We start from the raw sequence: 57,671 nt of genomic DNA, 5'->3' as shown, positions 1-57,671 counted from the left end.
CACCTATTACGAAGGCGGGCGTTTCGATGCCGCGCTGAAGCGTGTGCTGGAGGTGCATGACGAGATCGTGGCCGTCATCGCCCCCACGCTGGGTGCGGAACGGCGCGCCACCTATTCCCCCGTCCTGCCGATCCATCCGCGCACGGGGCAGGTGATGCAGGTGCGCATGGATGCGATCGACCCGGTCGCAGGCACCGTGCGCTGGACCGATGAGGAAGGGGAGACGTTCGAGACCCCCGTCACGGGTGGCCATGCCAAGATGCAGTGGAAGGCCGACTGGGCCATGCGGTGGTATGCGCTGGGTGTTGATTACGAAATGTCGGGCAAGGACCTGATCGACAGTGTGCGCCTGTCGGGCAGGATCTGCCGCATCCTTGGTGGTCGCGCGCCGGCGGGCCTGACCTATGAACTGTTCCTTGATGAAAACGGGCAGAAGATTTCCAAGTCCAAGGGCAATGGTATCTCGGTGGAGGAATGGTTGCGCTATGCCCCGCCCGAAAGCCTGGGGCAGTATATGTTCAATGCCCCGCAGCGTGCAAAGCGGCTGTTTTTTGATGTGATCCCCAAGGCGACGGACGAATACCTCGCCAACGTCACGCGCGCCCGCACGGCGCAGCAGGCGCAGGACCCGGCCCTGTGGACCAACCCGGCCTGGTTCATCCATGCCGGGCATATTCCCGATGACGCGGGCAGCCCGATCACGTTCGGCATGCTGCTCAACCTCGCCAGCGTGGCCAATGCCGAAACGCCGGATGTGTTGTGGAAGTTCATCCAGCGTTACGATGCCGACGCCACGCCCGCGCGCGATCCCATGCTGGCCCGGCTGGTGGATCACGCCATCGTCTATTACGCGGATTTCGTCCGGCCGACGAAGCAGTACCGCGCGCCCGAAGGCAAGGAACGCGCTGCCCTGTCGGATCTGGCGGAAGCCCTGCGCGGGATGGATGCGGCCACCGCCACGCCCGACGATTACCAGAACCTGGTGTTCGAAATCGGCAAGCGCCATGGGTTCGAGCCGCTGCGGAGCTGGTTCGGCTGCCTTTACGAAGTGCTTCTTGGACAGAAGGAAGGGCCGCGTTTCGGGATTTTCATCGCACTTTACGGTGGCGGCGAAACCGTCGCCCTGATCGAGGCCGCCCTGACCCGCAGCGTGCCGCAGGCCGCCCAATCGTAGGCATGCCGGGGGTATCGCGTCCCATGGGACCATATTTTCCGTGACGCCGGGCTTTCCCCCGTCACATCCGCCCAGGCCATGCCCCTGTGCTGAAGGAAAAGAGGTAACGGGCTGGCGCAAATGGGTGCGGCACCTTCCCCATGCCATGGGGCTGGTGCTGATGGTCGCCGCAATCATCGTGGTGCAGCGTGAAATGCGCCACCTGCACTGGGCTGATATCCGTCACGCGCTGGTGGGGATTCCGGCGGCGACCCTGTGGGCGGGGGCGGGCATGACCGTCCTGTCCTATGTCGTGCTGTCGTTCTACGACTGGCTGGCGGTGCGCCAGATCGGGCGCACGATGCCGTTCCGGCGCACCGCCTTTGCCGCATTCTGTTCGTATGTCCTGTCGCACAACCTTGGCTTTTCAGCCATTTCGGGGGCTGCCGTAAGGTTCCGCCTGTATGGCAACTGGGGCCTGCGCCCGCTGGAGGTCGCGCAGATCATTGCGTTCTGCTCCGCGACTTATTTACTGGGGGCGGCGGTCCTGATCGGTGGTGTCCTGCTGTGGGAACCGGAAATGGTGCCGGTGGTGGGTGCCCACGTGCCCCATCTGCTGCTGGAGGCGGTGGGCCTGCTGCTGTGGGGGGGCGTGGGGGGGTATATCCTGCTGGGCCGATGCCTGAACGAGGTCACGTTGTGGCGGTGGACCATCACGTTTCCATCCTCTGCCATGGCGGTGGCGCAGACGGTGGTTTCCGCGGCCGAGGTGGCGGCGACGGCGGGCATTGCCTACATCTTCCTTCCCGATGCGCCGGGGCTGGGTTATGGCGTTTTCCTTGCGATCTATATCGCGTCCTATACGGCGGGGCTGGTGGCCAGTGTCCCCGGGGGGCTGGGTGTCTTTGACGGGGCAATGATGCTGGCGCTGGGGGGGTATATGCCCGAACCGCGCATCATTACCGCCATCCTGATTTTTCGCCTTTTCTACTATATCATTCCGCTGTTCCTTGCTGGTGTGATGTTTGCGGGGCACGAACTGTTCCTGCGTGGCGATGCGGTGCTGCTGTCGCGCAAGGCCGGTGGCGACAGCCCCGCGCGCGGGCCGCGTACCACACGTCCAAGTGTCGTTATCCGGGAGAGCGAGGCAGATTTTTCCGTCGCCGTGGCTACCGGGGCGGTCTCGCTGTGTGGCGGGGTGCTGATCGCGCTGACGATCCTTGATCCCGAAACATGGGACAATGCCGCCGGGTGGCTGCATACGCTGTTCGGCATGGCGGGGGATTACCTGCTGTCGCTGATTGGCGTTGCGCTGATCGGGCTGGCCATTGGCCTGTCACAGCGCGTGACATTGGCATGGAAGGTCACGCTGGGCCTGCTGGCGGCGGCGGCGGGATTGACGCTGTTACGGGGGTCGCCACTGCTGATCCCGGCCCTGATGGCGCTGGTTGCGATCCTGATCGCACCGTTTCGCAATTCCTATTACCGTCATGCCCGCGTGCTGAGTGAGCCTTTGTCCTTTCCCACGGTCATGTCACTGCTGCTGCTGATCGCATGCGTGGTCGTGCTGGCCTGTGCCGGGCCGCATGACGCGCTGGGCGGAAGCTGGTGGGAAATCATGCTGTTCGCGTCTTCGTCCGGGGTTGGGCGCTGGACAATGGGGCTGGCGGTCATGTTGGGATTGTTGATGATCATGCGCCTGATCCGGCCGGGACGTATTGCCATCGTCCCATGGGATGCGCAGGGTCAGGCCCGTTATCACATGCTGGACCATGCGATCGACGCGGTGGGCGCGGCGTGGCGGCCATCGGGCCTGATCGTCGGCGCGCGGGGGCAGGCGTTGCTGCCGTTCGTGCGGCGCGGGACATTCCTGATCGGGCTGGGCGATCCCGCAGGTAATGCAGAAGATTGCGTCTCCGCCATATGGTGGTTGCGCGACCTGGCGGTGCAGGAGGGGCGCCAGCCTGCCTTTTGGTGTGTGGGGGCGATGTTCCTGCCGGTTTATAACGATTTGGGACTGACGGCCTGGCCATTGCCGGTTTCGGCGCAGAAGGCCCATTCTCCGGGAATGGAGACTTTCTACCTGTGCGCACGCCCGAATGATGCGCGTCTGCTGCAATCGCTCATGCATAACTAGGGGTAGATATGGCATGTATCAGCGGATAAGCCCTGTCTGCGCAAAGGAATCCATTTCGTTCCTTCTCCCCCGGGGATAAGTGCAGGCAACGTCTGCCTGGCATGTTGACAACCAGTGCAAGCCGAAAGAAGGCATGAAGCGTGGCCGTTTCCCATGATGTCCTGAGCCATCTGAGCGTTCCTATCGGCTTGACCAGTGCATCCGGGGCGTTCCTGATGGCGTTCCCGGCGCTGTTTTCCATCGTCAACCCGTTGGGGGCGGCGCTGATTTTCGCGCAGGTCACGGACGGGCGCAGCCGGGCGGAATGTCTGGCGCTGGCGCGGACCGTGGCGTTCTATTCCGCCATGCTGATGATTGCTTCCATCTGGATGGGGGGGGACAATCCTGTCCTTCTTCGGCATTACGATCAATGCGTTGCGCATTGCGGGTGGCCTGGTGGTGGCGGTGCGGGCATGGGCGTTGTTACAGGCCCCCGAAACCGAAGAAGCACGCAAGCAGGCGCAGGCCAGTCAGGGCGGGATGAGTGCCGCGCGTTCGAATGGCATGGAACTGGCGTTCTTTCCGCTGACGATGCCCTTTACCGTCGGGCCGGGCACCATTGCTGTGGCCATCGCGCTGAGTTCCGAAGGCTCGGCAGGTGTCAGCACGGTCATGTTCTATGGCATCCTGTCCGCTGCGGCCCTGGCCGTTGCATGCATCATCTGGGTTGCCTACGCCTATGCCGAGCAGTTGATGGGCCTGCTGGGGACAACCGGGACGCGTATTGTCTCGCGCCTTGTGGCATTGATCCTGCTGTCGATCGGGGTACAGATCCTGATTTCAGGCGTGCAGGGCGTGGTCCTTTCAATGGCGCATAACATCGTGCAACTGATGCACTGATCCCCACAGGGGAAATGGTCGCGTGCAACCATGATATCTGTTGCCAGACCCTTGTTCATTTTCAGATTGTCGCCCTTACAGGAACGCATGCACCTCCCTGCGCAGGGCAGGCAGGACATCCGTGCCAAACCATGGGCTGCGGCGTTCCCACGCGCCTGTCCGCCACGAAGGATGTGGAAGGGGAAAAAAACGGGGCAGGTAATCACGGTAATGGCGCACGCGATCTTCTACCTTGCCCGGCCCCAGAACATGGTTCTGCGCATAGGATCCGACCAGCAGCGTCAGGCGGATATCGGGCATCAGGGCCAGTACCCGCTCACGCCATAAGGGGGCGCATTCGCGACGTGGCGGGCAATCGCCCCCCTTTGGCAGGCGGCCGGGATAGCACATGCCCATGGGCATGATGGCGATGCGTGCTGAGTCGTAAAAGGTCGCCCGATCAATGCCCAGCCATCCCCGCAACCGGTCGCCAGATGCATCGTTAAAGGACTGTCCCGTTTCATGAACACGGGTGCCGGGCGCCTGGCTTGCGATCAGGATGCGCGCGGTTGGGGAGACGTGCAGGATGGGGCGTGGCCCCAATGGCAGGACGTTGGCACAGGCGGTGCAGGCCCGGATTTCCGTTACCAGACGTTCCAGCGCCCCGTCATCCGTGGGGGGTGTCATATGTTCTGTCATGTTCCGGTCACGTCGCGCACCCATCGTGACACCGTTTTTGTGGCGGGGCCAAGCACCGTTTGATCGAACAGGTCCGTCCCCGCAGAAGGCTGAAGATTGAATTCCATGGTGTCGGCATGGGGACTGGCCTGCTGCACAAATCCTGCGGCAGGATAGACCACGCCCGACGTGCCGATGGCCACGAACAGGTCACATGCCTGCAATGCCGCCGCGATCCGGTCCATGTGATAGGGGATTTCCCCGAACCAGACGATATCGGGACGTAATTGGGGCCGATGGCAGGCCGGGCAGGGCGTCTGTGGCAGGCAGTCGGCATGCCATGATGGGGTGGCCCCGCAGGCGGTGCAGCGTACCCGCATCAGTTCCCCATGCATATGCACGACATCCCGGCTGCCCGCGCGTTCATGCAGGTCGTCGATATTTTGTGTGACGATCAGGATTTCGCCGTCCCACCTGCCGGTGGCGGCGCATTCCTCCATATGGGCAAGTGCCCTGTGGGCCGCATTTGGCTGCACATCAGCCAGCCCGGCCCGCAAACCATTATAGAATCGATCCACCCGCATGGGGTCACGCGCGAACCCTTCGGGTGTGCAGATATCGGCAATCCGTTCATGATTCCACAATCCGTCTTCGCCGCGAAAGGTCTGAAGACCGGACTCCTGGCTGATCCCGGCGCCCGTCAGGACGACAATGCGTTGCATGGGGCCTCCCATCTTCATGGTGATCCGTGTCGGTGCAGTGTGGACGATCAGCACGCATAAGAAAACCGCCGCAGACATGGTCTGCGGCGGTCCCTGGTAGTCATGATCGGTATGGGGCCGATCAGTTTTACTGTGCGTTGTCCACACCCGTGTGCGTCTGCGGCGCAAACGTCCAGCCATGGCCGTAAGGCTGCGGCTGGAAAACAAGCCATCCGCTGCTGGTGGAGTTCCAGCCTGCGCTGGAGACCGGAGCCCCCGTATCGCGCAGCTTGGTAACGTCGGCGGCAGTGACGGTGCCCTGCGCCTTGTTGCCCCAGCTGGTGCGGATGAAGTTGACGACGTCCGCGATCTGCTGTGCCGACAGCGACTTGCTGTAGCCCGGCATCGCCACGGCGGACGGTGCCCAGTTGCTCGGCGGCAGGACGCCACCATGCGTGATCACGTTCACCAGCGACGTCGGGTCGTCGGTCACGACAACCGGGTTCCCAGCCAGCGGCGGGAACATACGCGGCACGCCACCACCATCGTTACGGTGACAGATGGCGCATTCCTTGACGTAGGTATCTGCGCCCGGGATGCTGGAAATGTTGCCCGAAGCCAGCGTGTTCGCCGTGGTCGCGTCATAGCTGTAGGGGGCCTGTGACGGCGGAACCGGCGGCAGGCTCTTCAGGTATTTGGCGATGGCATGCAGGTCGTCATCGGTGAAGTACTGCGTGCTCCATGCCACGACATCGCCCATTCCGCCAAAGACGGCCGAATGGTCGATACGACCGGACTTCAGGAACAGATAGATGTCATCCTCAGACCAGCGGCCCAGACCCACGTTCGGGTCGTTGCGCAGGCTGGGGGCGACCCAGTTGTCGATCGGTGCGCCACCGGACAGGAAGTCGGGACCACCCGACGCATCCAGCGCCTTTTCCTGCATGGCAAAGCCACGCGGGGTATGACACGCACCGCAATGCCCGGCACCCGTCACAAGATATTCGCCCCGTGCAACCTCGGGATCCGTACCGGGGGCCGGCGTGAAATCCTTGGGCGAGGGGGAGAACATCATACGCCAGATCGACAGCGGCCAGCGCATGGACATCGGCCACGAAATCTCGGGCTGCTTGTCCGGCTGCGCCACCGGCTGCACGCCATGCATGAAATATGCATACAGCGCGCGGGTATCGTCCTTCGTCATGCGGGAGAAGGAAGGATAGGGCATCGCCGGATACAGCGTGGAACCATCCTTGCGGATGCCATGACGAACGGCTTCGTCAAATTCCTCGTAGGTGTAGCGGCCGATACCATATGTGGGATCGGGGGTGATGTTGGTCGAATAAATCGTCCCGATCGGGCTCTTGATTTCAAGCCCGCCGGCATACGCCGTTCCATGCAGGGCCGTGTGACATGCCACGCAGTCACCCAGCCTTGCGACATATGCCCCTTTCTGGACCAGCTCGGCATCGGGCGTCTGCGCCAATGCCGTGCCAGCCAGCAGACTAAGCGCTGCCGCGCCGAAAGTCACCTTAAGCCTGTTGATCATTATGTTCACCATCATGCGTCGCGTTGATGCGAAAAATTAAAAAAAGCGGGTTTACGGCAGCTGCTCGGGGATACCGGCTGCGTTCTTCCGCGCATCAACTTCCCGCTGGTAGGTTTCATTCGCACGCTTGATCAGGAACTGGCGAATATCCTCGATCTCGTTCGGGTTCATGTTGCCGTCAAAGCGATCCATGCCGTATGCGGTCAGCGCACCGCGACCAACAACATTGTAGAACGCATCGGTGTGGCGGATGGAACCGGACCAGCGCAGATCAGGCAGCACACCACCACCTTCGGCGTTATCGCCATGGCAGGCCGCGCAATAGGTCTGGAACTGGAAGTAGCCGTTATCGGTGCGGCTTGCATCGAACTTCTCAGGCGGCTTGACCGGCACGAAGCCCTGGTCGTTCTGCTTCGGCAGCGGACCACCCTTGCCGTCGAGCGAGAATGCAATCACGTGGGAGTGGTTGACCGTCCAGCCGCTGGTGCGCGCAAGGCCACCAAGGAAGAACGGATAGATGCCGCCCCAGCCCACTTCAACCGCAACATACTGCTTGCCCTTGGCAAGGTAGGTCACAGGCGGTGCGATGATGCCGCTATCCGCTGCAAAGTGGAACAGGTCCGTGCCGTTCGTGGCGTCATACGCATGGAATTCACCATTCGCCAGCCCCTGGAACAGCAGATCGCCACCAGTCGCCAGGATACCACCGTTCCACGGGCCCTTGTGGTCAACGCGCCACGCTTCGGCCTGCTTCTGCGGATCCCATGCCAGGATATAGCCCTTCAGATCCTTGACGAAGGCAGCCTTCGCTTCGGGAGAGTCGGGGATACCGACCTTGTTCATGTCAAGGCCAAGGTTCCAACTGTCGGGATGGGCCAGGAAGCCGCCCTTCTGGTTGGTGTACAGGAACGGAACCTGCTGCGCGGGGATATAGACCAGGCCCGTCTTGGGGCTGAAGGCCATCGCTGCGAAGTTGTGTCCGCCCAGATCGCCCGGAATGCCGTACCAGTCCTTGCCCGTAAGCGTATACAGCGCGTCGGGGTTATAGATCGGACGACCCGTCTTCGGATCAAGGCCGCTGGCCCAGTTCACATAGACGTAGTTCTTGCCGGAGATGAACTCGCCGGTCTTGGCGTCGATGATATAGAAGAAGCCATTCTTCGGCGCATGCACGATGACATGGCGGGTTTCACCATTGATCGGCAGGTCAAGCGTCATGATCTGCTGAACCGAGGTGAAGTCCCACTGGTCCATCGGCGTTTCCTGGAAATGCCAGACATATTCGCCGGTTTCAGGCTTCAGCGCGACGATGCTGCCCAGGAACAGGTTGTCGCCCTTGCCTTCGGAACGGTACTTGTAGTTCCAAGGAGAGCCGTTACCCACGCCAAGGTAGACCAGGTCGGTCACGGGATCATAGACGATGGAATCCCATACGGTGCCGCCGCCGCCCTGACGGGTCCAGGCGCCGGTCGGGCTCCAGGTCTGGTAGGCCTTGTTCATCAGCACGCTGTCGGATGCTGCGTGATCGGGCTCGTTCTTGGGGTTGGGAACCGTAAAGAAGCGCCAGTCAACCTTGCCGGTTTCCGCGTCGAACGCGGTGACAAAGCCACGGGCACCGAATTCGGAACCACCGTTACCGATGATCACGCGGCCCTTGGCGATGCGCGGGGCGCCATCAACCGTATAGGAACGCTGCTTGCCGAGTTCGGCTTCGGGGGGGATGGTGTTCACGCTCCAGACCAGCTTGCCGGTCTTGGCGTCCAGGGCGATCAGGCGACCGTCGAACGTGCCGAAATAGACCTTGCCATTCCAGTACGCCGCACCGCGGTTGACGGTGTCGCAGCAGCCCTTGTCGGCGATGTTGCCTGGCACGCGCGGGTCATACGACCACAGCAGCTTGCCAGTGGCGGCGTCGATCGCCTTCATCATGCTCCAGTTGGTGGTGGCATACATGACGCCATCAACAACCAGGGGCGTGCCTTCCTGGCCACGGTTGGTATCGAGATCCAGATACCAGGCCAGCTTGAGGTTTCCGACATTGGAACGGTTGATCTGATCCAGCGGGCTGTAACGCTGTTCAGAATATGTGCGACCATAGGTCATCCAGTTACCGGGATGATCATCCGCATGGATGATCGCTTCGCCCGTCTGGCCCTGACCCTCATCAGCGGAAAATGCCATGTTGGCGTAGCCGGAGACGAGAGCCGCACATATCGTTCCGGCTGTAAGCGTTCTGCTCAGAGAACGTCTTTTTCCGAAAACGGCAGAAATCATATGTGATGTCCTCAGAAAACTAACGGTTTCGAATTCGGGACGCCGCCGCTGCAACTTTCCGCCGGAGGGCGCTTTTCATATCCAGGGGCAGAAGCGGGGCCATAAATCCGGCCCCAGTCACTACACGTCCCCAAGGGATTGAAAAACCGGCCTTCGACAGGGAGAACAAGCAGGTAGTCCGTTTCATCCGAACATACCGGCGGGATTACATACGTCTTCTGACATTTTAGTGTTCGAGTTCACTAAGTTGTGAACAAGCTGTCGCATAAGCAATGATTCATACAAGATGAACCGTATGTAATATTTTGACATCTCACTGTTTTAAAAGGATATTTTTGATATTCGTCGCAGGTGGCATGTCATGTGTCGGCAACTTTATATGCCAATATCGTATTTCATATATTCGTATAAAATGTGACCACGCGGTATCGCGCGGTCATCTGTTTCGAAAGTGATGCAACTTTGCGTCAGGGACTCAGGTCGTAATCCTCAAGCACTTCATAGGCGGGGGATTCCTTTCCCCGCAGTGACCTGTAGAGGGAGAAGGTGCGGATGGCGGCCGCATCGCCCCCAACCATTGCATGACGCCCCAGCCATGTCGCCAGACGGGTCGCATCGGGGTAGGGGATCGACCCCAGGGTAATATGTGGAACGAACCGTCGGTGCCGTTCACCCAACCCGACACGCCGCATCGCGGTATCCACCTTGCGCTGGAGATGGAGGAGGGAGGCGTTGCGTACGATTCCCATCCACAGGGTCGCCGGTGCGCCGGGACGTTCAAACAGGCCGGGCGCATCGGCAAGGAGGTCGAACGCAGGGGCATGGATGGCCGACAATGCATGATGGATGTCCTCCATCATATGGCGGTCCGTAACCTCCCCGATGAAGCGCAGCGTCAGGTGGTAGGTTTCGGGGGGCACCCAGTTCACCTCGGCCAGGCTGCCGCGCAGTGTTGCAAGCCGGGTGGAAAGTGGATGGGGAATCCCCAGGGCAATGAAAAGTCTCATCAGGCGGCCCCATCAGGTCAGGTGGAATGGAAATGCCAGCCATATCGGGCCATGGGGGATTATTGTCCCGCATCCCGGGCCAGATGATGCTAGGTTGTACAATATACTACTGTACGTATCTATGGCGCTGTGACCTTTACCGGCTATCATGCCCGGACAAGGGGCATGTGTTGCCATCTTTTAATGTGTTGGCCACGCGAACGTTCTTGAAGCCTCTATAGGATGCCCCAACATTCAGGGATGACACGTTCGCATGACGTGGATGAAGGAAACTTGAAATGGCTTTTGGCCCGGATTCGCGAACTTTTGCCAGACCCACGGCAAATGGTGCTGCCAGTTCCATTGATATGGGACTGCGCGCCTATATGTTGCGCGTTTATAACTGGATGACTTCGGGGCTGGTGCTGACAGGTCTGGTGGCTTACCTGATCGCCCATAATGCCGCGTTGCAGACCCTGTTCTATCAGGTGGTGGAAACACCGGCGGGCAACGCCGTGCGCCCCACCGGGCTGGGTATGCTGGCGATGATTGCCCCGTTGGGATTCGTGCTGGTGATGTCGTTCGGTGTGAACCGGCTGTCGTTGCAGGCGGTGCAGGGGCTGTTCTGGCTGTTCTGTGGCGTGATGGGGTGCAGCCTGGCCAATATCTTCCTGGTGTTCACCGGGGTTTCGATCACCCGCGTGTTCTTCATTACGGCGGCAACCTTCGCCACGATGTCGATCTGGGGATATACGACACGTTCCGACCTTACCCGTTTCGGGTCGTTCCTGATGATGGGGCTGTTCGGGCTGGTGATCGCCGGACTCGTGAACATGTTCCTGCACAGCCCGGCCGTTTATTTCCTCTACAGCGTTGTTGGTGTCCTGCTGTTTGTCGGGCTGACCATGTTCGATACGCAGCGCATCAAGTTCACCTATCAGCAGTACGCAGCCTATGAGGGGCCGGAGATGGCCGCCCGTCGTTCGGTTTATGATGCGCTGGCGCTGTATCTGAACTTTATCAACCTGTTCCAGTTCATGTTGCAGTTCATGGGTGTGCGTAGCAACAATAACGACTGAGGTTCCTTCGCACGATCATTGTCCGCCCCCTGATTATGTATGCGGGGATGCCGGGCGCGAAAGACTCAGGCATGGGCCCGTCACGAAAGTGGCGGGCTTTTTTCGTGTTATGGCCCCCGATATGGAAGAGTCATGAACGTGACGGGAACATTTCAGGGCATTTCGGAACAAACGATGTTCGAAATAAGACTTATTCATTATAAGAAACAGTTAGTTGACAAGAGTGTGATGGACAAGAAAAACAGTTAATGCGTTGTTTTTAGGCGATAAAAAAATATATCTACCCGACATTGAAATCTATTGAAATATTATGTGAAGGCTTGCTTATGAAGGGGTTCAGGTCGGATAACCCTTGAATAGAGAAAACATGTGAAAGGGAATACGGCACGAAAAAGGTACGCTTCAAGACACAGGACGGCATCGCGATTACCGGTCCGATCTGCCCTGACAGAAAACAGGATTGATATCTGATGGGCTGGATTGATCGAAATCATGGTCAGCCGGTCGGCAACCAACTCATGACAGATGCAAACCGAAAAAAACCATATGTTTGATTTTCGGGAGTTGACGAAGGTGCGATGTCGCTGTTGTGGGACGTTGTTGCCTGCATGAATGCAGATGCAGGGCCCGTGGCGTGCGTATAACGTGACCGTTGTTGTTAGTGCCCGTGGATGAAGCGAGGATGTGAGCGAAATAGGGTGATGTCGAAACCAACGAGGCGTGAGATGAAGAAAAAAATCTTGCCAAGATTATCGAAATTAATGTGCTTGTCCTCCGCAGCCCTCCTGGCAGGATGCGACTGGGATACGCTGAACCCCAAGGGTGTGATCGGGCTTCAGGAAAAGAACCTGATCCTGACGTCCACCATTGCGATGCTGCTGGTTGTCATTCCGGTGTGTATCCTGACCCTGGTGTTTGCCTGGCATTACCGTCAGTCCAATACCTCGGCCGAGTACCTGCCGAAATGGTCGCATTCCAACAAGATCGAAGTGATTATCTGGGCCGTTCCCAGCCTGATCATTCTGTTCCTGGCTGTGCTGACCTACCAGACCTGCCATTCGCTGGACCCGTACAAGCCGCTTGAGGCTGATGCGAACACCAAGCCGATCCATGTCGAAGTGGTGGCTCTGGACTGGAAGTGGCTCTTTATCTATCCGGATGAAGGGATCGCCACGGTCAACCAGATGGCGATGCCGGTAAATACGCCGGTTGATTTCCGGATTACCTCTGATTCCGTGATGAACTCGTTCTTCATCCCGCAGCTTGGCACCATGATCTATGCCATGGCGGGCATGCAGACACAGCTTCACCTGATTGCGAACGAAGCTGGCGATTTCCAGGGGGAATCCTCCAACTTTAGTGGTCGCGGCTTCTCCGACATGCGTTTCCGTGCGCTGGCAATGCCGGCGGACCAGTACAGCGCGTGGGTGGAAAAGGTGAAGGCTTCGTCCGAGCAGCTGGACAGCGCAAGCTATCCCAAGCTGGCCGCCCCGAGCGAGGCGAACCCGGTCGAGTACTTCTCGCATGTCGATGCAACTCTGTTTGACGATATCGTTGCCAAGTACAACAACGGCATGGTCATGGATAAGAGCACCGGCAAGATGCTGCACATGCAGCAGTCCGCAATGTCCGACATGAATATGAAGGAATAGGACAGATGTTAGGAAAATTAACCTGGTCGGCCATTCCTATTGATGTGCCGATCCTTGTAGGGACCTTCATCGGTGCCGCGATTGCGGGACTGGCCGTTCTGGGTCTGATCACCTATTACGGCAAATGGGGCTACCTGTGGCGTGAGTGGCTGACCTCGGTCGATCACAAGCGTATTGGTGTCATGTATATCGTGGTTGCGCTGGTTGCGCTGTTCCGCGGTTTTGCCGACGCCATCATGATGCGTACGCAGCTTGCGCTGGCCTATGCCGGGAATCCCGGTTATCTGCCGCCGCACCATTATGACCAGATCTTCTCCGCCCACGGCACGATCATGATCTTCTTCATGGCCATGGCGTTCATGCAGGGTCTGATGAACATTGTGGTCCCGCTGCAGATCGGTGCGCGCGACGTTGCCTTCCCGTTCGTGAACACACTGAGCTTCTGGATGACGACCATCAGCTTCCTGCTGGTCAACGTCTCGCTGTTCATTGGTGAGTTCTCGCAGTGCGGCTGGCTTGCGTATCCCCCCCTGTCCGAACAGCAGTTCAGCCCCGGCGTCGGTGTTGATTACTATATCTGGGCGGTGCAGCTGTCGGGTGTCGGCACGCTTCTGACGGGTGTGAACTTCTTTGCGACGATCGTGAAGATGCGCGCGCCTGGCATGGATTACATGCGGATGCCGGTGTTCACCTGGACCATCTTCTGCACGACCGTGCTGATCATGGTGGCCTTCCCGATCCTGACCGTTGCGATGGGTCTGCTGGGTCTTGACCGTTACCTGGGCATGCACTTCTTCACCAATGATGGTGGCGGCAACCAGATGCTCTATCTGAGCGTGATCTGGGGCTGGGGCCATCCCGAAGTGTACATCCTGGTGCTGCCTGCTTTTGGCGCCTTCTCTGAAATTACCCAGACCTTCTCCCGCAAGCCGCTGTTCGGCTACAAGACGATGGTGTATGCCACGGCCTCCATCATGGTCCTGTCGCTGGTTGTGTGGGTTCACCACTTCTTCACCATGGGTGCCGGCCCGAACGTCAACGCGTTCTTTGGCATCATGACGATGGTCATCGCGGTCCCGACGGGCGTGAAGATCTTCAACTGGCTGTTCACCATGTATAAGGGCCGCGTCGAATTCCACGCGACCATGTACTGGGTCATCGGCTTCATGATCACCTTCTCCATCGGTGGCATGACCGGCGTTATGCTTGCGATCCCGGCTTCGGACTTCGTGCTGCATAACAGTCTGTTCGTTATCGCCCACTTCCATAACGTGATTATCGGTGGTGTGTATTTCGGCTACGTCGCGGCGATGAACTTCTGGTTCCCCAAGGCTTTCGGCTTCAAGCTGAATGAAGCATGGGGCAAGCGGGCGTTCTGGTTCTGGTTCGTTGGCTTCTACTTTGCGTTCATGCCGCTGTATGTGCTGGGCTTCGACGGCATGACCCGTCGTATGAATCACTACGACAACCCCGCATGGCATCCGTGGCTGCTGATCGCGGAATTCGGTGCGGTCCTGATCGCCCTGGGTATCGTGTGCCAGCTGACGCAGCTGTATGTTTCGATCCGTGATCGTAACCTGGCTGAAAACCGTGACATGACGGGCGATCCCTGGAACGCTCGTACCCTGGAATGGTCCACGTCTTCGCCGCCGCCGTTCTACAACTTCGCGGTTCTGCCGGTTGTTCATGAACTCGATGCGTTTGCCCATGACAAGGAAGCCGGTATCGACACGCGCTCTGCGGGTGCTGATTACCAGCCCATCCATATGCCGAAGAACACGGCCTGTGGTTTCCTGATCGGTGCGTTCAGCTTCATCCTTGGCTTTGCAGCTATCTGGTGGATCTGGTGGCTGGCTGCTGTTGGTCTGATTGGTGTCATCGCTACGGTGATCGCCCGTTCGTCTGACAACGATGTCGACTACTATGTGCCGGTTTCCGAGGTTGCCCGCATTGAAAACGAGCATACCCACAACCTTATGGCAGCACAGGCAGCAGAATAATGGCGCATAATATTACTGCTGATGCGGCCCACGCCCACGAAGAACACCACGAATCTCCCGTGGTGTTTGGGTTCTGGCTGTATCTGATGACGGACTGCATCATCTTCGGCACGCTGTTTGCTGTGTTCGCGGTGCTGCGGACCCAGTTTAACGGCGGACCGAACGGTCATGAGGTCTTTGAACTGTCTGGTGTCGGAATTGAAACGGCGATCCTGCTGTTCAGCTCCATCACCTACGGTTTCGGCATGATCGCCGCACACGCGAACAAGATCAGCACGATGCGGGTCTGGCTGGGGGTTACCTTCCTGCTGGGCCTGGGCTTCCTGTTCATGGAAATCCGTGAGTTCTCTCACATGATTGCCGAAGGCAACGGCCCGGATCGCAGTGCGTTCCTGTCGTCGTTCTTCACGCTGGTTGGCACGCATGGTCTGCATGTCACCTGCGGCCTGCTGTGGATGGCGGTCCTGCTGTTCCAGACGGCTGGCAAGACCGAGCTGAACGAGCGCATGATCGGCAAGCTTACCTGCCTCAGCCTGTTCTGGCACTTTCTGGACATTGTCTGGATCTGTGTTTTCACCTTTGTCTATCTGATGAGTGTGGTCTGATGGCTGATGCACATACATCCTCTGCGGGTGAGAGCCACGGGAGTGTAGGGTCTTACCTCACCGGGTTCGTAATTTCTGTTCTGCTGACGGCTGCGGCCTTCGGTCTGGTGATGGCGCATACGTTCTCACCGTCCGGGACCATGGGGGCGATCACGCTCCTTGCCGTGGTGCAGATCGTTGTTCACCTGATTTTCTTCCTGCATATGAACGGTTCTTCCGAACAGCGCTGGAACATCATGGCCTTTGCTTTTACGGTCGTGACGGTTCTGATCCTGGTTGGCGGCACGATCTTCATCATGCATGACACCTCGATCAACATGATGTCGCGCTAAGCGATATCAGCCCGGTCCGGATATCCCCTGGGGTATCCGGGCAATGGTCAAAAAAAGGGCCGGCGAGGATTTTCCTCGCCGGCCCTTTTTGATGGGACGATGTTGCCGGGATCAGTTTTTGTGCGGTTCGGGCGACAGCAGTTCGGCCTTGTTGGGCTTGTCCTTCCATTCTTCCGCATCGGCGGGGGCATCGCCCTTGCGGGTAATGTTGGGCCATACACCTGCGTATTTGGCATTGATTTCCGCCCATGCGGTGGCACGGTCATCACTGTCGGGAAAGATTGCCTCGGCCGGGCATTCCGGTTCGCACACGCCGCAGTCGATGCATTCGTCCGGGCTGATCACCAGGAAGTTCTCACCTGCATAGAAGCAGTCGACGGGGCAAACCTCGACGCAATCCATGAATTTGCAGCGAATGCAGTTTTCGGTGACCACATAGGTCATCGCCTATCTCCGATCATTATTTACAGGCCAAAGCAGTATATCTTCAGCCAGGGACATGAGATGAGGGCGCCAGCAATGGGCAGAAAACCTCATCCGGAATGGGCGAAGATATGAGAGGGTTTTGCCATTGTGGCAAGTCAAAGACGCCCACAAATGAATAATCCCTGATCGCGTGGGTTACTTGCGCTGCATTTCGTCAATTTCTGGAATAACGTCATATAGCATCCGTGCAGCCGATGCGCCTTCGCGGCGGCGGGCAAAGCCTGCCACCCGGATGACCATGACGCTGCGTCGATCCGGCGCTGGCAATGTCAGGATATCGCCGGGATGCACCTGTGCATGGGCCTTTACGGTGCGTTGGCGGTTGATGCGCACCTGTCCCGCCGCGATGAATTCCGCGCAATCATTACGACTCCGCGCAAAACGGGCATGAAACAGCCACAGGTCAAGGCGCTGGGCCTGTGGGGCCGTCGTTTGCGTCGTTTCCTCCCGCCCACCATTGTCCCGTGCGGCCTTGCGGCTCATGACCGTCGTTCCCTTAGTACCGCCAGCACGGCAAAGGGATGGTCCGCCTGATCCTGTCTGTGCTGCGTGGCGGCCATGGACGCATGTTTGCGTGCGCCTGTGGCCGTGCGGCCCCGTGTGGGGCGGCGGGACTGACCCGGGATGTCGGTGGCCGCCGCCGCATGGGTCGGGGTATGGGCCGGGGCACGGCGCAGGCGTCCCACCAGCATGGCGGGGGCAGGGGGGCCGAATTGCGCCGGGTGCAATGGGCGTGTGGGCCGGACATGGATTTCCAGTCCCTTGAGCACGGCCAGGATGGCGTCGCGCCGGATGCTCAGGCGGGATGCAAGGGCATTCGACAGTGGCACCGGATGATGTCGCGTCTGGCGTGTCAGTTCCGTCACCAGCCTGTCGGCGATATCGGCGCGGATACGCACCGGCCCGGCCCGCATCCAGCCCATGCGGTCCATGAATGTCGCAGGCAGCATGTCGTGAGGGACGGACACGACACTGGCGGCAGGCAGTTCGGGGATATCCGTCTCCATATGCGCGCAGGTCAGGATCGCACGCAGCCGCATGCAGCGTGGCTTCATCAGGGCGGGCATGAACAGGGCGAGATGCCCCATACGGATGCCCAGACGCCCCAGATGCCCATGCAGGACACGTGAACGCGCCTCGTCGCGTGCCAGCATGGTGACGCCGCCATCCTCCATCAGGCGATGGAGGATGCCACGCAGCATCGGGTCGTCAGGCACTGCCGCCTGTGCCGCGAACAGGGGGGCCAGCACCTCGCGCACGTGGCGGTCGAGCCATTCATGCAGGCGTTCGCGGATGCGTTCACGCTGCACATTGTCCAGCAGCGGGTTGTCCAGCACCTCGATACGTGGGTGCAGCAGGTCATGGCCATGGCGCAGGCGGGCAACATTCTCGCCTTCCCACATCAGGTGCCGCCCATCCTGCGCAAAGCCGAAGCAGGAGTCGGGCGCATGGGCCAGCACATGCACGCGCCGCGGGATTTCGGTGCGCACCGCCCGTCGCGCCGCGCGCATCAGCAACCGTCGATCCGGCTCGTCAAAGCCTTCGGCCTTCAGCTCCAGGCCGGCGATACGTCCGACGGGATGTCCCTCCACCAGCACGTCGCCCTGTGCGGTGACGGCGGAAAGCAGGTCCTCTGCACTGCCCTCGTCCAATCGCCGGATCAGGGTGGCGGCCCGGCGGTCCACGAAGCGGGCGGTCAGTTGCGCATGCAGCGCGTCGGAGAGCTGGTTTTCCGCATCGCGCGTGCGCTCCTGCCAATATTCGGCATTGCGCAGCCAGTCGGGGCGTGCGGCGATATAGGCGCACACGCGAATGCCCGACAGGCGATGCATCAGCGAATCGATCGTGCCCTCCGGCCGCAGGAAGGCGGCAATCTGCCCGTCCATCCATGCGGGGGGGACGCGGCCGTCACGTATGACGTGGGAAAAGATGCGCGCGCATAAACGGATATGGCTGTCATCGCCAAGCTTGCGGAAATCCGGGATCTGGCAGCTTTCCCACAGCAGGCGCGTTGCCGCGCGCGACCGCGCCATGGTGCGGATTTCGGGGCTTGCGGCAAGGCTGGCGAGTGCCAGCACATCCGACGCCTCATGCCCTGCCGTCAGTTCGGGGCGCGGCGGCGAGCGCCCCAGACTTGAGAGCAGGGCGTCGGGTGAGGAAAAATCAAGGTCGCTGTTACGCCATGACAGGCGCGCCAGCGGGTCGAAGCGATGCTCTTCCACGGCTTCGGCGACGTCTTCCGACAGGGGGCGGCACATTGCGGTGGTGCCGAATGTGCCATCGCGCAGGCCCCGCCCGGCGCGTCCCGCCACCTGTGCGATTTCCGCGGGTGTCAGCGGGCGCATGCGCGTGCCGTCGAATTTGGACAGGCTGGCGAAGGCGACATGGTTGACATCCATGTTCAGCCCCATCCCGATCGCGTCTGTCGCGACAAGGTAATCCACCTCCTTGTTCTGGTACAGCGCGACCTGCGCATTGCGCGTGCGCGGCGAGAGCTGGCCCATCACGATCGCGCACCCGCCACGACGGCGGCGTATCAGTTCGGCAATGGCGTAGACCTCGGCTGCGGAAAACGCGACGATGGCCGAACGTGGCGGCAGGCGTGTCAGCTTGCTTGCCCCTGTATAGGCCAGGTGTGACAGGCGGGGACGGTGTTCGATCTCGATCCCCGGCACCAACCGCCGCAACAGGGGGCCGATGGTGTCGGCGCCCAGGAACATCGTCTCCACCTGTCCGCGCGCATGCAGCAGCCTGTCGGTGAAGATGTGTCCACGATCTGGATCCGCGCAGAGCTGGATTTCATCGACCGCGACGAACGCCACCCGCCGGTCGAGGGGCATGGCCTCCACCGTGCAGGAAAACCAGCGTGCGTTGGGGGGGACGATTTTTTCTTCGCCCGTGATGAGGGCCACGGCCCCCACGCCCTTGCGTGCGACCATGCGGTCATAATTTTCGCGTGCGAGCAGACGCAGCGGAAAGCCGATGATGCCACTGGCATGCGCCAGCATCCGTTCGATGGCCAGATGCGTCTTTCCGGTGTTGGTGGGGCCGAGTACGGCGCGCACCTGCGCGGAGGACGAAATGCCGGTCGCGCGTCCGGCGGCGGAATGAAGGGGGCCAGCCCCCGTGGGTACACCCGTCATACCCGTATGCTCTGGCGAGTGGCGGGTAAATGCAAGCAAAACCAGCATATCGCGTGCGACAGGTTGCATGGCGTGCGTGGCGGACGCACGCTGGGGTGGCAAACGACCTGAAAGGGTAACGCCATGACACTTGATGATTTTCCCTGCCTGTTGCGCCAATCCGCGGCAGATGACCTGCCGGTGCGCGTGGTCCATGCGGTGCGCCCCGCGCAGGTGCCGCACCTTGCCGCACTGATCGGTGCGCCTGCGGCGGCCTTTGCGCATGATGCCGGTTTCGGTGCAACCCATGGCCAGGTGCTGCTGCTGCCGGGGGAAAAGGGCGTGGATTCGGCGCTGCTGGGATTGGGCGACGGGCAGGAAGGGGGGGCGTGCGATCCCTTCGTATCCGGTGTGCTGCCCGCGCGCCTGCCGGCCGGGGCGTGGCGTGTGCTGGCGCCGGCGGACGTGGCGGCGGATGATATTGTCCTTGGGTTCTGCCTTGGGGCCTATCGCATGCCTGCCTTCGGGCGCGCACGCTCCGAAGGTACGGCGGCGGCGCGTCTGGTCGTGACGGAACAGGCGATCGGCGTGGCACAGGTGGCGGCCTGCATGTGTCAGGCGCGTGACCTGATCAACACGCCACCCAACCTGATGGGGCCTGCCGACCTTGCGCACGTGGCGCAGGACACCCTGCTTCCGCTTGGCGCGCAGGTGCGCGTCATCACCGGGGATGCGTTGCAGGCCGCGTATCCGACCGTGGCGCATGTCGGGATGGGATCGGATCGCCCCGCCTGCGTTGTCGTGGCCGAATGGCGCGGCAGCACGGCGGACGCGAATGCGCCGTTGCTGTCGCTGGCGGGAAAGGGGGTGTGTTTTGATACCGGCGGGTATGACATCAAGCCCGCCTCCTCCATGTTGCGGATGAAGAAGGATATGGGCGGTGCGGCGCTGATGCTGGCCCTGGCGCGTCTGGTCATGCTGCGTGATCTGCCGCTGCGGCTGGAACTGCGGCTGGGCTGTGTTGAAAACAGCGTGTCGGGTCATGCCATGCGGCCGTCCGACGTGATTGTCACGCGGTCGGGTCAGACGGTGGAGGTCGGAAATACCGACGCCGAAGGGCGGCTGGTGCTGTGCGATCTGCTGAGTGAAGCCTGCGACTCCGCCCCCGACCTGCTGCTGGATGCCGCGACCCTGACGGGGGCGGCCCGGGTTGCGCTGGGGCCGGACCTGCCCGCGCTGTTCAGCAATGATGATGCCGTGGCGGCGCACCTGCTGGCGGCGGGGGATATGTGTGCCGACCCGATGTGGCGTCTGCCCCTGTGGGATGGGTATCGCGAATGGCTGCGCAGTTCGGTGGCGGATATGAACAATATTTCATCCCGACCCATGGCGGGGGCGGTCACAGCCGCCCTGTTTTTGCGGAATTTTGTCAAAACTGATGTGCGCTGGGCTCATATCGATACGTATGGGTGGAATGATTCTGCACGGCCCGGTCGACCAGAGGGTGGAGAAAGTCTTTGTTTAAGAGCGGCTTACGGAGGAATATTAAAAATATTTAATTTCGAGGACAGAATAGGACACTGATGTAACGATCCGATCCGGAAACTAATTTGCATTATGCGACTTATATATGCCGTAATTGCCAATTATATGTGCAACACCATCTTATCCCATGTCGGCGGGGCGCAGAGTCTTCGTGCCGGGGTCGGTCATGGATAGCAAAACAAGGATTGAAATGATGGCACAGTCATCAGGTTCGGATTCGATGATTAACACCCTGCGCGATACCATTGTCTCCATGGTGCGCCGCGATGGCCCGGACCTGTCCGCGCGCCAGCTTGGGGTCTATCTCACCTGCTATCTGCAGGACGGGCCGCATACGGTGCGTGGCCTTGCGGCGGACCTCAACGTCTCCAAGCCCGCGATTACCCGTGCGCTCGACCGGCTTGAGGACCTGCGTCTGGTCAAGCGTGTGCGTGACCCGATGGATGGCCGTTCGGTCCTGATCTGCCGCACCCCCGATGGCAAGACCTCGCTGCGTGAACTGGCCGCCATCGTGAACGAGGTCGGCGCCCCGCAGGACCGCGAGGCCGAAGCCCCCGTGCGCAAGGCACGTGTGCGCCGCATGGACGAACGCCTGCGTCGCGCGGGCTGATAGCGGGTCGTGTCATGGCCGTGGGGGTGTGGAACCTGAACCCCCGTGGCGCATTATGTCATGGCTATGGTCCTTATGACGGCAACGGAAGCAGGAGAATTCAATGATTCGTATGGTAACCCGCGCGGCGGCTGTCGCCCTGATGTCGATGCCCCTTCTTGGTGCCGCCGCGTATGCTGACGATGCACTCGGGACGCCTGCGGGACGTGTCACGATCAAGGTCCAGTCCGCCGATATCGGGATTGGCCGGACATGGGGGTCGGGGCGCCTGACGTTCCAGCACCATACCTATCGCTTCCGTATTGATGGGGGGTCCATCGCGGCTGTCGGATATTCCAAGGTCACTGGCAGTGGCGAGGTCTATAACCTTCATGAGGTGAAGGATTTTGAAGGCAGTTATGCCGCAGTCAATGGTGAGGCGACGGCCGGCACGGGTGTTGGTGGCATCGTGTTAAGCAACCCCAACGGCGTGAAGATCAAGCTGGTGACGCAGAGCAAGGGCGGACGCCTTGCCGCGGCGGCACAGGGCATGAAGATCACGCTTGTCAAATAACCTTAAGGCCACCAAGGGCAGGATGCTTCCATAACCTGCTGGAACAATGACGTTCCGGGGGGCGCGTCGTTGAAACAGGCGGTGGTTCAAAGACGCCGTCTGGATCTGAAAAAGCCGCGTGTGGCAACCGTGTCGCGATGCATGTAACAGGGACCAGCCATCCGGGCCGGTCCCTGTTTTTGTATCGGGCCTGTATGTCGGTGCAGGTTGTCTTACGAGACTGTTTGAAAAGTCAGTCTCGATAACATACTGAAATTATAAATGTTTTTGGTGAAGCTTTTTCCAAAAAGCTTCGAAAGACGCCGCCTTTCTGAAAAAAGGCAGCACCCAGAAACTTTTCTTGTTTTTTATCAACGGCGTGTTTTCAAATGGTCTCCTGCCAAGGTTGCCTTACCACCGGCCCACATGATGGGTGCGGGCACGGTGCCGGACATATCCCATCCAGACGGCCTGCGCCGCCCCGGCAAGGGTGAAGGCAGCCCAGAGGGGGAGGGCCCCCTGCCGCAGCAGCCATGCCAGCAGTCCCCCCCACAGGCACATTGCCCATGCCAGCGGCGCCAGCACTGTGCAGGGCAGGCCGCTGCGATGGGCCACCTGATACAGGTGGCCCCGGTGGGCCGTAACAATCGACTCGCCCGCGCGCCAGCGCCGCACAAGCGTGAAGATCACATCACATAACAGCCCGGACATCAGCAGTGGCACGATCGCCCATGCCGTGCCGCCATCGTGCGCCAGCATAAGCCCCAGCGTCCCCAGCACCATTCCGCATCCCTGGCTGCCGACATCACCCATGAAAATCCGGGCATTGGGAAAATTGAACGGGATGAATCCGGCGGTTGCGGCGGCCATGCTCCCGGTGATCGGCGTCATGGCGGTGGCCATCGCGGCGGGTGCCAGCCATGGCAGCATCAGGCACGCGCACAGCGACGTGCCGGAAACAAGGCCATTGAGGCCATCCATGAAATTCACGCAATTCGCCATGAAAACCAGCCATGCGACACCGCCCACGGTTGTCAGTGGGGATGTGTAGGCAGGCAGGCAGGCGACGATCATCATGGCGGCGGCGAACTGTGCGACAAGTTTCAGCGCAATGGGGCGCGTGTGCAGGTCATCATACCACGACACCAGGCAGAGCAGCGCCAGCGCGCCAATAAAACCCCCCGTGGCGGGACGCGCTGATGCCGGTCCCCATATCGTGCAGGCAGGGGCGAACCCGGCCATGAATGCGGTCATGATGCCGATACCGCCGCCGGTCGGGATGGGGGTGTCATGGGCGCTGCGCGCGACAGGATGATCCAGTACCCGCACATGGATCATGATGCGTACCAGCAGCACGGAAAATGCCCAGACCACCACGAACAGGAATGATTTCTGCATCATGGGGCCGACTTTACGCTTTGGGACATGATCTTTCCTTTGGGCGCTTTCGTTGCTGGGCTATAGGGGGAGGGGCAATGGTTGTGCAATCCCTCAGGCCTGACGCGTTGGTCCATCGGCTTCTTACGGTCCGGGCGATCGTGGTGAACGTTGTGCTCGATTTCTGTATCGGGGCCTGCGCCGTGCCGTGCGCACAATGGCTGGACCGTCCAGGTGTCGGCATGGCTTCGTGGGGGTGGCATACGATGCTTTCCGGTGGCATCGCGCTGCTGGCGGCGGGCCTGCCCTTTCGCATTGCGCAGCAGCACTGGCGGTTTTCCGGGGCCGCGGATTTCTGGCGGCTGGCGTGGGCTGCTGCACTTGCCGCCCTTTTTCATGCAACGGCAATGGCGCTTGTCGGGCACGGGACGGGGGCGCCGGCCTTTCCCGTCATCCATGCGCTTGTGCTGCTGGTCATGTTGGTGGGCAGCCGCCTGACATACCAACGCTGGCGGCTGTGGCGGCAGCAACGCCGCGCGCGCGCGGGACAGGTCGGGCAATGCCGGGTCGTGCTGGTGGCTGACGGCCGCAGTGCAGACCTGTTCATGCATGCGGCATCGTCAGCCATGGCCGTGGCGGGCATGGTGGTCAATGGCGCGCACCGCCGGGGGCGGCGTATCCACGGTGTGCCCGTGCTGGGCACTGTGGATGAACTTGATGCGGTGCTGGCGCGGTTGTGCCAGGGCGGGCATGTGCCGTCACCGATGTTGATCGTGGACCCGCGTTGCACGGGCGCGGCACTGGCCGCCGTGTTGCGCACCGCGCAGGCGCATGGCGTGCAGGTCCGTCGCATGCCCGATATCGCCGCGATCACCGCCCCGGAATGGAGCGAGCTTTATCCGGTCGAAATTGAAGAACTGCTTAACCGTCCCCCCGTCACCCCCGATTTCGGGCGGCTGGCGGGGATGTTGCAGGGGCGGCGTGTGCTGGTGACAGGGGCCGGGGGGTCCATCGGCACGGAACTCGTGCGGCAGATCGCCCGCTATGCGCCCTCCAGCCTGATCCTGCTTGATAACGGGGAATATGCGTTATGGCGCATTGATGTGGACCTGTCCGAACAGGCCCCCCGGGTGGAGCGCCATATCGTGATCGCCGATGTGCGTGACCCACGGCGGATCGAACAGGTATTTGCGCAGTACCGGCCCGAACTGGTCTTTCACGCCGCCGCCCTGAAACATGTCCCGATGGTGGAGGACAACCCGTGCGAGGGGTTGCTGACCAATATAGAGGGCAGCCGTGTGGTGGCGGATGCGGCACGGCGGCACGGCGCGCGTGCGATGGTGCAGATTTCAACCGACAAGGCGGTCAATCCCTCCAGCATCATGGGCGCGTCCAAGCGTGTGGCGGAAATGTACTGTCAGGCACTCGACATCATGGCGCGTCGTGATGCGACGGACATGCGCTGCATCACGGTGCGTTTTGGCAACGTACTGGGGTCGGCGGGTTCGGTCGTTTCCCTGTTCCGCCACCAGATCGAACGTGGCGGACCGCTGACGATTACCGACCCGGACATGGAACGTTATTTCATGACCGTGGCCGAGGCCGTGGCCCTTGTGCTGCAGGCCAGCGCCTGCGGGCTGGACTCTCGGCCCGGCGAAGGGGAGATCGACGACATGTTGCGCATGGGGGGGATATTCGTCCTCGACATGGGACAGCCGGTGCGCATTGTCGATCTTGCGCATCAGATGATCGTGCTGGCGGGCCTGCGCCCGGGACAGGATATCGACATCCGCTTTACCGGTGCGCGGCGGGGGGAAAAACTGTCGGAAGACCTGTTTCACCAGCGCGAGGTGCCGCGTCCCACCGGCTATCGCGGATTGCGCATGGCAACGCCGCGCACGGTGGACCTTGCGCTGGCGACCTCTATCATGGATGCGATTGTAAGGGCGTGCAGGGCAGGTGATGATTGCACCGCGCTTGCGCTGCTCAAGGAGCTTGTGCCTGAATTCGTCCATATGGGACATCATGGCGCCCCCATGGCGTCAGCCCGACAGACCGACTGCGAAAGGAATGCGTCATGACCTCCCCGGCTGAAAAACCGATTGGTTTTCTGGACCTGGCCCGACAGCAGGACGAAATCGGCCCCAACCTGCGCGCCCGTATTGATGCGGTGATGACGCATTGCCGTTTTGTCATGGGGCCGGAGGTGTCCGAACTGGAGGAACGGCTGGCCGCCTATGCCGGGGCCGCCGCGTGCGTGGGCGTGTCGTCGGGCACGGATGCGATCCAGATCGTCCTGATGGCCGAAGGTGTCGGTGCGGGTGACGCCGTGTTCCTGCCCGCCTTTACCTATACCGCCACGGCGGAGGTGCCGCTTGTGCTGGGGGCGACGCCGGTTTTTGTCGATGTGGACCCCCACACGTTCCAGATCGACCCTGCCAGCCTGCGTGCGCGCATTGCCGATGTCCGCGCGCAGGGCAGGTTGCGCCCACGTGCGATCATCGGCGTGGACCTGTTCGGGCAGCCCGCGCCATGGCCGGAACTGCGTGCCATCGCGGCGGAACAGGATATGTATCTGATGGCCGACTGTGCGCAGTCCTTTGGCGCCAGCCTGTCAGGCCGCAAGCTGGGACGGGAGGCCGCGGCGACAACATTGTCTTTTTTCCCGTCAAAGCCGCTGGGTGCGTATGGCGACGCGGGTGCGATCCTGACCGATGACCCCGAGCGCGCGGAACTCTACCGCTCCCTGCGCAGTCATGGGGAAGGCAAGACCCGTTATGAGGTCCTGCGCACGGGCATGAACGCGCGCCTTGATACCTTGCAGGCAGCGGTGCTGCTGGCAAAGATGGAGTGTTTCGACGCGGACCTGCGCCGCCGTCGCGAAATTGCAAGCGCCTATGACGCCGGCATTGCGCAACGGGTCGTGCCGCCCGCGCGCGTGCCCGACAGCGAATCGGCATGGGCGATCTATTCCGTGCTGACGCGCGATGCGCAGGACCGCGCGGCCCTGCAGGAACAGATGAAGGCGCGCAATGTGGCGTCCGCCGTCTATTACCCCCTGCCGTTGCATCTGCAGCCTGCATACCAGCCGCACCATGATGGCGTGTCCCTGCCTGTGGCGGAGGATCTGTCACGCCGTATCCTCGCCCTGCCATTACATCCGCAGTTGACGGATCATGATGTGGGCCGGGTTGTGGCCGCCATATGCGGGGCTGCGGGCGGCTGATGCGGGCATTGTCGCGTGTCTGTCCTGACATCGGCAGGCTGGTCGCGGGCGGGGCATTTGCGGTATTGGATCACGGTATCGCGGAATACCGCGTGATCCGGCAGTGATGATGGGGCGTGCGTCCGCGCGTCCCGTGGCACACGGCGCATACCCACGCGCCAGGGAGAACAGACACATATGAGACGCGAGACAGCCCTGCTGATCGGGTTCCTGGTCATCACGATTGGTACGGCCGCGGGGCTGTGGTCGTTGGCCATGCCCAATTTCCATCCGCTGACATTCCCGCAGTTACAGTCAGGGACCATGTCGGTCGGCCCGATGCGCAAGGACCGTGTGCTGACCACGGCGCAGGTCAAGATGCTCAATGACTGGCTGGCGGGACACAGGGCCGGCTGGGGTCCACTGGGTCAGACCCCGCCGTCGAGTGGGGATGCCGTCATGGAAATGCAGGTGGCGCATGTTGACAATGCGTCGGGCGCACCTGCGGATTCCGGGCCGTTCCGCATCACCCTGTGGACAGGGATCAGCGCGGCGGACTGGAACAACACCGTCTTCATCGAGGAAAAGCCCGGCGCGGTCATCCGTATCCATCATTTCAATGACAAGGATTTTGGCCCGCTGCGTGAACTGGCGAACCAGTTCGACTATCCCCGGTCTGCATTTCCATGAGTGTCGTGCCGCCGGGAACCCGGGCACTGATCTTCGATTGTGACGGCACGCTGGTTGATACACTGCCGCTTTACCTGCGGGCATGGATGACAACGCTGGAGCAGGTGACGCGGCGGCCCATTTCGCGTGAATGGTTCCGTGGGCAGGGCGGCATGTCCGAACACATGGTGCTTGATATCGTCGAAGACAGGCTTGGCGGTGCGGTGGACCGGGAGCTTATTATCGCGACCGCCCGGCGCAGCCTGCATGAGATGCTGGTGGACCTTGAGGAAATCTCCGCCGTGGCGGCCATTGCGCGGGAATATCATCGCCGCCTGCCGATGGCTGTGGCCTCCAACGGGTCACGCCAGATCGTGCAGGCGTCTTTGGTGCGGGTGGGGCTGGATCACCTGTTTGATGCCATGCTGACCATTGATGACGTGGATAAGGGCAAGCCCGCGCCCGACCTGTTTCTGGCCGCGGCGCGCAGACTTGGTGTCGCGCCAGCGCATTGTTTCGTATTTGAGGACAGCCGTGAAGGCATGACCGCCGCACGCAATGCGGGCATGGCCTTCGTCGATGTCGCGACACTGGCCTAAGGTGCTGATAAAAGTAGCTTTATGAAGCTACCTGATAAAATGGCCCTATAAAAACGGACCTTATTGGGCGTCGTCTCCTTGTCCGTGAAGGCGACGCCCCTGTCTTCGTGTATCCCTGTGTCCTCAGACCCGTTCATCATCCGACAGTTGCGGCGTGGCCCGGTCCATCATCGCCAGCAGCGCCGCCGTCAGCGGGGAGGCAAGGATAAGCCCCGGAATGCCAAGGATCGTGCCGAAGATCGTCTGGGACAGGATGGTCAGGCCCGGCGGCATCTTTACCGCGTGACGCTGGATCAGGGGGGCCATGACATTTCCTTCGAAAAACTGGATGGCCGCATACAGGCCCAGCACGGTCAGCCCTTCGCGCGTGCCCTGTGACAGTCCGATCAGCACGGCGGGCACCGCCCCGACAAAGGCCCCGATATAGGGGATGAAGTTCGCCAGTCCCGCCACGACGCCCAGCGCCAGTGCAAGCGGGACGCCAATGATCCACAGCCCGATGAATGACAGCAGCCCCACGACCGTCATGTCCAGCGCCTGTCCCGCCGTCCATGCCCACAATGTCTGTCCGGCCGTCAGCAGCAGGTCGCGCGTGCGCATGCGGTATTCACGTGGCACCAGACGCAGCATGCCATTGACATAGATTTCGGGCGAGATCGCGAAATAAAGTCCGGCAATCAGGATGACCGCCAGAGTGCCGGCCGCGCCAAAGGCGGAGGTCACGAACCCCGTCATGGACCCTGCGATGGACCCGAACCCGCTGCCGCCGGAGGAATGTTCGTTACCGCCAAATGAAGAGGGCAGGTTGTCGAGGATCATGCGTCCGGGTGTGCTGTCGTCCATGCGATCGCGCAATGTGCGGGCCTGTTCGCTCAATGCGGCACGCAGGCGCAGCGCCTGTTCCGAAATTTCCGGCCCACTGCTCCAGATCAGGGCCGTCAGGGCGGATATGATGATCAGCACGACGATACTCAGTGCGACCCAGTAAGGCAGGCGCGTGCGTCGTTCCAGATGCCCGGCAAGGTTGTGCAGGATGACAGCCACCAGCGTCGCGGCGAACAGTACCATCAACACATCGCCCACCAGCCAGATCGACACCACCAGCACCGTGACCGTCAGTGCAAGGCGCAGGAGGTGGTGTATGCGGGCAAGCTGTTCCGCCTGCGGGTCGGCAGGGGGGGCATTGTCCGTCACGTCAGCGGGGGCCTGCTGCTCTGACCCGGTATCATGATCGGCGTCCTGATCGGTATCAGGGCAGGCGGCGTGCTCTGTCGTGGAAGGGGCCATAAGATATCCATGGGCTGGTGAATGAAAGGATGGGGGATCGGAACCTGATTGCCCCGTGATGCGCAAGGGGCTTCAGGTCAAACGCACAAGCCTGCCGGATGCCGTAAGGGGCCATGATTTTTTTTGCATGGTGTTGAAGATCACAAAAAGAGCATGGCGTGCATATGTCGTCGGGACACACATGCAGCCCTGGAATGAAGGAAGCGTATAGGAAACCGCCGGAAAAGCCCGCACATGGGAAAAATCATGAAAAGGTTTTCCGCTCTCGTCTTGTGTGCGGCGGTAACCTGCCCCGGCGCGTTAAAAAAAGCGCCATCAGACAGTTGTGTGGTGTGGGGCATGGTCCAGTGCCAGTGCCAGTGCCAGTGCCAGTGCCAGTGCCGGGGCCATGGTGTTTCGGTATCGCATGGTCCCTGCATGTTGCGGTGCGGTTATTCCGTCCCGGCTTCCTCCAGTTCCGTTTCCGCCGCCAGCCAGTCTTCCTCCGCCGCTTCATGGTCACGGCGCAGGGCGGCAAGGCGGGTATTGAGCTTTGTCACCTCATCCGCGCTGTTCGCGGCTTCGTACAGGGTGGGATCGGCAAGGCGCGCCTCGACCTTTGCCTGCTCGGCCGCCAGTTTCGTCATGCGGGCTTCCGCATCGCGGATGCGGCGGCGCAGCGGGGCCAGCGCCTTGCGTGCCTCGGCACGTTCGCGTCGGTCCTCGCGCCGGGGGGCCGCGACGGGACGCGCACTTTCCCCACCAGAGGTCACGGCGCGGGCGCGTTCGATCAGCCATGTGCGATATTCCGCCATATCGCCCTCGAACGTGCGCACCGCGCCATCGCCCACCAGCCACAGCCGGTCGGCCACCAGTTCGACAAGATGGGGATCATGGCTGATCAGCAGCACCGCGCCCTCGAATTCCGCAAGCGCGCGGATCAGCGCATCGCGTGCATCAAGGTCGAGATGGTTTGTCGGTTCGTCAAGGATCAGCAGATGCGGCGCATCGCGCGTGGCCAGCGCCAGCAGAAGGCGCGCCTTCTCCCCCCCCGACAGGTCGCGCGTCACCGTTTCGGCGCGCGCCGCATCCAGCCCGAAACGTGCCAGTTGCGACCGTACCGCCACCGGGGTCGCATCGGGCAGGGCGCGGGCCATGTGATCGACCGGGGTTTCGTCGGGACGCAGCTCTTCCGCCTGGTGCTGCGCGAAATAGCCAACGCGCAGGCGCGGGCTGTGTGACATCGTGCCCGATTGTGGCGCCAGCCGCCCGGCCACCAGCTTGGCAAAGGTGGATTTGCCATTGCCGTTCGCGCCAAGCAGCGCGATGCGGTCTTCCATGTCGATGCGCAATGTCAGGTGCGACAGGATGGTGGTATCGCCATACCCCACCGATACCCGGTCCATCGTCAGCATCGGCGGCGGCAGGGGGGAGGGTTCGGGAAAGGAGAACTGACTGGGCGCATCCTCCACCACCGACTCGATAACCGGCAGCTTTTCCAGCGCCTTCAGCCGTGCCTGCGCCTGTTTTGCCTTGGTCGCCTTGGCGCGGAACCGGTCCACAAAGGATTGCATGTGCGCACGGCGCGCATTGATGCGTTCGGCCATGCGGGCCTGTTGCAGGGCCTGTTCGGTGCGGATGCGCACAAACTCCTCATACCCCCCGGGGGTCAGCGTCAGCTTGCCGCGGTCAAGGTGGGCGATGGCGTCCACCGCCCGGTCCAGCAATCCGCGATCATGGCTGACGATCAGGGCCGCACCGCCGAACCGCGCCAGCCACCCCTCCAGCCACAATGTCGCTTCGAGGTCGAGATGGTTGGTCGGTTCATCCAGCAGGAGCAGGTCGGGGTTGAGGAACAGCGCCGTCGCCAGCGCCACGCGCATGCGCCACCCGCCCGAAAAGTCAGACACCGGCCGTGCCTGTGCCGCCATGTCGAATCCCAGCCCGGACAGGATACCCGCCGCGCGTGCAGGTGCGCTGTGGGCGTCAATGGCGCGCAGGCGTTCATGGATGTCGGCAATGCGCATCGGGTCGGTCGCGCTGTCGGCCTCTGCCAGCAGGGATGTGCGTTCTGTATCCCCCGCCAGCACCGTGTCGAGCAGTGATCCATGCCCGGTGGGCGCTTCCTGCCGGATGCGCGCCATGCGCGCGCGCGATGACAGGCGTATATCCCCGCCATCGGGTGCGATATCCCCCGCAATCGCCGCCAGCAGCGTCGATTTTCCCGCCCCGTTATGCCCGACCAGCCCCACCTTGCGGCCAGGATCAATGGTCAGGCTGGCCCCGTTCAGAAGGGTGCGTCCAGCAATACGCAGGGTCAGGTCGGTTATGACAAGCAGGCTCACGAAACGCGGTACTCCGGGAATATGTGGCGCGGATGGCAGGATTCGTCACGGTAGTACCTACCAGTCCTGACCGATATGCTCTAGATGGCGTGAGGCAGGGACACTTGCCCTTCGACGGGCATCCTGTCCTGTCGAACCAACGTATTTGAGTTAAGGAGCCAGTTCCATGGCCGTCGAACGTACCCTTTCGATCATCAAGCCCGACGCGACCCGCCGCAACCTGACCGGCAAGATCAACGCCGTGTTCGAGGACGCGGGCCTGCGCATCGTGGCGCAGAAGCGCATCCAGTTGACGCCCGCCACCGCTGGCGCGTTTTACGAAGTCCACAAGGAACGTCCGTTCTATAACGATCTGGTGTCCTTCATGGTCTCCGGCCCGGTTGTCGTGCAGGTGCTGCAGGGCGAAAATGCGGTGGCCAAGAACCGCGAAGTGATGGGTGCCACTGACCCGAAGAAGGCCGAAGCCCACACCATCCGCGCGCAGTTCGCCGAAAGCATCGAAGCAAACTCCGTCCATGGTTCCGACAGCCTGGAAAACGCGAAGAACGAAATCTCGTTCTTCTTTGCAGGCACCGAAATCCTGGCCTGATTGTCCATTTGGACATCAGTGGGAAAAGCCGGCAGGAATGCCGGCTTTTTTTATGCCTGCGGGGATCGGGACACTATTTTGAAAGCAACTCATTGATAAGGAATGGGATAAATTCAGGTGTGACCTTGCCCTGCCGGAAAGGTGATATCTCTCAAAGCTCTTTGAAAAAAGCTTCACCAAGAGCGTGTTTGAAAACAAATCATTGATAAAAAAGAAAAGTTTTTGGGTGCCGCCTTTTGATCGAAAAAGGCGGCGTCTTCTGAAGCTTTTTGGAAACAGATTCGCCAAAAAACATTTGTAATGTCAGGATGTTATTAAGCCTGACGTTTCAAACAGCTTCTGAAAACTTTATACCCATTCCAGCAGGTTGCTGGCCCTTACGCTTCAAACCGTCTCTTGGGCCATATTTTCCATGGCCTCCTTGAGGTGGTTTTTTACACGCACAGCAGCGCATCGGCCGTCGCTTCGGGGTGGGTGTCAGGCCTCAGCACACGATGCAGTGCCGCCGGATACAGCAGGTGTTCCTGTGTCAGGATGCGTGCGGCCAGGCTGTCTGGCGTATCGCCGGACAGGACCGGTACCGCGGCCTGGCCTATGATCGGGCCTTCATCCATCACTTCCGTAACCAGATGCACGGTGCAGCCATGCAGCCGCACCCCCGCCTGCAGGGCGCGTTCATGCGTGTGCAGCCCCGGGAACGATGGCAGCAGGCTGGGATGGATGTTGAGCATCCGTCCCGCCCATGCCTGTGTCAGGAACGGCGTCAGCAGGCGCATGTATCCGGCAAGGCATACGACCTCCACCCCCGCATCGCGCAGGGCGGCGTCGATTACACGTTCGTGCGCCGCGCGTTCACGACCAAAGGTGCGGTGGTCGATCGCCTTGGTCGCAAGCCCTGCGGCCCGCGCGGTCTCCAGCCCTGGCGCATCGGGGTTGTTGCTGATGACGATGGCGATGCGTGCGGGATAATCCGGTGCCGCACACGCCGCGATCAATGCACCCATGTTGCTGCCACGCCCGCTGATCAGGATACCGATCGGGCGTTTCGTCATGGCCGTCATCCTCAGGCGCCCGCGCCTGCCGTGCCGAAAGCAGGGTCTACCTTCATTTCCAGCGATGCCGCGGCTTCCGCGTCCTCGGCGGCATCGATCCGGCCGATGATGTGGGCGCTCTCCCCGGCATCAAGCAGATGCTTCATCACCGCTTTGGGCTCGCGTGTCACCAGTATCATGCCAAGGCCACAGTTGAAGACACGCAGCATCTCTTGCGTTGAGACCTGTCCCACCTGCGCCAGCCAGTCGAACACGGGCGGCACAGGCCATGTGGCGTCAATCACGGCGCGCAGGCCATGGGGCAGGATGCGCGGCAGGTTGCCGGGCAGGCCGCCGCCGGTAATGTGCGCCGCCGCCTGCAACAGGCCCGCATGGTGCAGGTTCAGGACCTGATGGACATACAGCTTCGTCGGCGTCATCAGTGCCTGCGCCAGCGTCTGCCCGTCCGCGAAGGGACATGGCGCGTCCCAGGCCAGGCCAGAACGTTTCACGATGGCGCGCACCAGCGAAAACCCATTGGAATGCACCCCCGCCGATGGCAGGCCGATCAATGTATCCCCCGCGCGGATATCACGCGGCAGCAGGGCGTCGCGCTCGGCCGCCCCGACGGAGAACCCGGCAAGGTCATAATGCCCGGCGGCGTACATGCCCGGCATTTCCGCCGTCTCCCCCCCCACGAGGGCACAGCCGGAGCCGGAGCAGCCAGCGGCGATCCCACGCACCACCTTGGCCGCATCCTCCACCGACAGGTGCCCCGTTGCGAAGTAGTCGAGGAAGAAAAGTGGTGTCGCCCCCTGTACCACAAGGTCGTTCACGCACATCGCCACCAGGTCGATGCCCACGGTTTCATGCAGTCCGCTTTCAATCGCGATCATCAGCTTCGTGCCGACGCCATCGGTGCATGACACCAGCACCGGGTCGGTAAAGCCCGCCGCCTTCAGATCGAACAGGGCGCCGAATCCACCCAACCCGCCCATCGTGCCGGGGCGGTCGGTCGCGCGGGCCGCGGGCTTGATCACCTCCACCAGTGCGTCGCCCGCGGCGATGTCCACGCCCGCATCGCGATAGGTCGCGCCCGCGGCTGCATCCGCGGCGCCGGTGGACGGAGGGGTGGGGGAGGAAGAAGCAGCGGAGGTCATGCGCAAGGGCCTTCATCGTCAAACTATCGCTTCCCCGGACTCCCGCACGCAGGCTATGGAGGACGCAATGGATGCGACAGCATTGGGGTCAATACGGTCTTTGCGCTTCTTTACGTCAAGCCGGGGCCGGGCTCCAAGCGGTGGTTGGGCGCACGGGCCTGAAAACGGAGAAAATGCCGATCCGCGACACGATCGGGCAGCTTGTGTTGCCCTTTGCGCACATGCAGCACTTCACGCGCGCGGATTTCGTGGCCGCGCCGTCCAATGCGGTTGCGCGCGCATGGCTGCTTGGCCGCACGGCATGGCCGGACCGGCGGCTGGCGCTGTGGGGCGCACGGGGATGTGGCAAGACACATCTGCTTGAAATCTGGGCGGCGGAACATGATGCCGTGCTGCTGTCGGGGGCGGATCTGACGTGCGGGGATGTCGCGCGCCTGTTCGGTGCGGGGCGCGGGTCCGGGGTGGTGGCGATTGCGGTGGATGATGCCGAATGCTGCGCGGATGAACGTGCCGTTCTGCATCTGCTTAACGGTGCGCGCGAACATGGCATGGCCCTTGCCCTGAGTGGCCGCCGCCCGCCCGCGCGCTGGCCCGTGACGTTGCCTGACCTTGCCAGCAGGTTGCGTGCGACCATGGCGGTGGAGGTGCGCCAGCCAGAGGATATGTTGCTGCGTGTCGTGTTGCTGCGCCTTCTGGCGGAACGCCAGATCGTCGTCGCCCCTGCCATCGTGGACTGGCTGCTGCCCCGCCTGCCACGCACCGCCGCGACCATGCTGGAGGTTGCGCGGCGGCTTGACCATGCCACCCTTGCCACGGGACGGGCGGTGACACGTGCGATGGCGGTTGGGGAACTGCATGACCTGCTGACGCATGATTCACTGGCGCACGATCCGGTCATTACGGACCCGGCTGTAACGGGCGGCATGGAATAGCCCGTCCCCTCTGGTCAAGGTTCGAAGTGCTGTCCTAGTGTGGGCGGACCTGTTTTCCGGCCATGCCTGTCCCCCTGCGGTGGCCCCCAATCGGGAGATCGAGTTCCTTGTCCAGACCTCCGCGTAAGTCAGCCACCACCACCCCGGCTGCAAAGGACGCCAAGGCCGCGCCGCGTCGTCCCGCCACGCGCCGCACGCCGCGCGCCCGGACAACGCGCAAGGAGCCCCCGGCCGCACAGGCGCTTGTGGTGCATGACGCCGTGCCGGAACCGCCATGCCCGGACCTGAACTCCCCCGAACGTTTCATCAATCGTGAACTGTCATGGCTCGACTTCAACCAGCGCGTGGTGGACGAGGCGGATAACCCGCGCAATCCCCTGCTGGAGCGGGTGCGTTTCCTGTCCATCAGCGCCAGCAACCTTGACGAATTCTATTCCGTGCGCGTCGCGGGCCTCGTGGGGCAGGTGCGCGAGGGACTGATTACGCCTTCGCCCGACGGGATGACCCCCGCGCAGCAATTGCTGGCGGTGCGTGACCGTACCGCCCGCCTGCTGCATGAACAGCAGCGGATCTGGCGCGACCTCCTGCATGAACTCTCTGGCGCGGGCATCGTCTTGTGTGACGAGGACCAGCTTGATACGGCGGAGCGTGAGTGGCTGGACACATGTTTCATGGAACGTGTGTTCCCGGTGCTGACGCCGCTTGCGATCGACCCGGCCCATCCGCTGCCGTTCATTCCCAACATGGGGATCGCGCAGGCCCTGCGCCTGATGAATGCCCGCACCGGGCAGTTCGTGATGGAGGCGCTGATCCTCCTGCCCGCGCGCATCGAACGTTTCATCCGCATGCCCGATTCCCTGTCGCCACCGGGACAGACGCGCTTCATCCTGCTCGAACGTCTGATCGTGATGTGCATCGGCCGCCTGTTCCCCGGTCTTATCGCCGGGGAATGGGGCGTGATGCGTGTCGTGCGCGACACGGACGTGGAGTTCGAGGACGAGGCGGAGGATCTGGTCCGTTCGTATGAAAGCGCGCTCAAGCGCCGTCGTCGCGGGGTGGTCATCCACCTTGATATCGAGGCGCGCATGCCCGAGGACCTTGCCCGTTCGATGGCGGCATCACTCGACGCCCCCCCTGATGAGGTGCTGGTGCAATCCGGGCTGATCGGGGTGGTCGATCTGAAGCAGATGATCGTCGATGACCGGCCCGACCTTCTGTTTCCGCCCTATACGCCGCGTTTCCCTGAACGGATCATTGATTGCGGGGGCGACTGCTTTGCCGCCATCCGTGCGCGCGATATGATCGTGCATCACCCGTTCGAAAGTTTCGATGTGGTGGTGCAGTTCCTGCGCCAGGCGGCGCTGGACCCGGCGGTGGTGGCGATCAAGCAGACACTGTACCGCACGTCGCGCGACAGCCCGATCGTCAAGGCCCTGATCGAGGCGGCGGAGGCAGGCAAGTCCGTTACGGCAATGGTCGAACTGCGCGCGCGTTTTGACGAGGAGGCGAATATCCGCCTTGCCCGCGCGCTGGAGGCGGCGGGCGTGCAGGTGGTCTTTGGCTTCTCCGACCTCAAGACCCACGCCAAGCTCAGCCTCGTCGTCCGGCGCGAGGGCGGCACGTTGCGGTCTTATGCGCATTTCGGCACCGGCAATTACCATCCGATCACCGCGCGTATCTATACCGACCTGTCGTTCTTTACCTGTGATCCCGAACTGGTGCGCGATTCGGCGCGGCTGTTCAATTACATGACCGGCTATGCCATGCCCGCGCGGATGGAGGCGATCGCGTTTTCGCCTGTCACCATCCGCTCCACCCTCAATGACCTGATCGAGGCGGAAATCGCGCATGTGAAGGCCGGGCGGCCGGGGCGCATCTGGCTCAAGATGAACTCCCTTGTCGATCCGGGACTGATCGACAGGCTGTATGCGGCGTCATGCGCGGGGGTGCATGTCATGGCGGTGGTGCGCGGCATCTGCTGCCTGCGTCCCGGGGTGCCGGGGCTTTCGGAAAATATCCGGGTGAAGTCGATCGTGGGGCGTTTTCTTGAACATGCGCGCATCTATGCCTTTGGCAACGGGCATCGGCTGCCGTCGCGCAATGCGAAACTTTACATCTCATCGGCGGACTGGATGGTGCGCAACATGGACTGGCGTGTCGAAAGCATGGTGCCCATGCGCGACCCGGCGGTGCATGCGCGCGTGCTGAACCAGATCATGATGGCGGACCTGAAGGACAACCTGCAGTCATGGATATTGCAGCGCAATGGGGTATGGAGACGGCTGGAACCGGGACGCACGCCGTTTTCGGCGCACGAATATTTCATGGAACATCCCTCTGGCGGTGGACGTGCCCCCGGTGATGGCGGTATCCGCGTCAGCGCATCCCAGCCGTGGCATACGGAGCAGAGTATTGAGGATTGAGGACACAGCGTCATGGTCGGCATGAACATCATCCCTGACGTGCCCACCCCCGCCACCATGGCCGGGGCCCCGGCGTGAGCGGCGCATCGGGGCAGGACCGTTCCGCCGTCATCGACCTGGGTTCGAATTCCGTGCGTCTGGTGGTGTTTGACGGGATTTCGCGTAACCCCATCCCGATCTTCAATGAAAAGGTGGTCCTGCGCCTTGGCCGTGGGCTGAACGCGACGGGCCTGCTGAATGAGGAGGCGGTGCCCATGGCGATGGAGGTCATGGCCCGTTTCAACGCCATTGCGCGCGGCATGGATGCCAGCCCGTTTGAGGTACTGGCCACTGCGGCGGTGCGTGACGCCACCAACGGGCCGGAATTCGTCGCGGGCCTGCGGTCGCGCCTGCCGGGTGTGCCCATCCATATCCTGTCGGGGGAGGAAGAGGCCGATTATTCCGCGACAGGTGTTTTGTGCGGGATTCCCGATGCTGACGGGCTGGTGGCTGATATTGGTGGGGGGTCGCTTGAACTGATCCGCCTGGTGGCGGGGCAGAAGCTGAATGCCTGCACGCTGCCGCTTGGGGTTATCCGGCTTAATGACCGGGCGCAGGGCGACCTTGCACAGGCACGGCAGGTTGTGGACACCGACCTGTCACAGATCGGCTGGCTTGATGATGTGCGCGGGCGTTCGCTGTATCTTGTGGGGGGCGGGTTCCGTGCGCTTGCGCGGTTGCAGATCGCGCGTACGTCCTATCCGCTTAATATCGTGCATCTGTATGAACTGGGTTCGGATCCAGCGCGGGAGATGGCGGACTGGATCATCGGGTCATCGCGCCGGACGCTGGAACGCCTGCCCGGTGTCCCGCGCAAACGGCTGGAGGATGCACCGTTCGCGGCGACGGTGCTGCGTCGGCTGATCCGCCGGTTACAGCCCACGCGCCTCGTCTTTTGCGTCGATGGCCTGCGAGAGGGGTGGTACATGCGCAAGGTCGCAGCCGCCGTGGCGGATATGGACCCGCAGGAAGCCGTCGCGCGTGAAATGTGCGCAAGGTTGGGCCGCAGCATGACGCTGCCGATGCGTCTTGCGACATGGACGGCCCCACTTTTCCCAGGGGAGGGGGATGTGGCGCGCCGCCTGCGCCATGCCGCGTGCTGGATGTCGGATGTCGGTTCGTATGACCATCCCGAATACCGGGCGGAGCAGACATATCTGCGGATACTGCGCATGCAGGGGGTGGGCTTCACGCATGAGGCCCGCGCCTTCCTCGCCCTGACGCTGGCGATCCGGTACGGTGTTGACATGACGACCCCCTGCCTCGAACCGTCGCGCCTTTTGCTTGATGAAACGCAGTTCGCGCGGGCGCAGGTGCTGGGTCAGGCGCTGCGTCTGGCCTACAGCGTCAGTGGCGGGACGGATGCGTTGCTGCGCGGGACGGAACTTGTGCTGGATGATGGTGGCCTTGTCCTGCGCTTTGCATCGGGGCGGGCCGTGGTGCAGGGGGAAAGCGTGCGGCGCCGCCTTGAACGGCTGGGCGCCAGCCTGTCCATTGCCACACGGATCGAGGAAAGCGCCTGATTACGGCGGCCTTGCAGGCGTAAGGGATTGTTTGAAAACAGATCATTGATAAAAACAAGCAAAGTTTCTGGGGGCCGCCTTTTTTCAGAAATGCGGCGTCTTCTGAAGCTTTTTGGAAACAGATTCTCCAAAAAACTTTATAATTTCAGTATGTTATCGAGACTTACTTTTCAAGAAGTCTCTAAGTAAATGGCAAAGGTTCGTGGGACTCCTGCTGAAACCTGTGCCATTGCGATCAATCAGTCATGCATGGCGGAGGGATGATGCTGCTGGTGCGCGGTGGAACGGTGGTCACGGCCGAGGCGTCATTCAGGATCGACATCCTGTGTGGCGATGATGGGGAGATCGCCGCGATTGGTCCCGCGCTTGACATCCCCACCGGATGCGATGTGCTGGATGCGGGTGGTCTGCTGGTGATGCCCGGCGGCGTGGACCCGCACACCCGCATCGGGCCGGATGAGCAACGTATCGCGGCATTGGCGCCTGTCCTGCTGGCGGCGGGGACGACCACGGTGATCGAATGTGTCGGCGGGCCGCGTGGACGTGGCATGCGTGCGGCATGGCAGGACTGGCGGCGTGGCTGGCGGCATGCGGTGCGCGGTGGTGGCGTCGATTTTTCGGCGCATATGGTGATCGGACAGTATGACGGTGATGTCGCGTGCGGCATGGCGGAGGTGACGCAGGCATGTGGCGTGAACTCCTTTCGCCTGTCCTGTGGCGGGGAAATGGATGACACGCAGGTCATGGGCGTGATCGACCATGCCATGGAACTTGGCGCGTTATGTGCGCTCGACGCGCATGGGGGGCTGGTTGCGGCCTACCTGCGCGCGGGTCTGGACCGGGCCGGAATCGACAGTGCGGAGGCACAGGCCCTGTCCTGCGCCGCACCGGTCGAGGGCAGCGGTATCGCCCGTGCCATCATGATGGCAGGCATGCTGGGCGCGCCGGTCCATGTCGGGCCGGTTTCCACGCGCGACGCGGTTGACGCCATTACGGCTGCCCGCCTGCGCGGGCAGCGTGTCAGTGCGGAGGTGCTGCCCCGGCATCTTGTGCTGGATGGGGAGGGGGATGAGGTCTTCCCCGGCTGTGACGCACTGCCACCCCTGCGTGACGGCGCACAGCATGCCGCATTATGGGGTGGGCTGGCGTCGGGTATGCTGGGCATGAGTGCGAGTGGCGCCGGGGCTGACGGGGGCCTGGCGGGGGAGGCATGCATGCCCGACCTTGTGGGACGCATGGGGCTGCTGTGGCATCATGGTGTTCGTGCCGGTCGCCTGTCAGCGGAGGATTTTGTCGCCATGACCTCCGCCAATGCGGCGCGTACATTTAACATCTATCCCCGCAAGGGGGCGATCATGGTGGGGGCGGATGCTGACCTGCTGCTGTGGGATGCGCACGGTGCTGCGCATGTGCTGTCGTCATGTTACGGCGCGCCGGTTGTCTCTGGCGCGGTCGTGCATGTGGTGCGCGGTGGCGTTGTGGCGTACTCGGCAACGCAGGCGTGCGTTGCGGGTGGGGGACGGCATGTCGATCGCCCCTGTTTCGGGCGTGACCTTGCGCCGCGCGTCCGGCGCAGGGCGCATCTGGCGGCGCAGGGATGATGGTGCGCCTCATCTTTCGCGTATCATACTTCCGCTCGCTGTCCCTTTGGTCGTGGTGGGGGATGCGGTCATCATTCGCAGGGTCCGTGTCATGTCGTGGGGCCGGGGGCGCGCCACATGCGGCGCTGTCCGATGGGGGGATGCGCGTGATGGTGGTGCGGCCTTCGGGATGGTGGGATGGCGTGTGATGCGTGATGGTGGAACGATAAGGCCATGTCGTCATGCGTCATGGGTGGTTTCGGATATGGTCGTACCGTCTGTCGCGGTCGGGTGAAGGAAATGCCGTCATGAATGAACCCGTACTGCGCACCCCGCGCATGATGCGCCTGCACGCCCGGGGAATTTCCTATTTCAACGCCGTGCGCGAATGCCGCTCCATCCGCGAGGCGGCGCGTCGGCTGAACGTCACCCCGTCCGCCCTGACCCGGCAGCTTGCGCAGATGGAGGCGGAAGTCGGCGCGCCGCTGTTCGATCGCCTGCCCGAAGGCATGGTCCTGACGGAGGTGGGGCGCATCATGGCGCGGCACATCGTCACCGTCATGCAGGATGCCGCCCGGACGGAGGAACAGATCAACGCCCTGTCAGGTCGGCAGGACGGGCGGCTGCGCATTATGGCGGTGGAGGGGGTGACGGGGCAGCTTCTGCCGCCGCTGCTGGAACGGATCACGCGGATGTATCCGGCGGTGGACCTGAATGTGGAAATCGGATCACCAAAAAACATCGTCTCCGCCCTGCAGGATGGCAGCGTGGATCTGGGCATTGCGTTTTCACTGGCCCTGTATCCCGACCTGCGGCGTGTCGCGGTGGCGCATTTCCCGGTGGGCGCGGTGGTGCGCCCCGACCATCCCGTCGCCCACCTGCGTACTGTCACGATCGAGGAATGCGTCCGCCATCGCCTGATCCTGCCAACGCGCACCCTGTCGCTGTACCGTGTCATGGAACCGATGCTGCGCCCATGGCATGAACATCTGCATGTCGTGCTGCATACCGGGTCGATCGAACTGACCAACCGCATGGTTGCCGCGGGCAGCGGGCTTGCGTTCCAGTCGCCGCTTGCGGTGGAGATGCAGGCCGGGCACGAAAGCCTGTGCCATGTGCCGTTGCGGGATACACGCGCGGTGACGGACCTTGGGGTCTATGTGCGTGAATCACGCTGGCTGCCGCCATTGCTGGAAACGGTGATCGAGGAATTGCGTCAGGAACTGCGCCGTATCCAGGGCGTGGGCGATGAGAAGGTCCTCTAGCCCGGGGCCTGCGTTCCCGGCCTGCTGTTCTGTTTTTGGAAACAGAATGGTCAGATCATTCTACTGGACGAAACACCTGCCCCCCTGATTACACTGTCCCATCAACGGTGCGGTTGGGGGGACAGCCTATCATGGCGTCGGGGGACGCCATGTCCGCTGCATCGGTAACGACGCGAATGCCAATGGGCGCGAATACCAGTGGGCGCGAATGACAGTGGGACAGGCAGATGACGATGCACGGACATGACGGCGCGGATGCACGCGATGGGCTTGATGCGCTGCGCAGGGCCGTGCGGCGTGACCTTGGGGTTATTGGCTATCCACGGCGCGAATGGGTGCCGCCGCGCCATCATGACGGGCGACGCGTGCTGGATGTCGCGATCATTGGCGCGGGACAGGGCGGCCTGGCCACGGCTTTCGCCCTGAAACGTGGCAGCATCGACAATGTGCAGGTCTTTGATCGCGCCCCACGCGGGGGCGAAGGGCCGTGGGTCACGTTCGCCCGCATGATTACCCTGCGCACGCCCAAATATGTCACCGGCCCCGACCTTGGCGTGCCCAGCCTGACGCCGCGTGCGTGGTTCGAGGCACGTTATGGGGCGCAGGCGTGGGAAAAGCTCGACAAGATCCCGCGTCAGGACTGGCAGGCCTATCTGGACTGGTATCGCGATGTCCTCGACCTGCCGGTGGCCAATGACCACATGTTCGAAGGGGTGACGTGGGAAGACGGCTTGCTGCGCCTGTCATTTTGCACCTCAGCGGGCGAGAGGCGGGTCCATTACGCGCGCAAGCTGGTGCTTGCGACCGGGATCGAGGGGGGCGGCGAATGGCATGTCCCTGCCTTCATCCGTGAAAACCTGCCGCGCGCGCGTTTCGCCCACACATCGGAAACGATTGATTTCACGGCCCTGAAGGGCAAGCGCGTGGGCGTGCTGGGGGCGGGGGCTTCGGCATTCGACAACGCGGCCACCGCGCTGGAGGCGGGGGCCGGGTCGGTCACGCTGTGCCTGCGCCGTCGCGCCATCCCCTCGGTCAACCCGTATCGCTGGATGGAAAATACCGGTTTCCTCGCCTATTTCTACGCGCTGGAGGATCGGCTGCGCTGGGGCTTCATGCAGCGCATCTTTGAACTGAACCAGCCGCCGCCGCAGGACACGTTCTGGCGGTGCCGCCGGCATGCGAATTTCGCCTATCATACCGGCTGTCCATGGGATGACGTGCGGATGCGCGGGGATGAGGTTGTCGTGCAGACCCCCCAGGGCGAGATGACGTTTGATTTCGTGATTATCGGCACCGGTTTCACGGTGGACCTGTCACGCCGTCCCGAAACCCGTTCGTTTGCGCATGCCGTGGCCCTGTGGGGGGAGCGTTATACCCCACCCGAGGGCGAGGGAAGTGCCGTATTGGGCAGCTATCCCTATCTGGGGGAGCGGTACCAGTTCATCGCCCGCGATCCTGCCGACCCGCTGGCGCCGATGCTGGCGAACATCCATAACTTCACGTTTTCCGCCACGCCGAGCATGGGGCTTTCGGGCGCCTCCATCAGTGGCATGCGCTTTGGTGTCGAACGTCTGGCGCAGGGGCTTGGGCGGGACCTGTATGTCGCGGACGGGCAGGCCCATCTCGACAGCCTGCTGGCGTATGACACCCCCGAACTGATCAGCCTTGACCCTCCGGCCTGTGATCCCGTCTAAAAGAAGGCGCTAACTGACACACAGATCCCGGAGATGACGTGCATGAGCAGCCCCTTGAATGACGATGCGGTACCTCCCCCCAAGCCCGCCGCAATGCTGGCGCAGGGCGGCGATGACATCTTTCCCGTGGTTCAGGCGGCGCGCTGTATCGGGTTGACCGTGCCGCCCGCCTGCATGAACGACGTGACCGCGAATGCCGCGCTGTTGCAGGGATATGCCGATCTGCTCAATGGCCTTGTCCTGCCTGATACGTGCGAACCGGCGGGGGAGTATATCCCATGACGCAGGCATCGAACGACGTGCGCCCGAACGACGCTTGCCCGAACTCGGCGTTGCAGATCGCGCAGGACGTGCGCGCCGGGCGGCGCAGCGCCGTTTCCGTCATCACCGGTGTCATTGCGGATATCGAGGCACGCGACACCCGTTTCAACAGCGTGACGCGCATCTTTGGCCCCGCCGCCGTGGCGCGCGCAGAACATATAGACCAGCGCATCGCCCGGGGCGAGGATCCCGGCATGCTTGCGGGGGTGCCGTTCGGCGTCAAGGACCTGTTCGATATCGCGGGGGAGGTGACGACGGCGGGTTCCCTCGTCCTGCGTGGCAACCCGCCGGCGCAGGAGGACGCAACGGTCGTCGCCCGACTTCAGGCACAGGGCGCGGTCGCGGTCGCCAGCCTGAACATGGACGAATTCGCCTATGGCTTCTCCACTGAAAACGCGCATACCGGCACCACGCGCAATCCGCATGACACGGCCTGCCTTGCCGGTGGGTCGTCGGGTGGTTCGGCGGCGGCCGTGGCGGCGGGTATCATGCCGTTTGCGCTGGGGTCTGACACCAACGGCTCCATCCGTCTGCCTGCCGCGTTGTGTGGCGTATGGGGCCTGAAGCCGACATTCGGCCGCATTCCGCGCAAAGGCGCCTATCCCTTCGCCGCCAGCCTTGATGTCGTGGGGCCGATGGCGGATACGGTGGAGGATCTGCATGCCGTGTTCGGCATCATGGATGGCCGTAAGCCCGAGGCACTGCCCGATGTCGCGTCGTTGCGGATCGCGCGGCTGGGCGGATGGTTTGCGCGCAACATTGATGCCGGGTTCGTCGCCGCGATTGATGATGTGATGCGTCACCTCAACAGCACAACGGTTGTCGAACTGCCGGAGGTCGCACGCGCACGTGCCGCATCGTTCCTGATTACGGCAGCCGAAGGCGGCAGCCTGCACCTTGGCCGCCTGCGCCAGCGTGCGATGCAGTATGACCCCGCGACGCGTGGCCGCCTGATGGCGGGGGCGATGCTGCCATCTGCGACGCTGGTGCAGGCGCAGCGTTTCCGTAGCTGGTTTCGCGCGCGCATCCACGAACTGTTCAGCCATCATGACGTTGTTGTCGCACCCGCGACCGTCGGTCCCGCACCGCGCATCGATCAGCCCACCATCATGGTGGAAGGGCGCGTGGTTTCGGCGCGTGCGAATCTGGGCCTGTTTACGCAGCCCATCAGCCTTGCGGGTGTGCCGGTGCTGTCCGCGCCGCTGGCGTGTCCGTCGGGCCTGCCGCTGGGGCTGCAACTGATCGGTGCGCCGGGGGCGGAAGCCGCGCTGTTTGCCGTGGCGGGGGAATTGCAACGTGCGGGACTTGCGCGCTGTGTGCCGCTGACCACGGGGAACTGACGACCATGCTCAATACGCCGCGTTCGTGCCGGGGGATGGTGACATCGCCCCATCACCTTGCCAGTCAGGCGGGCCTTGATATCCTCAAGGCCGGGGGCACGGCAATCGAGGCCGCGGTGGCCACGGCGGCGGCACTGGCGGTTGTCTATCCACATATGACCGGCATTGGTGGCGATGCGTTCTGGCTGACGCTGTGGCCGGACGGGCGTGCGCAAAGCATTGACGCCAGCGGGGCTGCGGCCATGAAGGCCGATGTCGCGTTTTACAGCAATGCCGGGCAGGCGCGTATCCCATGGCGTGGGCCACTGGCGGCGAATACGGTTGCGGGCACCGTTTCGGGTTGGGACATGGCCCTGGGATGGAGCCATGCGGTACAGCCCGGCCTGCCGCTGGGCCGGATATTGCGCGATGCGATCCATTACGCCGAACAGGGCGTGCCGGTCACGGCCGGGGCGGCCGACATTACGCGCGCCAAGGTCGATGAACTGCGTGCCGTTCCCGGCTTCGCCGATCAGTTCATGCCTGCGGGTCGCCTGCCGCAGGCGGGTGATATCCTGCATAATCCCCGCCTTGCCCGCACGTTGCGCATGCTGGTGGATGATGGGCTGGACAGTTTCTATCGTGGGCGTATCGCATCGGACCTTGCCGCCGACCTTGCCTCGCTTGGCAGTCCGCTTGCCCTGTCGGACCTGCAGGCCCACCGTGCCGTACACCAGCCCGCATTGCATGCGCGGGTGCGCGGGGCGGACCTCTATAACGTCGCGCCCCCCACGCAGGGTGTGGCATCGCTGCTGATCTTGGCAGTGTTCGACCGGCTGCGCGCTGCGAAGGCCGACAGTTATGATTACATGCACACGCTGGTGGAGGCGACGAAGCTTGCCTTTCGTTATCGTGACACGCATGTGGGCGACCCGGCGCTGATGACGGTGCAGGCGCAGGATATCCTTGATGACGCAGGTGCGCTGGACCGTATGGCGGCTGTCATTGACCCACAGCGTGCGGCCCCATGGCCCCACCCGTCACAGGCGGGCGATACGGTGTGGCTGGGCGTGGTCGATTCCGACGGGCTGGCCGTCAGCATGATCCAGAGCCTGTATTTCGAATATGGATCTGGTGTCGTCCTGCCCCGCACCGGCGTGGTGTGGCAGAACCGGGGCACCAGCTTTGGCATGGACCCCGACGGGTGGAACGGCCTGCGTCCTGGGCGCAAGCCCTTTCACACGCTCAATCCCGCTGGTGCGCGTTTCGATGACGGGCGCACCATGGTCTATGGCACCATGGGGGGCGAGGGACAGCCACAGACACAGGCGGCTGTCTTTACCCGCTATGCCTATTATGGCGTGCCGTTGCAGCGCGCGGTGACCGCCCCGCGCTGGCTGCTGGGCCGGACATGGGGGGAGGACAGCGTCAGCCTGAAATACGAAGACCGCTTTGACCCTGAACTGATCGCGCGCATGCAGGCGGCAGGCCACCAGATGGAGCGGATGGAACCGTTTACCTCCACCATGGGACATGCGGGCGCGCTGGTGCGGCATGAAAAAACCGGACTGATTGAAGGGGCGACCGACCCGCGCAGCGATGGGGCCGTGGCGGCATGGTAGGTCTGGACATGCAGCCGATTACCGTCCCGCCGCCATCGGGGCAGCGCGTGCATGCGCGGTGCGACCTGCTGGGGCATGCGCCCTATTCCGATGATGCGCAGGGGCTGTTTCGTCCCTATCTTGGCGCAGGATACCGCGCGACGCTGGACCGGATCGCGGCATGGATGAGTGACGCGGGCATGTCCGTGCGCGTGGATGCGATCGGGAATGTGGTGGGGCGTTACGAAGGCATCGCGCCAGATGCGCCATCGCTGCTGATCGGGTCGCATGTGGACAGCGTGCGCCATGGCGGACGGTATGACGGGATGCTTGGCGTCATACTCGGGATCGAGGTGGTGGCAGCCTTTGCGCGGGTGGGGCGGCGCTTTCCCTTCGCGCTCGAAGTGATCGGTTTCGGGGATGAAGAAGGATCGCGCTTTCCTGCCGCGATGCTGACCTCACGCACGGTGGCGGGGGTGCGTGACGGGTTCGACCTGTCGATGGTCGATGGCGACGGGATATCGCTGGCCGCGGCGCTTGCGGAATTCGGGCTTGACCTTGCGGCCATTGACGACGCCCGGATCGCGCCCGGTCGTGTCCTGGCCTATGTCGAGGCACATATCGAACAGGGCCCCGTGCTGGAGGCCGAAGGCCGCGCGGTGGGTGTGGTCAGCGCGATCGCGGCACAGCATCGTTATCGCGTGACGATGCAGGGCATGGCGGGGCATGCCGGCACCATGGCCATGCATCTGCGCCGCGATGCGCTGGCGGCGGCGGCAGAGGCGATTGGCACGGTGGAGCGTATCGGGCGTGCCGGCCCCGCTGACCTTGTCGCGACGGTGGGACGGCTGGAGGTTCTGCCGGGGGCGGCCAATGTCGTGCCTGGTGACGTGATGTTCACCATCGACGTGCGTGCGGGCACCAATGCGGTGCGTGATGCGGCGGCGGGGGAAATCCTGTCCGAAATCCGTGACATTGCCGCCCGCCGTGACATCGTCCTTGGCGTTGCGCTGCAACACGATCTCGATGCGACGCCATGTGATGCGCACCTGACGGAACTGATGGAACAGGCGGTGGTGGACGTGACCGGCGCACCGGCGCGCGTACTGGTCAGTGGCGCAGGCCATGATGCGATGGTCATGGCGCATCTTGTCCCTGTTTCCATGCTGTTTATCCGTTGTGAAAAGGGCATCAGCCACAATCCCGCCGAAGCCGTAAGCACGGCGGATGTGGAGGTTGCCTTGCGCACATTGACGGATTTCGTATGCCTTTTTGAAAGACGTTGCTGATGACACAGAACATTTTTGGTCCGATCGACCCCCCGTCACGCATGTTGATGGGGCCGGGGCCGGTCAATGTGCATCCGCGTGTGCTGCGGGCCATGGCGGCCGACATGCTGGGGCAGTTCGACCCGGAAATGACCACCTATATGAACCAGACCATGGCATTGTACCGTACGGTCTTTATGACGGAAAACCGCTGGACACTGCTGGTGGACGGCACGGCCCGCGCGGGGATCGAGGCGGCATTGGTGTCGTTGCTGGAACCGGGGGCACGGCTGCTGATCGTGCGGGCAGGGCGTTTCGGGCTGTTGCTGTCGGAAATTGCACAGCGGATCGGCGCGGAAATCTTTACCATCGACATTCCGTGGGGCGAGGTTGCGACCCTGAAGCAGATCGAGGATGGCATTATTGCCCATCGGCCGCATGTCCTGGCCTGTATCCATGGCGATACGTCCACCACCATGGCGCAGCCGCTCGATGGGGTGGGGGAACTGTGCCGCAGGTATGATGTCCTGTCCTATGTCGATGCAACGGCGACGCTGGGCGGGATGCCGGTCGCGACCGACCGGTGGGGCGTGGATATCGTGACGGGGGGCCTGCAGAAATGCATGGGGGGGCCGCCCGGTTCCTCGCCCATCACGATTTCGGACCGCGCCGCTGACTACATCATGTCACGTCGGCATGTGGAGGCCGGGATACGTGGGGCGAATACCACGGACGGGATGCGCCCGCGCATTGCCTCGAACTATTTTGATCTGGCGATGATCATGGAATACTGGTCCGAACAGCGCCTGAATCACCATACAGAGGCGACGAGCATGCTGTACGCCGCGCGCGAGGCCGCGCGCATCATGGTGGAAGAAGGGGTGGAGGCACGTTTTGCCCGTCATGCCGCAGCCAGCCGCGCGATGGGCGCGGGCCTGCGGGCAATGGGCCTGACATTGTTCGGCAGTGACGAACACCGCATGACCAATGTAACGGGTGTGTATATTCCCGACGGCATTGATGGCGAACGGGTACGCACGCGCATGCGCGATGATTTCGAGATCGAGATCGGTTCCGCCTTTGGCCCGTTGCAGGGGCGCATCTGGCGGATCGGGGCAATGGGATACAATGCGGCAAAGAACAGGGTGCTGCTGACGCTCGGCGCGCTGGAGGCGGTGTTGCGGCACGAAGGGCATAACCTCGTCTCCGGCCGTGCGGTGGATGCGGCATTGGCGGCATATGGGGCGTGATGTGATGGCACAGCCCAATGAATATCCCAGTGGATATCTCAGTGAATATCCCCGTGACCTTGTCGGTTATGCCGCATCCCCGCCCGATCCGAAATGGCCCGGTGGTGCGCGCATCGCGGTACAGTTCGTCATTAATTATGAGGAGGGGGCTGAAAATTCCATCCTGCATGGTGATCGCGGGTCCGAAGCATTCCTGTCCGAAATGATCGGTGCGCCCTCCATCCCCGGTGCGCGCGCGATCGCGATGGAAAGCCTGTATGAATATGGGGCGCGGGCCGGGTTCTGGCGCCTGCACCGGATTTTCACGCAACGGCGGCAGCCGGTGACGGTCTTCGGTGTGGCCATGGCCATGGCCCGTAATCCCGACGCCGTGCGTGCGATGAAGGATGCAGGGTGGGAAATCGCCTCCCACGGGTTGCGCTGGATTGATTACCAGCACATCCCCGAAGCGGTGGAACGTGCCCATATCGCCGAATGTATCGCGCTGCATACGCAGGTGACGGGATCGCGCCCCCTGGGCTGGTATCAGGGGCGTACCAGCCCCAATACCGCGCGACTGGTCGCGCAGGAAGGCGGCTTTGTCTATGATGCGGATTCCTATGCCGATGACCTGCCCTATTACGACCGTGGCAATGGGCGTGCGCAGTTGATCGTGCCCTATACGCTCGATGTGAACGATATGCGTTTCGTGGCCCTGAACGGCTTTACCGAAGGGGAGCAGTTCTTCAATTACCTGCGTGACACGTTCGATGAACTGTATGAAGAAGGGGCAAGCACGCCAAAGATGATGTCGGTGGGGCTGCATTGCCGTGTGGCCGGCCGACCGGGCCGTGCGCGGGCCGTGGCGCGCTTCCTTGATTATATCGCCGCAAAGGAACGGGTCTGGGTCGCGACACGACTGGATATTGCACATCACTGGCTGTCGGTGCATCCGGCATGACATCGGCCATCGCACGCGCAAATGCGCTGGACGAAGCAGGTTTCATTGAACTGTTCGGTCCCATGTTCGAACATTCCCCATGGGTGGCCGAACGCGCGCTGGATCATCGTCCGTTCGCCGATGCCGCGCATATGCTGCGTGTCATGGATCATGAAATGCGCCGCGCCACGGATATGGAGCAGATGTCCCTGATCCGTGCGCATCCCGAACTTGCGCGGCGGGCCGGGATGGACCCGACGCTGACGGATGCATCAGCGGCCGAACAGGCATCGGCGGGGCTGGATCGCCTGACGCCGGAGGAATTCGCGCGGTTCAGGACGCTCAATGAGGATTATGCGGCAAAATTCGCCATTCCGTTCATCATATGTGTGCGCCTGTCGGACAAGGCGCGGATACTTGAAGAAATGGCGCGGCGGCTGGCGCATGACCCGGATACGGAAATCGGCGCGGCCCTTGATGAAATCGCGAAGATTGCTGCCTTGCGACAGGCCGATATCCTGGGACGGCTGGAGGAAACATCATGAGCACCCTTTCGACCCATGTCCTTGACCTTGTCTCGGGACAGCCTGCGGCGGGTATGGAAATCACCTTGTGGTCGGGGGGGGAGCGCCTATTCGTGGGTATGACCAATATCGACGGGCGCTGCCCTGACCTGTCGGTTGCGGTGGGGGATATGCCCGGTGGCAGCTATCGGCTGGAATTTGCGGTTGCGGCCTATTTCCGGGGGCGGGGGGTGGCGCTGTCGGACCCGCCGTTCCTTGATATCGTGCCGATCGCATTCGGCATGGCGCAACGCGCCCCGGGGGAAAAGGGGGGGGCATTATCATGTACCGCTCCTGGTCTCGCCTTATGGGTTTTCAACCTATCGCGGAAGTTGAAAATCCGAAAAAACCAGAGGGAAACAGTATTTTTGAAAAACTGGGATACCGGCATCTTGTGAGGGAATGAACGGTCCTGAGGAAGGATTTCGAAAAAATCCTGAAAATCGTTATGTTTATCCAAAACAAGGAACTGTTTAAAAATAGACCATTGATAACATCCTGTAATTATAAAGGTTTTTGGTGAAGCTTTTTCTAAAAAGCTTCAGAAGACGCCGCCTTTTTGAAAAAAGGCGGCACCCAAAAACTTTTCTTATTTTTTATCAATGAGTTGTTTTCAAACAGTCTCTTGCTTTGATTCTTGGGAATATAATATTTTCATAGTGTAACAGGAAATATTTACCAAAATCTTTCATTATTTAGTGGATGGTTGGTACAGACTTTTCAAACAACCTGCTGGCGTCATACAAGAAAATCATCATTCCTGATCGGCGGGTTATTCAGGCCGTTTCTTATTGCCGTTCCTGCCAGAAATGCAAAAAGGGCCATGGCGGATGACGCCACGGCCCTTCTTTCATACCCATGCAACGGCATGAACCGTTGCAGGGATGGTCGATGGATCAGACCAGAGCCTGCTTCAGGGCGGCCGTCAGGTCGGTCGTGCTCGCCTTGCCGCCCAGGTCGCCCGTGCGCACCGCACCGGATGTGATGACCTTTGCGATGGCGCTGTCGATGCGGTCGGCAAGGTCCTTGCGGCCGACATGCTGCAGCATCATGTTCGCCGCCAGCAGCAGTGCGGTCGGGTTGGCTTTGTTCTGGCCCGCGATGTCGGGGGCGGAACCATGGACCGCTTCGAACACGGCAGCCTTTTCGCCGATGTTCGCACCGGGGGCGAGGCCAAGGCCACCGACAAGACCCGCCGTCAGGTCGGACAGGATGTCACCGAACAGGTTGGTGGTGACAATGCAGTCGAACTGCCACGGGTCCGTCACCAACTGCATGGCGCAGGCATCGACAATCCGTTCGTTCACTTCGACGCGGCCTTCATATTCCTTTGCGACCTTGCGGCCTTCTTCCAGGAACAGGCCGGTCAGCAGCTTCAGGATGTTGGCCTTGTGCACCAGCGTCACGCGCTTGCGGTTGTTCTTGACCGCATATTCAAAAGCATAGCGGACAATGCGATTGCATTCCGCGCGTGAGGTGTAGCCGGCGCTTGTCGCGATGGCGTGCGGGTCATCACCGACCGGGATGTAGTTTTCCAGCGCGGCGTAATAGCCTTCAAGGTTCTCGCGGAAGATCACGAGGTCGATCTTGTCAAAGCGGCCACCCGGCACGATCGTCTTTGTGGGACGAACATTCGCGAACAGACCGAACTCCTGACGCAGTGTCACGTTGATGGACTTGAAGCCACCACCGACGGGGGTGGTCAGAGGACCCTTCAGCGCGAGGCCGGTGCGACGGATGCTTTCGATTGTTTCCTTGGGAAGCGGGCTGCCGGTGGCGTCAAGGGCGGACACCCCGCCCAGCGCCTTCTCCCACTTGAACGGTGCGCCGACGGCGTCAAGGATTTCGATGACGGAGTCAACAATTTCAGGGCCGATCCCATCGCCGGGGATCAGGGTGGCGGGAATTGTTTTTTCTGCGGACATTTTGAACGTCTCCCTATCGTGCTTGCACCTGACTGCGGGTCAGGTTGCGCACCGGCTTGGCTGTTTCCGCGTATCGTTACCGGATCCAGTTGCGTCGGAACTGGTAAAAAGTCCTAGGCCCCAGACCGGCATGTGACAATTCCATCACCGCCTTCCGGGGCCATATTCATAGTCACATTATCTGGCGCGCAGCGGTGCGCATGCCGCCTCCAGCCATGTCTGGCCGACTTTGTCCAGATGTGGGGCCACCTGTTCAAAAACCCGTGCATGATAGGCGTCGAGCCATGCGATTTCGGTGCTGTTGAGCATGTCCACCGCAATCAGGCGACGATCGAACGGCGCAAGGGTCAGTACCTCGAACGCCAGAAAGCGGCGGCTTTCCCCATTCGTGACCGCAGGCTGCACCAGCAGCAGGTTTTCAAGGCGGATGCCAAACGCGCCGGGACGGTAATATCCCGGTTCGTCAGAGACGATCATCCCCGCCTCCAGCGCGACGGGCCGGTAATGGGTGGAGATATTGCAGGGCCCTTCATGCACCGACAGGTAGCTGCCGATTCCATGGCCGGTGCCGTGGTCGTAATCCAGACCACCTTCCCACAATGCCTGGCGCGCCAGCGCGTCAAGCGCATGCCCCGTGGTGCCGTGCGGGAAATGTGCCCGCGCCAGCGCGATATGACCGCGCAGGACACGGGTAAATGCGTCGCAGACATCGTCGTCGGGCTGTTCCGGGCCGGTCCATACCGTGCGTGTGATGTCCGTCGTGCCATAGGGGTACTGCGCCCCGCTGTCGATCAGGTACACCTCGTTATGGCGCAGGATGCGGTCGGTTTCGGGGGTGACACGGTAATGGATGATCGCGCCATTGGGGCCAGACCCGGAAATGGCGGGAAAGCTTTCCTCGCGGTAATCCATGCAGCGTTTGCGAAACGCATCAAGGCGCTGTGTCGCCTCCAGTTCCCCGGTGCCGACACCTTCGGTATCAAGCCAGTGCAGGAAGCGGCAGACAGCCACCGCGTCGCGTTCATGGGCACGGCGCGCGCCCTCCTGCTCCACGGGGTTCTTGATCGCCTTGGGCAATGTGCATGGGTCGGTGGCGCGGATGATGGTCGCCCCTGCCTGTTCCAGCGTCTGGATGAACCACACGGAATTGGCTGCCGGGTCCACCTGCACCCGGCGACCGGCAAGTGCTGCAAGCTGTGCGGGCAGGGCGTCGGGGGTGAAGGTGCGCACATCCTCACCCATCCATTCGCGCGTGCGCGTCGTCAGCTTGACCGGGTCGATGAACAGGGAAACGGTGGCGTCGGCATGGACAATGGCGAAACACAGGCTGAGCGGCGTATAGGGGACATCGTTGCCACGGATGTTGAGCAGCCACGCGATGGAGGCCGGATCGCTGAGCACGACGCAGTCCTCGCCCGAGTCGCGCAACTGCGCCGCGAGTGTCGTGCGCTTTGTCGCGCTGTCGGTGCCGCTATGTTCAAGGGGCTGTTCCAGGCACGGCGTGCAGGGCGGCAGGGGACGGTCGGTCCAGATGGCGTCTACCGGATTATGCGCCAGCGGCACCAGCGTCAGGCCCGCCTGCACGAATGGCAGCAACGCATTTTCGCTCAGCAGGCGCGGGTCGTATCCGATGCGTGCATTCGCCCCGTGCTGCGCCAGCCATTGCGCGGGCGGTGTTTCACGCAGGTGCAGCCGTTCCCAGCACAGGCCATTGACCTGGTGTTCCATCTGCGTGGTGTAACGGCCATCGGAAAAGACCGCCGCGCGTTCCATCAGCACCGTCGCCATGCCCGCACTGCCGGTAAAGTCCGTCAGCCATGCCAGGCGTTCGGCGCAGGGGGCGACATATTCACCAAGATGTTCATCCCCGCGTGGCAGGATGAAGCCATCGACGCTGGCCTGTCGCAGGGTTTCGCGTAACGCGTGAAGGCGGGTGGGGGCATCCGTCATGGAACGTGGCTCCGTTTATCAAAAGAAGGAAATACAGGGGCGCAGAGGGGCCGTAGGCGCGTCGTGGCCATGATGGCAGTCAGTCGTTGGGGACAAGCTTGTAAAGGAACATCAGGTCCATCCACCTGCCGAATTTTGTCCCGCATTGCGGGATCATGCCGCCGGGCTGGAAATCAAAACGTTCATGCAGCAGGCGTGAGGCCGTGTTCGATGCGGTGATGGCCGCGACCATCACATGCACATCCGAATTGCGCGCAAGCGTGCACAGATGGCCCAGCAGCAGGCTGCCGATGCCACGTCGCTTGAACGCCGGTGCGATATAGATCGAGTGTTCAACTGTATGGGCATAGCCGGAAAACGGGCGGAACGTCTTCCAGCTGCAATATCCCGCCACGGTCCCTTCGGGCGTGACCGCGACCAGAATGGGAAACCCCTGCGCATTGCTGTCGCGCAGCCAGTCGAGGCGCACCGGCACCGTGGTTTCGCGTGTTTCCCATAATGTCGTGCTGTTGCGGATGGCATCGTTGATGATGTCCACGATCGCGGGGATGTCGTCGGGGGTCGCGGGCCGGATATGGATGGCGGGATCGGGGTCAGACATCTGGCTTCCTCAGGATCAGCGTGGCCCAGTCCCCTTCGCGCAGGCGATGTTCAAGCACCAGCCCCTGCCTGCGATGCGCGGACAGCACCATGCGCACCTGTGTATCGAGCAGCCCGGCCAGGATGGCCGTGCCACCGGGAAGCAGGTTGTGCGCAAGCTCGGCCGCCATTGAACAGAGCGGCCGGGCAAGGATGTTGGCGAACACCAGGTCATAGGGGGCGTTCTGCCGGATGGCGGGCGTACGCCACCCGTTGCCAAGATGGCACGATACGAGGTTCGACAGGCCGTTCATCCGCGCATTGCGCCGTGTGACGCGCACCGACCATGGGTCGATATCGGTCGCGAGTACCGGGCGTTTGAGCAGCGCCGCCGCCGCCATGGCAAGGATGCCCGACCCGCAGCCCAGGTCGAGGATGCGGCGTGGCCGCCGGTGGGCGATCATTTCCAGCGCACGCAGGCATCCGCGTGTGGAGCCATGTTCCCCCGACCCGAACGCAACGCCCGCGTCAAGCACAAGGGTGATGCGTTGTGGGTTCGCACCGGGTTCAAGGTGGGTGCCACGAATGGCGAAACGGCGGCCTGCCGTCTGTTCGGGAAATGCCTCGTACGTGCGGGCAAGCCACCCTTCGGATTCGGTGGGAGTGCGTTCAAGCGGGACATCCACCCCCGTCAGCGCCGCCGCCAGCACAAGGGCGGTGCGCAATTCGTCCTCCCCCGAACCTATATCGCGCACACCTTCGACCCGCCATGCGGTCTGGGCGTCGTCCACTTCGAAAATGCCGATGGTCGCGCAGACGATGGAAAGCGCATTTTCATAGGCTTCCACGGCCTCTGGCGGGACAGTGACCGCAATGGTCTCCAGTTCGGTGGCGTGGCGGCGGGGGGGAATGGTCATGATACCTGCTCAACAAAAGTGTCGATCACCCGCTTGGTGCCCGCTTTTTCAAACGCGACCTCCAGACGGGTGCCTTCTACGGACGCGATGGTGCCGTATCCGAATTTCTGATGGAAAACGCGGGCGCCAACGCGAAAGGCCGACTTGTGCGATGGCGTATCACCGGACGACGTTGCGTCTGTGACGGCGCGGCGGCGCGCCACGACCGGGAATGGTGTGGCCCCGAATACCGGGCTGCGCATCGCGCCATTATGGCGGGCACGGGTCGCATCCCCGATGGTGTCCACATGTTCGGGGGGAAGTTCCTCCACAAAGCGGCTGGGAATCGCGGACTGCCAGTTGCCATAGATACGCCGGTTGGCCGCATGGCTGATGATCGCGCGCAGGCGTGCGCGCGTGATCCCGACATAGGCAAGGCGGCGCTCTTCCTCCAGCCCCTTGGCGCCCCCTTCGTCCATTGTGCGTTGCGAGGGGAAGACCCCTTCCTCCCATCCCGGCAGGAACACGGTATCGAACTCCAGCCCCTTGGCCCCATGCAGGGTCATGATGCTCAGCCGTTCGTTGCCTGCGTTTTCCTCCGTCTCCATCACCAGCGCCACATGTTCGAGGAATCCGCCCAGCGTTTCAAAATCCGCCAGCGCGCGCACCAGTTCCTTGAGGTTGTCCAGACGTCCCGGCGCCTCGGGTGACTTGTCCGCCTTCCACATGTCGAGATAGCCGCTCTCCTCAAGCAGGCGTTCGACCACGACCACGTGTCCTTCGCGCGCCAGATCCTCGCGGCATTGCCCGAAACATTTCATCAGGGCGGCCAGATGTTCGCGCGCGCGTCCCTTGATCCCGCCCGTCGCTAGCATTTCCAGCACGGCGGCGGTCAGGGGAATGTCGCGCGCGCGGGCATGCAGGTGCAGTTTCTGCACGCCGGTATTGCCGATGCCCCGGCGCGGGACGTTGATGATGCGTTCAAACGCAAGGTCGTCCGATGGCTGTGACAGCACACGCATATAGGCCAGCGCATCGCGGATTTCGGCACGTTCGTAAAAGCGCAGCCCCCCAACCACGCGAT

47 protein-coding genes and 2 pseudogenes (2 of these 49 running past the window's edge) are annotated in these 57,671 nt (G+C 62.1%); 31 read left to right on the top strand and 18 right to left on the bottom strand.

Translation table 11 applies throughout. The features are described from left to right. The 3 genes and pseudogenes from FYB92_RS12780 to FYB92_RS12770 form a co-directional block, all read left to right on the top strand. A protein-coding gene (locus tag FYB92_RS12780) for a lysine--tRNA ligase (RefSeq protein WP_332828778.1) crosses the window boundary here: on the top strand, positions 1 to 1,174 show its 3' portion. 443 nt of this gene lie to the left of the window's left edge; only the last 1,174 of its 1,617 coding nucleotides appear in the window; its start codon lies off the left edge, out of view; its stop codon occupies positions 1,172 to 1,174. Positions 1,175 to 1,319: 145 nt separating this feature from the next. Beyond that, positions 1,320 to 3,290 carry a lysylphosphatidylglycerol synthase domain-containing protein gene (locus tag FYB92_RS12775; RefSeq protein ID WP_075632114.1) on the top strand — a complete coding sequence of 657 codons (1,971 nt, stop codon included), beginning with the start codon at positions 1,320 to 1,322 and terminating at the stop codon, positions 3,288 to 3,290. 215 nt (positions 3,291 to 3,505) lie between these two features. Next, a pseudogene (locus FYB92_RS12770) lies at positions 3,506 to 4,169 on the top strand (MarC family protein). A gap of 75 nt (positions 4,170 to 4,244) precedes the next feature. Here FYB92_RS12770 and FYB92_RS12765 read toward each other — a convergent pair. From FYB92_RS12765 to thpR, 5 genes are all read right to left on the bottom strand, one after another. Next, a complete protein-coding gene (locus tag FYB92_RS12765; RefSeq protein WP_075624031.1) occupies positions 4,245 to 4,835 on the bottom strand; it encodes a uracil-DNA glycosylase family protein in 591 nt (196 codons plus the stop codon). Between the two features lie 8 nt (positions 4,836 to 4,843). Beyond that, positions 4,844 to 5,548: an NAD-dependent deacylase gene (locus FYB92_RS12760; protein ID WP_075595036.1), complete on the bottom strand. Its 705-nt coding sequence runs from the start codon at positions 5,546 to 5,548 to the stop codon at positions 4,844 to 4,846. Positions 5,549 to 5,675: 127 nt separating this feature from the next. Next, positions 5,676 to 7,076, bottom strand: coding sequence for a cytochrome c (locus FYB92_RS12755; RefSeq protein ID WP_003618213.1), 1,401 nt, complete (start codon positions 7,074 to 7,076; stop codon positions 5,676 to 5,678). A gap of 51 nt (positions 7,077 to 7,127) precedes the next feature. Then, positions 7,128 to 9,350, bottom strand: a complete 2,223-nt coding sequence (locus FYB92_RS12750; RefSeq protein ID WP_040510494.1) for a PQQ-dependent dehydrogenase, methanol/ethanol family — start codon at positions 9,348 to 9,350, stop codon at positions 7,128 to 7,130. A 467-nt stretch (positions 9,351 to 9,817) separates the two neighbouring features. Next, the gene (thpR, locus tag FYB92_RS12745; protein WP_332828777.1) at positions 9,818 to 10,357 is read right to left on the bottom strand and encodes an RNA 2',3'-cyclic phosphodiesterase; all 540 of its coding nucleotides are present in this window, start codon (positions 10,355 to 10,357) and stop codon (positions 9,818 to 9,820) included. A gap of 278 nt (positions 10,358 to 10,635) precedes the next feature. Between thpR and FYB92_RS12740 the strand changes: the two genes are divergently transcribed. The 5 genes from FYB92_RS12740 to cyoD all read left to right on the top strand — a co-directional run bounded on the left by FYB92_RS12740 (position 10,636) and on the right by cyoD (position 16,004). Beyond that, on the top strand, positions 10,636 to 11,415 hold the full coding sequence (locus FYB92_RS12740) for a Bax inhibitor-1/YccA family protein (RefSeq protein WP_003618218.1): 780 nt from the start codon (positions 10,636 to 10,638) through the stop codon (positions 11,413 to 11,415). Positions 11,416 to 12,140: 725 nt separating this feature from the next. Beyond that, positions 12,141 to 13,067 (top strand): ubiquinol oxidase subunit II, encoded by a 927-nt coding sequence (gene cyoA, locus FYB92_RS12735; RefSeq protein WP_167613949.1) that lies wholly within the window; start codon positions 12,141 to 12,143, stop codon positions 13,065 to 13,067. 5 nt (positions 13,068 to 13,072) lie between these two features. Then, entirely contained in the window at positions 13,073 to 15,067 is a 1,995-nt protein-coding gene (cyoB, locus tag FYB92_RS12730; protein ID WP_003618224.1) for a cytochrome o ubiquinol oxidase subunit I, read from the top strand. After that, on the top strand, positions 15,067 to 15,672 hold the full coding sequence (cyoC, locus tag FYB92_RS12725; RefSeq protein WP_003618226.1) for a cytochrome o ubiquinol oxidase subunit III: 606 nt from the start codon (positions 15,067 to 15,069) through the stop codon (positions 15,670 to 15,672). The genes cyoB and cyoC overlap by 1 nt, the downstream gene beginning before the upstream one ends. Next, positions 15,672 to 16,004 carry a cytochrome o ubiquinol oxidase subunit IV gene (cyoD, locus tag FYB92_RS12720; RefSeq protein ID WP_003618229.1) on the top strand — a complete coding sequence of 111 codons (333 nt, stop codon included), beginning with the start codon at positions 15,672 to 15,674 and terminating at the stop codon, positions 16,002 to 16,004. Before cyoC ends, cyoD begins: the two co-directional genes overlap by 1 nt. 111 nt (positions 16,005 to 16,115) lie before the next feature. On the opposite strand, the gene fdxA is transcribed toward cyoD, so the two are convergent. The 3 genes from fdxA to FYB92_RS12705 all read right to left on the bottom strand — a co-directional run bounded on the left by fdxA (position 16,116) and on the right by FYB92_RS12705 (position 19,633). Next, positions 16,116 to 16,448, bottom strand: a complete 333-nt coding sequence (gene fdxA / locus FYB92_RS12715; RefSeq protein ID WP_003618231.1) for a ferredoxin FdxA — start codon at positions 16,446 to 16,448, stop codon at positions 16,116 to 16,118. Positions 16,449 to 16,625: 177 nt separating this feature from the next. Then, positions 16,626 to 16,973 (bottom strand): S4 domain-containing protein, encoded by a 348-nt coding sequence (locus FYB92_RS12710; RefSeq protein WP_003618235.1) that lies wholly within the window; start codon positions 16,971 to 16,973, stop codon positions 16,626 to 16,628. Next, entirely contained in the window at positions 16,970 to 19,633 is a 2,664-nt protein-coding gene (locus FYB92_RS12705; RefSeq protein ID WP_332828776.1) for a helicase-related protein, read from the bottom strand. Before FYB92_RS12705 ends, FYB92_RS12710 begins: the two co-directional genes overlap by 4 nt. Positions 19,634 to 19,756: 123 nt before the next feature. Here FYB92_RS12705 and FYB92_RS12700 point away from each other — a divergent pair, with 123 nt between their 5' ends. The 3 genes from FYB92_RS12700 (at position 19,757) to FYB92_RS12690 (ending at position 22,320) form a co-directional block, all read left to right on the top strand. Further along, positions 19,757 to 21,196 carry a leucyl aminopeptidase family protein gene (locus FYB92_RS12700; RefSeq protein ID WP_332828775.1) on the top strand — a complete coding sequence of 480 codons (1,440 nt, stop codon included), beginning with the start codon at positions 19,757 to 19,759 and terminating at the stop codon, positions 21,194 to 21,196. A gap of 127 nt (positions 21,197 to 21,323) precedes the next feature. After that, on the top strand, positions 21,324 to 21,767 hold the full coding sequence (locus FYB92_RS12695) for a MarR family winged helix-turn-helix transcriptional regulator (RefSeq protein ID WP_371861420.1): 444 nt from the start codon (positions 21,324 to 21,326) through the stop codon (positions 21,765 to 21,767). A gap of 106 nt (positions 21,768 to 21,873) precedes the next feature. Beyond that, on the top strand, positions 21,874 to 22,320 hold the full coding sequence (locus FYB92_RS12690; protein ID WP_040511652.1) for a hypothetical protein: 447 nt from the start codon (positions 21,874 to 21,876) through the stop codon (positions 22,318 to 22,320). Between the two features lie 390 nt (positions 22,321 to 22,710). Here the strand turns inward: FYB92_RS12690 and FYB92_RS12685 are convergent, their stop codons facing one another. After that, the gene (locus FYB92_RS12685; RefSeq protein ID WP_247065767.1) at positions 22,711 to 23,700 is read right to left on the bottom strand and encodes a glycosyl transferase; all 990 of its coding nucleotides are present in this window, start codon (positions 23,698 to 23,700) and stop codon (positions 22,711 to 22,713) included. A gap of 74 nt (positions 23,701 to 23,774) precedes the next feature. Between FYB92_RS12685 and FYB92_RS12680 the strand changes: the two genes are divergently transcribed. The 4 genes from FYB92_RS12680 (at position 23,775) to FYB92_RS12665 (ending at position 28,149) form a co-directional block, all read left to right on the top strand. After that, positions 23,775 to 25,757 (top strand): nucleoside-diphosphate sugar epimerase/dehydratase, encoded by a 1,983-nt coding sequence (locus tag FYB92_RS12680; protein WP_332828774.1) that lies wholly within the window; start codon positions 23,775 to 23,777, stop codon positions 25,755 to 25,757. Next, positions 25,754 to 26,902 (top strand): DegT/DnrJ/EryC1/StrS aminotransferase family protein, encoded by a 1,149-nt coding sequence (locus FYB92_RS12675; RefSeq protein WP_075594984.1) that lies wholly within the window; start codon positions 25,754 to 25,756, stop codon positions 26,900 to 26,902. Before FYB92_RS12680 ends, FYB92_RS12675 begins: the two co-directional genes overlap by 4 nt. 177 nt (positions 26,903 to 27,079) lie before the next feature. Further along, positions 27,080 to 27,571, top strand: coding sequence for a hypothetical protein (locus FYB92_RS12670; RefSeq protein ID WP_003618250.1), 492 nt, complete (start codon positions 27,080 to 27,082; stop codon positions 27,569 to 27,571). After that, on the top strand, positions 27,568 to 28,149 hold the full coding sequence (locus FYB92_RS12665; protein WP_003618251.1) for an HAD family phosphatase: 582 nt from the start codon (positions 27,568 to 27,570) through the stop codon (positions 28,147 to 28,149). The genes FYB92_RS12670 and FYB92_RS12665 overlap by 4 nt, the downstream gene beginning before the upstream one ends. Before the next feature lie 123 nt (positions 28,150 to 28,272). Here the strand turns inward: FYB92_RS12665 and FYB92_RS12660 are convergent, their stop codons facing one another. Then, positions 28,273 to 29,436, bottom strand: a complete 1,164-nt coding sequence (locus FYB92_RS12660; RefSeq protein ID WP_110550034.1) for an AI-2E family transporter — start codon at positions 29,434 to 29,436, stop codon at positions 28,273 to 28,275. A gap of 431 nt (positions 29,437 to 29,867) precedes the next feature. After that, entirely contained in the window at positions 29,868 to 31,760 is a 1,893-nt protein-coding gene (locus FYB92_RS12655; protein ID WP_003618257.1) for an ABC-F family ATP-binding cassette domain-containing protein, read from the bottom strand. 166 nt (positions 31,761 to 31,926) lie between these two features. Between FYB92_RS12655 and ndk the strand changes: the two genes are divergently transcribed. Then, positions 31,927 to 32,349 (top strand): nucleoside-diphosphate kinase, encoded by a 423-nt coding sequence (gene ndk, locus FYB92_RS12650; RefSeq protein WP_003618259.1) that lies wholly within the window; start codon positions 31,927 to 31,929, stop codon positions 32,347 to 32,349. A gap of 434 nt (positions 32,350 to 32,783) precedes the next feature. On the opposite strand, the gene purN is transcribed toward ndk, so the two are convergent. Together purN and purM are read right to left on the bottom strand one after the other, a co-directional pair. Continuing rightward, positions 32,784 to 33,410, bottom strand: a complete 627-nt coding sequence (gene purN / locus FYB92_RS12645) for a phosphoribosylglycinamide formyltransferase (protein ID WP_075594981.1) — start codon at positions 33,408 to 33,410, stop codon at positions 32,784 to 32,786. Between the two features lie 2 nt (positions 33,411 to 33,412). Next, positions 33,413 to 34,540 carry a phosphoribosylformylglycinamidine cyclo-ligase gene (gene purM, locus FYB92_RS12640; RefSeq protein ID WP_332828773.1) on the bottom strand — a complete coding sequence of 376 codons (1,128 nt, stop codon included), beginning with the start codon at positions 34,538 to 34,540 and terminating at the stop codon, positions 33,413 to 33,415. Positions 34,541 to 34,713: 173 nt separating this feature from the next. Between purM and FYB92_RS12635 the strand changes: the two genes are divergently transcribed. The 15 genes and pseudogenes from FYB92_RS12635 to uraH all read left to right on the top strand — a co-directional run bounded on the left by FYB92_RS12635 (position 34,714) and on the right by uraH (position 51,573). Continuing rightward, positions 34,714 to 35,472 carry a chromosomal replication initiator DnaA gene (locus FYB92_RS12635; RefSeq protein WP_143456016.1) on the top strand — a complete coding sequence of 253 codons (759 nt, stop codon included), beginning with the start codon at positions 34,714 to 34,716 and terminating at the stop codon, positions 35,470 to 35,472. 107 nt (positions 35,473 to 35,579) lie between these two features. Next, a complete protein-coding gene (locus FYB92_RS12630; protein WP_003618266.1) occupies positions 35,580 to 37,895 on the top strand; it encodes an RNA degradosome polyphosphate kinase in 2,316 nt (771 codons plus the stop codon). Between the two features lie 74 nt (positions 37,896 to 37,969). Further along, positions 37,970 to 39,457, top strand: coding sequence for a Ppx/GppA family phosphatase (locus tag FYB92_RS12625; protein ID WP_003618268.1), 1,488 nt, complete (start codon positions 37,970 to 37,972; stop codon positions 39,455 to 39,457). A gap of 245 nt (positions 39,458 to 39,702) precedes the next feature. Continuing rightward, positions 39,703 to 41,058 (top strand): amidohydrolase family protein, encoded by a 1,356-nt coding sequence (locus FYB92_RS12620; RefSeq protein ID WP_332828772.1) that lies wholly within the window; start codon positions 39,703 to 39,705, stop codon positions 41,056 to 41,058. After that, a complete protein-coding gene (locus FYB92_RS12615; RefSeq protein ID WP_332829035.1) occupies positions 40,982 to 41,332 on the top strand; it encodes a hypothetical protein in 351 nt (116 codons plus the stop codon). The genes FYB92_RS12620 and FYB92_RS12615 overlap by 77 nt, the downstream gene beginning before the upstream one ends. A 13-nt stretch (positions 41,333 to 41,345) precedes the next feature. Continuing rightward, entirely contained in the window at positions 41,346 to 42,302 is a 957-nt protein-coding gene (locus FYB92_RS12610) for a LysR family transcriptional regulator (RefSeq protein ID WP_003618274.1), read from the top strand. 227 nt (positions 42,303 to 42,529) lie between these two features. Next, the gene (locus tag FYB92_RS12605; protein WP_143456015.1) at positions 42,530 to 43,996 is read left to right on the top strand and encodes an NAD(P)-binding domain-containing protein; all 1,467 of its coding nucleotides are present in this window, start codon (positions 42,530 to 42,532) and stop codon (positions 43,994 to 43,996) included. Between the two features lie 42 nt (positions 43,997 to 44,038). Continuing rightward, positions 44,039 to 44,278 carry a DUF4089 domain-containing protein gene (locus tag FYB92_RS12600; protein ID WP_003618277.1) on the top strand — a complete coding sequence of 80 codons (240 nt, stop codon included), beginning with the start codon at positions 44,039 to 44,041 and terminating at the stop codon, positions 44,276 to 44,278. Next, positions 44,275 to 45,657 carry an AtzE family amidohydrolase gene (locus FYB92_RS12595; RefSeq protein ID WP_075594975.1) on the top strand — a complete coding sequence of 461 codons (1,383 nt, stop codon included), beginning with the start codon at positions 44,275 to 44,277 and terminating at the stop codon, positions 45,655 to 45,657. Before FYB92_RS12600 ends, FYB92_RS12595 begins: the two co-directional genes overlap by 4 nt. A 5-nt stretch (positions 45,658 to 45,662) precedes the next feature. Further along, the gene (locus FYB92_RS12590) at positions 45,663 to 47,258 is read left to right on the top strand and encodes a gamma-glutamyltransferase family protein (RefSeq protein WP_332828771.1); all 1,596 of its coding nucleotides are present in this window, start codon (positions 45,663 to 45,665) and stop codon (positions 47,256 to 47,258) included. Beyond that, positions 47,252 to 48,526 (top strand): allantoate amidohydrolase, encoded by a 1,275-nt coding sequence (locus FYB92_RS12585; RefSeq protein ID WP_408902370.1) that lies wholly within the window; start codon positions 47,252 to 47,254, stop codon positions 48,524 to 48,526. The genes FYB92_RS12590 and FYB92_RS12585 overlap by 7 nt, the downstream gene beginning before the upstream one ends. Then, on the top strand, positions 48,526 to 49,755 hold the full coding sequence (locus FYB92_RS12580) for an alanine--glyoxylate aminotransferase family protein (protein ID WP_332828770.1): 1,230 nt from the start codon (positions 48,526 to 48,528) through the stop codon (positions 49,753 to 49,755). Before FYB92_RS12585 ends, FYB92_RS12580 begins: the two co-directional genes overlap by 1 nt. 4 nt (positions 49,756 to 49,759) lie before the next feature. Next, a complete protein-coding gene (gene puuE / locus FYB92_RS12575) occupies positions 49,760 to 50,695 on the top strand; it encodes an allantoinase PuuE (protein ID WP_332828769.1) in 936 nt (311 codons plus the stop codon). Then, on the top strand, positions 50,692 to 51,219 hold the full coding sequence (uraD, locus tag FYB92_RS12570; RefSeq protein WP_003618287.1) for a 2-oxo-4-hydroxy-4-carboxy-5-ureidoimidazoline decarboxylase: 528 nt from the start codon (positions 50,692 to 50,694) through the stop codon (positions 51,217 to 51,219). The genes puuE and uraD overlap by 4 nt, the downstream gene beginning before the upstream one ends. After that, positions 51,216 to 51,573 (top strand): annotated as a pseudogene (gene uraH / locus FYB92_RS12565) (hydroxyisourate hydrolase). Before uraD ends, uraH begins: the two are co-directional and overlap by 4 nt. Before the next feature lie 560 nt (positions 51,574 to 52,133). Here uraH and FYB92_RS12560 read toward each other — a convergent pair. From FYB92_RS12560 to FYB92_RS12540, 5 genes are all read right to left on the bottom strand, one after another. After that, positions 52,134 to 53,162 (bottom strand): isocitrate/isopropylmalate dehydrogenase family protein, encoded by a 1,029-nt coding sequence (locus FYB92_RS12560; RefSeq protein WP_003618293.1) that lies wholly within the window; start codon positions 53,160 to 53,162, stop codon positions 52,134 to 52,136. A 177-nt stretch (positions 53,163 to 53,339) separates the two neighbouring features. Further along, positions 53,340 to 55,112 (bottom strand): aminopeptidase P family protein, encoded by a 1,773-nt coding sequence (locus FYB92_RS12555; RefSeq protein WP_062808715.1) that lies wholly within the window; start codon positions 55,110 to 55,112, stop codon positions 53,340 to 53,342. Between the two features lie 79 nt (positions 55,113 to 55,191). Further along, on the bottom strand, positions 55,192 to 55,713 hold the full coding sequence (locus tag FYB92_RS12550) for a GNAT family N-acetyltransferase (RefSeq protein WP_003618298.1): 522 nt from the start codon (positions 55,711 to 55,713) through the stop codon (positions 55,192 to 55,194). Then, entirely contained in the window at positions 55,706 to 56,608 is a 903-nt protein-coding gene (locus FYB92_RS12545; RefSeq protein ID WP_075632101.1) for a 50S ribosomal protein L11 methyltransferase, read from the bottom strand. The genes FYB92_RS12550 and FYB92_RS12545 overlap by 8 nt, the downstream gene beginning before the upstream one ends. Then, positions 56,605 to 57,671, bottom strand: the 3' end of a protein-coding gene (locus tag FYB92_RS12540; protein ID WP_003618305.1) for an ATP-dependent helicase. Its footprint extends 1,177 nt past the window's final position; only the last 1,067 of its 2,244 coding nucleotides appear in the window; its start codon lies beyond the right edge, outside the window; its stop codon occupies positions 56,605 to 56,607. Before FYB92_RS12540 ends, FYB92_RS12545 begins: the two co-directional genes overlap by 4 nt.

The sequence above is a fragment of the Novacetimonas sp. GS1 genome, from assembly GCF_036686925.1.
In the GTDB taxonomy this organism is placed as follows: domain Bacteria; phylum Pseudomonadota; class Alphaproteobacteria; order Acetobacterales; family Acetobacteraceae; genus Novacetimonas; species Novacetimonas hansenii.
The sequence above is the reverse complement of the archived record's forward strand: the minus strand, read 5'-3'. Positions and strand labels throughout refer to the sequence as shown.

Coding starts and splice junctions, on each gene's coding strand:
- purM (WP_332828773.1), bottom strand. CDS start 34,540: ATGACCTCCGCTGCTTCTTCCTCCCCCACCCCTCCGTCCACCGGCGCC.
- cyoD (WP_003618229.1), top strand. CDS start 15,672: ATGGCTGATGCACATACATCCTCTGCGGGTGAGAGCCACGGGAGTGTA.
- FYB92_RS12680 (WP_332828774.1), top strand. CDS start 23,775: ATGGTTGTGCAATCCCTCAGGCCTGACGCGTTGGTCCATCGGCTTCTT.
- cyoC (WP_003618226.1), top strand. CDS start 15,067: ATGGCGCATAATATTACTGCTGATGCGGCCCACGCCCACGAAGAACAC.
- FYB92_RS12600 (WP_003618277.1), top strand. CDS start 44,039: ATGAGCAGCCCCTTGAATGACGATGCGGTACCTCCCCCCAAGCCCGCC.
- FYB92_RS12590 (WP_332828771.1), top strand. CDS start 45,663: ATGCTCAATACGCCGCGTTCGTGCCGGGGGATGGTGACATCGCCCCAT.
- FYB92_RS12670 (WP_003618250.1), top strand. CDS start 27,080: ATGAGACGCGAGACAGCCCTGCTGATCGGGTTCCTGGTCATCACGATT.
- FYB92_RS12765 (WP_075624031.1), bottom strand. CDS start 4,835: ATGACACCCCCCACGGATGACGGGGCGCTGGAACGTCTGGTAACGGAA.
- FYB92_RS12555 (WP_062808715.1), bottom strand. CDS start 55,112: ATGACGGATGCCCCCACCCGCCTTCACGCGTTACGCGAAACCCTGCGA.
- FYB92_RS12545 (WP_075632101.1), bottom strand. CDS start 56,608: ATGACCATTCCCCCCCGCCGCCACGCCACCGAACTGGAGACCATTGCG.
- FYB92_RS12700 (WP_332828775.1), top strand. CDS start 19,757: ATGACACTTGATGATTTTCCCTGCCTGTTGCGCCAATCCGCGGCAGAT.
- ndk (WP_003618259.1), top strand. CDS start 31,927: ATGGCCGTCGAACGTACCCTTTCGATCATCAAGCCCGACGCGACCCGC.
- FYB92_RS12610 (WP_003618274.1), top strand. CDS start 41,346: ATGAATGAACCCGTACTGCGCACCCCGCGCATGATGCGCCTGCACGCC.
- FYB92_RS12695 (WP_371861420.1), top strand. CDS start 21,324: ATGGATAGCAAAACAAGGATTGAAATGATGGCACAGTCATCAGGTTCG.
- FYB92_RS12620 (WP_332828772.1), top strand. CDS start 39,703: ATGCATGGCGGAGGGATGATGCTGCTGGTGCGCGGTGGAACGGTGGTC.
- FYB92_RS12550 (WP_003618298.1), bottom strand. CDS start 55,713: ATGTCTGACCCCGATCCCGCCATCCATATCCGGCCCGCGACCCCCGAC.
- cyoA (WP_167613949.1), top strand. CDS start 12,141: ATGAAGAAAAAAATCTTGCCAAGATTATCGAAATTAATGTGCTTGTCC.
- FYB92_RS12760 (WP_075595036.1), bottom strand. CDS start 5,548: ATGCAACGCATTGTCGTCCTGACGGGCGCCGGGATCAGCCAGGAGTCC.
- FYB92_RS12775 (WP_075632114.1), top strand. CDS start 1,320: ATGGGGCTGGTGCTGATGGTCGCCGCAATCATCGTGGTGCAGCGTGAA.
- FYB92_RS12665 (WP_003618251.1), top strand. CDS start 27,568: ATGAGTGTCGTGCCGCCGGGAACCCGGGCACTGATCTTCGATTGTGAC.
- purN (WP_075594981.1), bottom strand. CDS start 33,410: ATGACGGCCATGACGAAACGCCCGATCGGTATCCTGATCAGCGGGCGT.
- FYB92_RS12750 (WP_040510494.1), bottom strand. CDS start 9,350: ATGATTTCTGCCGTTTTCGGAAAAAGACGTTCTCTGAGCAGAACGCTT.
- FYB92_RS12675 (WP_075594984.1), top strand. CDS start 25,754: ATGACCTCCCCGGCTGAAAAACCGATTGGTTTTCTGGACCTGGCCCGA.
- FYB92_RS12705 (WP_332828776.1), bottom strand. CDS start 19,633: ATGACGGGTGTACCCACGGGGGCTGGCCCCCTTCATTCCGCCGCCGGA.
- puuE (WP_332828769.1), top strand. CDS start 49,760: ATGGCACAGCCCAATGAATATCCCAGTGGATATCTCAGTGAATATCCC.
- uraD (WP_003618287.1), top strand. CDS start 50,692: ATGACATCGGCCATCGCACGCGCAAATGCGCTGGACGAAGCAGGTTTC.
- FYB92_RS12580 (WP_332828770.1), top strand. CDS start 48,526: ATGACACAGAACATTTTTGGTCCGATCGACCCCCCGTCACGCATGTTG.
- FYB92_RS12755 (WP_003618213.1), bottom strand. CDS start 7,076: ATGATCAACAGGCTTAAGGTGACTTTCGGCGCGGCAGCGCTTAGTCTG.
- FYB92_RS12685 (WP_247065767.1), bottom strand. CDS start 23,700: ATGATGCAGAAATCATTCCTGTTCGTGGTGGTCTGGGCATTTTCCGTG.
- FYB92_RS12635 (WP_143456016.1), top strand. CDS start 34,714: ATGCCGATCCGCGACACGATCGGGCAGCTTGTGTTGCCCTTTGCGCAC.
- cyoB (WP_003618224.1), top strand. CDS start 13,073: ATGTTAGGAAAATTAACCTGGTCGGCCATTCCTATTGATGTGCCGATC.
- FYB92_RS12615 (WP_332829035.1), top strand. CDS start 40,982: ATGTCGATCGCCCCTGTTTCGGGCGTGACCTTGCGCCGCGCGTCCGGC.
- fdxA (WP_003618231.1), bottom strand. CDS start 16,448: ATGACCTATGTGGTCACCGAAAACTGCATTCGCTGCAAATTCATGGAT.
- FYB92_RS12605 (WP_143456015.1), top strand. CDS start 42,530: ATGACGATGCACGGACATGACGGCGCGGATGCACGCGATGGGCTTGAT.
- FYB92_RS12560 (WP_003618293.1), bottom strand. CDS start 53,162: ATGTCCGCAGAAAAAACAATTCCCGCCACCCTGATCCCCGGCGATGGG.
- FYB92_RS12660 (WP_110550034.1), bottom strand. CDS start 29,436: ATGGCCCCTTCCACGACAGAGCACGCCGCCTGCCCTGATACCGATCAG.
- thpR (WP_332828777.1), bottom strand. CDS start 10,357: ATGAGACTTTTCATTGCCCTGGGGATTCCCCATCCACTTTCCACCCGG.
- FYB92_RS12585 (WP_408902370.1), top strand. CDS start 47,252: ATGGTAGGTCTGGACATGCAGCCGATTACCGTCCCGCCGCCATCGGGG.
- FYB92_RS12710 (WP_003618235.1), bottom strand. CDS start 16,973: ATGAGCCGCAAGGCCGCACGGGACAATGGTGGGCGGGAGGAAACGACG.
- FYB92_RS12740 (WP_003618218.1), top strand. CDS start 10,636: ATGGCTTTTGGCCCGGATTCGCGAACTTTTGCCAGACCCACGGCAAAT.
- FYB92_RS12595 (WP_075594975.1), top strand. CDS start 44,275: ATGACGCAGGCATCGAACGACGTGCGCCCGAACGACGCTTGCCCGAAC.